50 protein-coding genes (1 of these 50 running past the window's edge) are annotated in these 57671 nt (G+C 53.1%); 21 read left to right on the top strand and 29 right to left on the bottom strand.

The genetic code is table 11. From position 1 onward, the window contains the following. A protein-coding gene (queF, locus tag L215_RS0105510; protein WP_025882628.1) for a preQ(1) synthase crosses the window boundary here: on the top strand, positions 1-7 show its end. The gene continues 485 nt to the left of window position 1, outside the view; the window shows 7 of its 492 coding nt (coding positions 486-492); its start codon lies beyond the left edge, outside the window; the stop codon is at positions 5-7. A gap of 12 nt (positions 8-19) precedes the next feature. Beyond that, a complete protein-coding gene (locus L215_RS0105505) occupies positions 20-916 on the top strand; it encodes a diacylglycerol/lipid kinase family protein (protein WP_027451467.1) in 897 nt (298 codons plus the stop codon). A gap of 306 nt (positions 917-1222) precedes the next feature. On the opposite strand, the gene L215_RS0105500 is transcribed toward L215_RS0105505, so the two are convergent. The 5 genes from L215_RS0105500 to L215_RS0105480 all read right to left on the bottom strand — a co-directional run bounded on the left by L215_RS0105500 (position 1223) and on the right by L215_RS0105480 (position 10668). Next, positions 1223-2866 carry a hypothetical protein gene (locus tag L215_RS0105500; RefSeq protein WP_025882629.1) on the bottom strand — a complete coding sequence of 548 codons (1644 nt, stop codon included), beginning with the start codon at positions 2864-2866 and terminating at the stop codon, positions 1223-1225. A gap of 416 nt (positions 2867-3282) precedes the next feature. Further along, the gene (gene pepT / locus L215_RS0105495; RefSeq protein ID WP_025882630.1) at positions 3283-4515 is read right to left on the bottom strand and encodes a peptidase T; all 1233 of its coding nucleotides are present in this window, start codon (positions 4513-4515) and stop codon (positions 3283-3285) included. 15 nt (positions 4516-4530) lie between these two features. Further along, the gene (locus L215_RS0105490) at positions 4531-5793 is read right to left on the bottom strand and encodes an HAD hydrolase family protein (RefSeq protein WP_025882631.1); all 1263 of its coding nucleotides are present in this window, start codon (positions 5791-5793) and stop codon (positions 4531-4533) included. Positions 5794-5804: 11 nt separating this feature from the next. Next, the gene (locus L215_RS0105485) at positions 5805-7613 is read right to left on the bottom strand and encodes a hypothetical protein (RefSeq protein WP_025882632.1); all 1809 of its coding nucleotides are present in this window, start codon (positions 7611-7613) and stop codon (positions 5805-5807) included. A 43-nt stretch (positions 7614-7656) separates the two neighbouring features. Continuing rightward, positions 7657-10668 (bottom strand): tetratricopeptide repeat protein, encoded by a 3012-nt coding sequence (locus L215_RS0105480; protein ID WP_025882633.1) that lies wholly within the window; start codon positions 10666-10668, stop codon positions 7657-7659. Between the two features lie 507 nt (positions 10669-11175). Between L215_RS0105480 and L215_RS09870 the strand changes: the two genes are divergently transcribed. The 6 genes from L215_RS09870 (at position 11176) to truA (ending at position 17536) form a co-directional block, all read left to right on the top strand. After that, positions 11176-11403: a 4Fe-4S binding protein gene (locus tag L215_RS09870; protein ID WP_004331567.1), complete on the top strand. Its 228-nt coding sequence runs from the start codon at positions 11176-11178 to the stop codon at positions 11401-11403. 14 nt (positions 11404-11417) lie between these two features. Then, positions 11418-12497 (top strand): 3-methyl-2-oxobutanoate dehydrogenase subunit VorB, encoded by a 1080-nt coding sequence (locus L215_RS0105475; protein WP_025882634.1) that lies wholly within the window; start codon positions 11418-11420, stop codon positions 12495-12497. A 41-nt stretch (positions 12498-12538) separates the two neighbouring features. After that, on the top strand, positions 12539-13342 hold the full coding sequence (locus L215_RS0105470) for a thiamine pyrophosphate-dependent enzyme (protein WP_027451466.1): 804 nt from the start codon (positions 12539-12541) through the stop codon (positions 13340-13342). A 19-nt stretch (positions 13343-13361) separates the two neighbouring features. After that, a complete protein-coding gene (locus L215_RS0105465; protein WP_025882635.1) occupies positions 13362-13907 on the top strand; it encodes a 2-oxoacid:acceptor oxidoreductase family protein in 546 nt (181 codons plus the stop codon). Between the two features lie 364 nt (positions 13908-14271). Next, the gene (topA, locus tag L215_RS0105460) at positions 14272-16725 is read left to right on the top strand and encodes a type I DNA topoisomerase (RefSeq protein WP_025882636.1); all 2454 of its coding nucleotides are present in this window, start codon (positions 14272-14274) and stop codon (positions 16723-16725) included. Between the two features lie 22 nt (positions 16726-16747). Then, entirely contained in the window at positions 16748-17536 is a 789-nt protein-coding gene (truA, locus tag L215_RS0105455; RefSeq protein WP_025882637.1) for a tRNA pseudouridine(38-40) synthase TruA, read from the top strand. A gap of 445 nt (positions 17537-17981) precedes the next feature. Here truA and L215_RS0105450 read toward each other — a convergent pair whose 3' ends face one another. The 11 genes from L215_RS0105450 to L215_RS09360 all read right to left on the bottom strand — a co-directional run bounded on the left by L215_RS0105450 (position 17982) and on the right by L215_RS09360 (position 27323). Further along, positions 17982-18449, bottom strand: coding sequence for a nucleoside deaminase (locus L215_RS0105450; protein WP_025882638.1), 468 nt, complete (start codon positions 18447-18449; stop codon positions 17982-17984). Between the two features lie 3 nt (positions 18450-18452). Beyond that, entirely contained in the window at positions 18453-19571 is a 1119-nt protein-coding gene (locus L215_RS0105445) for a TlpA family protein disulfide reductase (protein WP_027451465.1), read from the bottom strand. Between the two features lie 18 nt (positions 19572-19589). Continuing rightward, positions 19590-20309, bottom strand: coding sequence for an SIR2 family NAD-dependent protein deacylase (locus tag L215_RS0105440; RefSeq protein ID WP_025882639.1), 720 nt, complete (start codon positions 20307-20309; stop codon positions 19590-19592). A 41-nt stretch (positions 20310-20350) separates the two neighbouring features. Beyond that, positions 20351-20965, bottom strand: coding sequence for a ribonuclease HII (locus L215_RS0105435; protein WP_027451464.1), 615 nt, complete (start codon positions 20963-20965; stop codon positions 20351-20353). A gap of 7 nt (positions 20966-20972) precedes the next feature. After that, complete coding sequence (locus tag L215_RS0105430) at positions 20973-22199, bottom strand: aminotransferase class V-fold PLP-dependent enzyme (RefSeq protein ID WP_025882640.1); 1227 nt, start codon at positions 22197-22199, stop codon at positions 20973-20975. A 24-nt stretch (positions 22200-22223) separates the two neighbouring features. Continuing rightward, on the bottom strand, positions 22224-23105 hold the full coding sequence (menA, locus tag L215_RS0105425; RefSeq protein ID WP_025882641.1) for a 1,4-dihydroxy-2-naphthoate octaprenyltransferase: 882 nt from the start codon (positions 23103-23105) through the stop codon (positions 22224-22226). Between the two features lie 33 nt (positions 23106-23138). Then, on the bottom strand, positions 23139-24515 hold the full coding sequence (locus L215_RS0105420) for an aspartate kinase (RefSeq protein ID WP_025882642.1): 1377 nt from the start codon (positions 24513-24515) through the stop codon (positions 23139-23141). Next, the gene (locus L215_RS0105415) at positions 24512-25261 is read right to left on the bottom strand and encodes a cell division ATP-binding protein FtsE (protein ID WP_025882643.1); all 750 of its coding nucleotides are present in this window, start codon (positions 25259-25261) and stop codon (positions 24512-24514) included. The genes L215_RS0105420 and L215_RS0105415 overlap by 4 nt, the downstream gene beginning before the upstream one ends. 26 nt (positions 25262-25287) lie before the next feature. Next, a complete protein-coding gene (locus tag L215_RS0105410) occupies positions 25288-25815 on the bottom strand; it encodes an NAD(P)H-dependent oxidoreductase (RefSeq protein WP_025882644.1) in 528 nt (175 codons plus the stop codon). A gap of 6 nt (positions 25816-25821) precedes the next feature. Continuing rightward, positions 25822-26508 carry an outer membrane beta-barrel protein gene (locus L215_RS0105405; protein WP_025882645.1) on the bottom strand — a complete coding sequence of 229 codons (687 nt, stop codon included), beginning with the start codon at positions 26506-26508 and terminating at the stop codon, positions 25822-25824. Between the two features lie 170 nt (positions 26509-26678). Next, positions 26679-27323, bottom strand: a complete 645-nt coding sequence (locus L215_RS09360; RefSeq protein WP_025882646.1) for a nitroreductase family protein — start codon at positions 27321-27323, stop codon at positions 26679-26681. A 784-nt stretch (positions 27324-28107) separates the two neighbouring features. Between L215_RS09360 and L215_RS0105395 the strand changes: the two genes are divergently transcribed. The 12 genes from L215_RS0105395 (at position 28108) to L215_RS0105335 (ending at position 36680) form a co-directional block, all read left to right on the top strand. After that, on the top strand, positions 28108-28773 hold the full coding sequence (locus tag L215_RS0105395; protein ID WP_025882647.1) for a hypothetical protein: 666 nt from the start codon (positions 28108-28110) through the stop codon (positions 28771-28773). A gap of 208 nt (positions 28774-28981) precedes the next feature. Then, positions 28982-29872: an OmpA family protein gene (locus L215_RS0105390; RefSeq protein WP_025882648.1), complete on the top strand. Its 891-nt coding sequence runs from the start codon at positions 28982-28984 to the stop codon at positions 29870-29872. Between the two features lie 56 nt (positions 29873-29928). Continuing rightward, positions 29929-30087: a hypothetical protein gene (locus L215_RS10080; protein WP_154657854.1), complete on the top strand. Its 159-nt coding sequence runs from the start codon at positions 29929-29931 to the stop codon at positions 30085-30087. Between the two features lie 19 nt (positions 30088-30106). Beyond that, the gene (locus L215_RS0105380; protein ID WP_025882649.1) at positions 30107-30523 is read left to right on the top strand and encodes a tellurite resistance TerB family protein; all 417 of its coding nucleotides are present in this window, start codon (positions 30107-30109) and stop codon (positions 30521-30523) included. 29 nt (positions 30524-30552) lie between these two features. Next, a complete protein-coding gene (locus L215_RS0105375; RefSeq protein WP_025882650.1) occupies positions 30553-30867 on the top strand; it encodes a hypothetical protein in 315 nt (104 codons plus the stop codon). An 87-nt stretch (positions 30868-30954) separates the two neighbouring features. Beyond that, the gene (locus L215_RS0105370) at positions 30955-31398 is read left to right on the top strand and encodes an OmpA family protein (protein ID WP_025882651.1); all 444 of its coding nucleotides are present in this window, start codon (positions 30955-30957) and stop codon (positions 31396-31398) included. A 435-nt stretch (positions 31399-31833) separates the two neighbouring features. Continuing rightward, positions 31834-32472: a hypothetical protein gene (locus L215_RS0105360; protein WP_025882653.1), complete on the top strand. Its 639-nt coding sequence runs from the start codon at positions 31834-31836 to the stop codon at positions 32470-32472. A gap of 20 nt (positions 32473-32492) precedes the next feature. Continuing rightward, positions 32493-33833: a hypothetical protein gene (locus L215_RS0105355; protein ID WP_025882654.1), complete on the top strand. Its 1341-nt coding sequence runs from the start codon at positions 32493-32495 to the stop codon at positions 33831-33833. Between the two features lie 34 nt (positions 33834-33867). Then, positions 33868-34071, top strand: coding sequence for a hypothetical protein (locus L215_RS0105350; protein ID WP_007365899.1), 204 nt, complete (start codon positions 33868-33870; stop codon positions 34069-34071). 56 nt (positions 34072-34127) lie between these two features. Beyond that, positions 34128-34370, top strand: coding sequence for a hypothetical protein (locus L215_RS0105345; protein WP_025882655.1), 243 nt, complete (start codon positions 34128-34130; stop codon positions 34368-34370). A 35-nt stretch (positions 34371-34405) separates the two neighbouring features. After that, on the top strand, positions 34406-35011 hold the full coding sequence (locus tag L215_RS0105340) for a pyroglutamyl-peptidase I (RefSeq protein ID WP_027451462.1): 606 nt from the start codon (positions 34406-34408) through the stop codon (positions 35009-35011). Then, positions 34989-36680 (top strand): ion transporter, encoded by a 1692-nt coding sequence (locus tag L215_RS0105335; RefSeq protein WP_027451461.1) that lies wholly within the window; start codon positions 34989-34991, stop codon positions 36678-36680. The genes L215_RS0105340 and L215_RS0105335 overlap by 23 nt, the downstream gene beginning before the upstream one ends. 410 nt (positions 36681-37090) lie before the next feature. Here L215_RS0105335 and L215_RS0105330 read toward each other — a convergent pair whose 3' ends face one another. The 8 genes from L215_RS0105330 to murG all read right to left on the bottom strand — a co-directional run bounded on the left by L215_RS0105330 (position 37091) and on the right by murG (position 47503). Beyond that, the gene (locus tag L215_RS0105330) at positions 37091-39115 is read right to left on the bottom strand and encodes a TonB-dependent receptor (RefSeq protein ID WP_027451460.1); all 2025 of its coding nucleotides are present in this window, start codon (positions 39113-39115) and stop codon (positions 37091-37093) included. Positions 39116-39226: 111 nt separating this feature from the next. Continuing rightward, entirely contained in the window at positions 39227-40393 is a 1167-nt protein-coding gene (locus L215_RS0105325; RefSeq protein ID WP_025882657.1) for a DUF5074 domain-containing protein, read from the bottom strand. Positions 40394-40463: 70 nt separating this feature from the next. Continuing rightward, positions 40464-41216 (bottom strand): 5'-methylthioadenosine/S-adenosylhomocysteine nucleosidase, encoded by a 753-nt coding sequence (gene mtnN / locus L215_RS0105320; protein WP_025882658.1) that lies wholly within the window; start codon positions 41214-41216, stop codon positions 40464-40466. A 15-nt stretch (positions 41217-41231) separates the two neighbouring features. Continuing rightward, the gene (gene ftsZ, locus L215_RS0105315; protein WP_025882659.1) at positions 41232-42653 is read right to left on the bottom strand and encodes a cell division protein FtsZ; all 1422 of its coding nucleotides are present in this window, start codon (positions 42651-42653) and stop codon (positions 41232-41234) included. 51 nt (positions 42654-42704) lie between these two features. Further along, positions 42705-44159 (bottom strand): cell division FtsA domain-containing protein, encoded by a 1455-nt coding sequence (locus tag L215_RS0105310; RefSeq protein WP_025882660.1) that lies wholly within the window; start codon positions 44157-44159, stop codon positions 42705-42707. Positions 44160-44192: 33 nt separating this feature from the next. Next, positions 44193-44972 (bottom strand): cell division protein FtsQ/DivIB, encoded by a 780-nt coding sequence (locus L215_RS0105305; protein WP_025882661.1) that lies wholly within the window; start codon positions 44970-44972, stop codon positions 44193-44195. A gap of 9 nt (positions 44973-44981) precedes the next feature. Further along, positions 44982-46355, bottom strand: a complete 1374-nt coding sequence (gene murC, locus L215_RS0105300; protein WP_025882662.1) for a UDP-N-acetylmuramate--L-alanine ligase — start codon at positions 46353-46355, stop codon at positions 44982-44984. A 35-nt stretch (positions 46356-46390) separates the two neighbouring features. After that, positions 46391-47503 carry an undecaprenyldiphospho-muramoylpentapeptide beta-N-acetylglucosaminyltransferase gene (gene murG, locus L215_RS0105295; RefSeq protein ID WP_025882663.1) on the bottom strand — a complete coding sequence of 371 codons (1113 nt, stop codon included), beginning with the start codon at positions 47501-47503 and terminating at the stop codon, positions 46391-46393. Positions 47504-47895: 392 nt separating this feature from the next. Between murG and L215_RS0105290 the strand changes: the two genes are divergently transcribed. Then, a complete protein-coding gene (locus L215_RS0105290) occupies positions 47896-48795 on the top strand; it encodes an Ig-like domain-containing protein (protein ID WP_025882664.1) in 900 nt (299 codons plus the stop codon). Between the two features lie 153 nt (positions 48796-48948). On the opposite strand, the gene dnaB is transcribed toward L215_RS0105290, so the two are convergent. The 5 genes from dnaB to L215_RS0105265 all read right to left on the bottom strand — a co-directional run bounded on the left by dnaB (position 48949) and on the right by L215_RS0105265 (position 56802). Next, a complete protein-coding gene (gene dnaB / locus L215_RS0105285; RefSeq protein ID WP_027451459.1) occupies positions 48949-50541 on the bottom strand; it encodes a replicative DNA helicase in 1593 nt (530 codons plus the stop codon). A 102-nt stretch (positions 50542-50643) separates the two neighbouring features. Further along, a complete protein-coding gene (lepA, locus tag L215_RS0105280) occupies positions 50644-52431 on the bottom strand; it encodes a translation elongation factor 4 (RefSeq protein WP_025882666.1) in 1788 nt (595 codons plus the stop codon). Between the two features lie 100 nt (positions 52432-52531). Next, on the bottom strand, positions 52532-53257 hold the full coding sequence (locus L215_RS0105275; RefSeq protein ID WP_027451458.1) for a YebC/PmpR family DNA-binding transcriptional regulator: 726 nt from the start codon (positions 53255-53257) through the stop codon (positions 52532-52534). Positions 53258-53329: 72 nt separating this feature from the next. Beyond that, positions 53330-55819 carry a phenylalanine--tRNA ligase subunit beta gene (gene pheT, locus L215_RS0105270; RefSeq protein WP_027451457.1) on the bottom strand — a complete coding sequence of 830 codons (2490 nt, stop codon included), beginning with the start codon at positions 55817-55819 and terminating at the stop codon, positions 53330-53332. Positions 55820-55881: 62 nt separating this feature from the next. Further along, positions 55882-56802, bottom strand: a complete 921-nt coding sequence (locus L215_RS0105265) for a mechanosensitive ion channel family protein (protein WP_025882667.1) — start codon at positions 56800-56802, stop codon at positions 55882-55884. Positions 56803-57671: the final 869 nt, after the last annotated feature.

Here is a 57671-nt window from a genome sequence, read left to right as displayed (position 1 = left end):
CCACTAGCTCTACTGCGGTATGAAAGGGTCTAAGCGAAAGTACCTAACCATCATCAATCCTAACTCTGGCACAAGTCGCAAGACGAGTATCCCAGAGCTGGCTTACAACATCCTCTCTGAGAATGGCAGTGAGCTTTACTTCGTCTATACCAACGAGCAGGGTCACGTGGCGCAGATCATAGACGATGTGGCGGGCCAGGGCTTTGACGTGGTGATAGGCGTCGGTGGTGATGGTACAATCAACGAGGTAGCTGATGCGGTACGCCCTACGGATATGACGATGGGCATCATCCCGATGGGCTCGGGCAATGGACTGGCGCGCTCCCTTGACATACCGATGGACCCCGAGGCTGCTCTAGAGGTGATTCGCAAGGGGTATATTAAGCGAATCGACTGCTGCGAGGCCAATGGGGTCCCATTCTTCGTGACCTTTGGCGTAGGCTTTGATGCGCAGGTGACCGCTAGCTACGATCAGAAGAGCTTTCGAGGTCCGCTCTCTTACGTCCTCTCGACGGTCGATCAGTTTATCAAGCACAAGTCCTCGCTCTATCGCCTCCATCTCAATGGTGAGGTGATCGAGCAGAAAGCTTTTCTCGTGACCTGCGCTAATGCGGATCAGTATGGCAACAATGCCATCATAGCTCCCGAGGCGGAGCTAGACGACGGACTCTTTGACGTGGTGGTCATCCGCAATATGTCCTTATTGAAGGCTCCGCAGGTGGCGATCAACCTCTTTACCAAGAATATCAACGAGAGCGCCTCCATCGACATCTACCGCACCGACCATCTCATCATCGAGCGTGAGAATGCGGACTATGCGCAGGTGGACGGTGAACTCCTCGAGTTGGGTCGTCGCATCGAGATCACCATCCAGAAGCAACAACTCCCCATCCTAGTCCCGCTGCCCAAAAGCTAACTCCCCAAAGAGACTGTTGCAATAGTCAACAGACTCACAATCTTGCTTGCAAGATTGTCTTGACTTTGCAGAAAGGATGAAGCGCAAGGCGCTGAGGGTGAGGTCTGAAGGGAGCATACATCCGTATGTGACCGAAGCCGAATCCCGAAAGCAACGCAGCGATTCGCCTTTATGCAATAGTCTCCAAAACGGAGCTTTAGCACAAACCTAAATCTATAAAACAAGAGCCTGCCCGCTGGTTAGCGAGTAGGCTCTTGCTTTGCTTAGAGCACTGGGACTGTCGCACAGGGGCGACAGGCTCCTTGCTTAGCGGTGCATGTAGTGCGTGTTCAGGCGGATCTGCTTGCCCGCTTGAGGCTTGTAGTCATCGCCAGGCCAGAAGTCTGAGACAATTAGTTTGGAGCCTATTCCCGTTAGCTTTACTACATGGAGAGAGATGCCGTGCTCTGCATTGTAGTAGTACCAATACTCGTTGCCGAGCTGATCCTTGCCTAGACCAGTGTACTGGTAGCCAGCCTTCTCGAGGGCAGCTTTGAGCTCCTTGTCAATACCCGTCTTGAATTGCTTGGTAGAGTTGATCGTTAGAGCACCCTTATTATAGACATGCATATTGTCCTTGGTTGCATTCTCGGCGGCGCAGTAGTGATAGCCATTGATGGCAGCTGCTTTAAACTTAGAGAGGTCCTTAATAGAGACCTGCAGGCGGGTAGAGGCATAGTCTATCTTGCCATCATCGCCTTTTACAGGAGCATAGTAGGTGACATCCTCTCCCTTAGCCATCTCACTGGTGTAGATAGAGCCCGCGGGTGTCCCTGGGGTGGGCTCGTCGGCGGGGTTAAACTTCTCACCAAAGTTGTAGGAGGGGAAGATGCTGGTGTCCTCTGCGGGATCAGGTGTGGGAGCCTCCTTCTTGGCTGAGAAGCTAAAGGCGACGCCACCTTGAGCCTCCATGATGAGGAGTGTGTAGTATTCGTTTTCGCTGCTGTAGGCGTTGTTGCCGACAGCCGTCTTTTGGGGTTTGCTAAAGCCGTTGTTTACAAACCACTCGGCTACATCGGGATTGCTCTCGACCATCTTGATGGTGAGCGCATAGCTGAGTGCTAAGATACCAGGCTTGTAGGTTTCACCATTGGATGTGTAGCCCTTCGGGTAATAGCTGACTAGGTCGAAGTTGCCCTTGTTCTTGTCCTTAGCTACAAAGTTTGCACGCTTAGGATCATTCAGCGGCTTCTCCTGTCTCAGCCCTAGAGCCGTCTCATATTTGCGAATCTCATCTAGAGAGGTCTCCTCAGCCTTCTTGCTAGTGAAGGGGAAGTCCTTGAGTGTCTTGTCTAGGTCTACCTTGGCAACTGACCCTGGCAACGGGAGGAAGGAGAGCTGAGCATATCCAGCCTGATCTTTGCTCTGAGAGACCCCTACGACAAGGTTCCCCTTGCTGTACATAGGCGTTTTGCTGGAGATGTCGTCCATCGCTGTGAAGCCATCATTGATGGTCATCATGTCAAACTCTTTTCTGATTTCGCCCTGCTCATTGTAGACAAGCTTCTTATCGATGAGGAGGGTTGATATCTGTAGTTTACCCTGGCCTGCGTTGCCGACGAGGTAGATGCGTAGAGGCTGCTTGCCACTCTTGTCCTGCGTGTTGAAGACGTAGTTCTTGATCTTCTGACCCTTAAAGTCAGCGACCACCTCTTTCGCTAGCATGGCTCCGTGCGCTGCCTCCCACTTTTTGAGGGGTAGTTCACCCGCTGTAAAGTCTACAAAGGGTATCGGCAGGTGCTTCAAGTTGCCATCAGCATCTAGCTCATAGATGGGCGTGTACTTGCCCATCGGGATGGTGTCCTCCTTGTTGGGGTCGCCTCCATCATCAGGGCACTCTGGGTAACAGCCGACTAGCCCAAAGCATGTTGATAAGATCAATGCGAGGACCAGGTAAATTTGCTTATTCATAGTTTTCTAACCTTGTTAGTGTATATATCTGCGATGTCTTAGAAATTAAATAGCGAAGGGAGGCAACCACAGCAGATGATTGTCGTCATTCATCTGAAGAAATAGACCTCCCCTGCGGACAAAGATACGAAAACAAAGAGAACTACGCCTCTTCGCTAGACAGTTCCTCCGTTGGAACTGAAAAGTTCCTCCGTTGGAACTAAAAAGTTCCTCCGTTGGAACTAAAAAGTTCCTGCCTTGGAACTAAAAAGTTCCAAGAGGGGAACCGTTTTTGGAACTCGTAAGTATCACAAGGATAGTGCGATACGAAGGAGCTTTAGCAGCACCCTTTGTAGTAAGGGGACGATAAAAAGAGATGTAGCCCGCTGGTAGGAGAGATTTCCTACTAGCGGGCTACATATTTAATGTGTTGGCTTTTAGTCTAAAGCTCTTGATGTGGCATAGCGATGGACTAGCTGCGTTACGATGGCGAGGCAGCGCTCCATAGCATCGAGCGAGCAGTACTCGTGGATGGAGTGGAAGTTGCCCCCACTGGTGAAGATGTTGGGGCAGGGGATGCCTCGCTCCGAGAGGACCGCCCCGTCGGTACCGCCACGTATCGGCTGGATGATAGGCTTGACACCGACAGCCTCGTAGGCTGCCACCGCATGCTCGATGACCTCTGGGTGTGGAGCGATGTAGTCGTACATATTACGGTACTGGTAGGAGACTTCGACTGCCAGCTGAGCGGCGTGAGGCTCTTCGTTGATCTGCTGAGCCACCTCTCGGATGCGTTCTATGCGCTCCTCTAGGAGCTGACGGTCGTGGTCGCGTATGATGTACTTAGCGGTCGCAGACGAGACATCTCCCTCCATGTGGCATAGATGCAGGAAGCCTTCCCGCCCCTGGGTTACCTCGGGTCGCTCGTGCGTGTAACCTAGTCTGTAGTCGAGCTTGATGAGCGACTGGAGTGCGTGGCGCATCGTGTGGTAGGCACTGCCTGGGTGAACGTTGAGCCCCGTGGCTGTGATGCGTGCAGAGGCTGCGTGAAAGCACTCGTACTCAAACTCGCCTTCGAGTCCTCCGTCGATGGTGTAAGCGTAGGTCGCCTGAAGCTGGCTCTCGTCAAAGGACTCCAGACCTCGCCCCACCTCTTCGTCTGTAGTGAAGGCAAGTGCGATAGGTCCGTGCGCTAACTCGGGCTTGCTCTGTAGCTCCGCAGCAAGGGTCATCAAGATGGCGACACCCGCCTTGTCGTCAGCTCCGAGGAGTGTCGTCCCGTCGCTCGTGATGAGCGTATGCCCCACATAGCGTAGTAGATCGGGGTAGTCACTGGGACTGAGTATGCTCCCCTTTAGCTGGATCGGCTTGCCGTCGTAGTTAGGGTGGAGACAGGGAGAGACCTTTTCGCCAGGAGCTTCGGGAGAGGTGTCTACATGAGCGAGGAGCGCGATGCGGGGAACCTCTTCGTAACCGGCCGTGGCTGGGATTTGCGCTATCACATAGCCCGCATCATAGCAGGTGGCTGGTATCTGTAGCGCCTCTAGCTCCGAGTGAAGCAGACGGAGCAAGTCCCACTGACAGGAGGTCGAGGGCTTCGTCGGACTATTCGGATCGGAGGTGGTGTGCACCTTTACGTAGCGGAGGAATCGCTCTAGGAGTTGACTCATAGCGTGTGCAAAGGTTTAGCGCTGCTTGAGGATACTATTGATGACACGGCAGGTGGAGATGAGCTTACCGCTCTGTGTGGAGTAGATATCCACGTTCCAGACGTGGGTGCTGCGCCCCTTGTGAAGTATCGTGGCGACACCTCGCACAGTGTCTCCGACGACTGTCGAGGAGACGTGGTAGCCACTCACCTGCATGCCGACTTGTATCTCGCCTTCGTTGGCTATAGCTACTGAACCTAGCCCTGCGAGGGTCTCGGCAAAGGCTAGCGAGGCGCCTCCGTGCAGGATGCCCATCGGCTGTCTCGTGCGACTGTCCACGGGCATCGTGCCAGTGACATAGCCCTGCGCGATCTCTGTGCAACGTATGCCGAGCGCTCCCATGAGCGTGTTGGGCATGATAGCGTTGGCATCTTCTGGGTCAAAGGGAACTCCGTCGTAGCGTAGCTTGATTTGCTTAGTAATCATGTGGGCTAAGCCCGCTGCGTCGCAAGAGGTGGTGATGTAGTCGGCGCAGCTCTTGAGCGGCTCGGGAGCGTTTGCCATAGCTACGCCTAGTCCAGCGCGCTGCACCATGGTGACATCCTCTAGGGTGGTGCCGACGGCGATGATGTTTTGCTGATTAAGGTCTAGTCGGTCGAGAATAAAGTCGAGTGCTCCTCGCAGGCTGACGCCAGAAGCTACGATCGAGAGCTCATTCATCGGCTCATCGTAGAGGGTGGCGGTCAAGGCTTGCTCAGCTTTGAACCGTTCGCTCAGCTTCTCCAGTCGATCCTGTCGGGCTAAGATAAGCGCTCTAAAGATTGGCTCGGAGGGAGCCTGGAAGGGCTCATCTGCCTTGGTCAAGTCTAGGATTGGCATGCCCCAGAGCTTGGCGAGCTGTAGGACACGTGGCTGATGAGTCTTGGTGGCGTAGAGTGCTTTCTCTCCGATGAATACTAGCGTGTAGTCGCTATCCACCAGCTCGTAGAGATGGGAGAGCTCGGCGGGGCGGAGTGGGCGAGAAGCCAGCTCACGACCCGTGCGACAGTTGTGAACGCGTGCACCTAGGTGGGAGATGATGTAGCCACTATTGCGCGGTAGTTGTAGCTGCTCGGAGAGCTTCAGGAGACTAGTCATAGGCGCTTCGCTGGCGATCGCCACACGTAGAGCGTACTCCTCCTGTACCTCTAGGAGAGCTTCGCGATCCTCTAGCGCTATCTGCCCATTGCTCCCGAGCAGACAGTCACGGTCTTTGATGGCGAGGAACTTATAGCCACCACTCTTTGCTTGATCTGTCATAGGACTCCTTATTATAATGCGGACCAGTTAAACTGTACCCCGATGCGCCCGCTGTAGGGCTGCTTCATATTGTAAGCACCTAGTCCATAGTACTGACTGTCGAAAGTGGCAAAAAGCGTCCACATATCCGTCAAGCGATACTGTGCTGTCACCTCAGCGGTAAACCTTGTGAGCGAAGCCCACGCTGCGCCCACTAGAAGCCCAGTCTTGGGAGCCTGAGCGGGGTGAAGGATCTTGGGCGAAAGACAGGTGTCGTAGTAAACCACCCCACGAAGATCTAGGCGACGTGTAGGACGGACGGCCAACTTCGCATAGCTCTGGAAGTAAGGCTTGGGAACGCGGACGGTGAAGTTAGCCAGACGGTTGAACTGCGCTCCGAGGCTTAGCTCACAAACCTTTGCGATGACCGTAGAGAGGTCTGCGCCTGCGTAGAAGATGTCGAGCTTCGTGTAATCATTGCGCTGCGACTGTAGCCATGAGCACTGTAGCTCCTCGCCAGTGTAGTAGGGTAGGAGGTCGAAGCCGTAAGTGCGGCCGTAGTGATCGTACCCGCCGTACAGCTCGTAGGTACCAGAGCCGAGCTGGAGCTTGACGCCTGTGCGAGAGGCGAGCTGCTGACGCTCAGGTCTAGGCAGTGCGTCGAGCATGACACCTGGTAGGCGAGCTAGGTAGTCAAAGGGGTTGACATCTTGTATTCCGCCCGAAGCCCGCAGGTACCACTCCCAGCGTCTCTGGTCAGAGAGTGACAGCCGAACCTCTGGGTAGACCAGTACCTCTTGGTTGGCAAAGTCCACGCCGACACCGCCTGAGAAGTCTAGGTCGGCAAAGTTAACGAACCCACGATAGCGGAACTGCGGGTGTGCCCCTAGGAGGAAGAGCTGTGACGGCTGGCTCGTGCGGATACGCATATCGGCGCTCAGTCCTAGAGACCAGTCATCAGAGAGCTGCACGGCGGTAGCTCCATCAGCGTCAATCACATGTAGATGCTCGCTAGCCAGGATGTCGCCCTGAGTTGGGCTAGGTAGTGAATGGGATAGGAAGGCGTAGCGTGCGCCAAGGTCAAAGGACCAGTTCTGCGCCTGGAGGTTCTCTATGCGACCCGTCAGACTGTACTCGCGTAGCTTGTCTTGCCAGCGGGTGCGGTCCAATAGGGGAAGCGTACCCATCTGCATCCTCTGCTGCGTAGGTGTGTGCGCAAAGATGTGACTACGGATCCCTCCCTGTAGCTTGACGGTGCTCTCCTTCCAGTGATAGCTGTAGCCTAGGACTCCCTCGGTAGCGTGGCGGTACATCTCCGTCTGTCGGGGAACTTCCTCAAGGTAGTGATAGTCAGGATCGGTCTCCCGAGTAGGACCATGCACGGAGCGGTTGGGCCCGTTCTTGCTGAGCGTGAAAAGCTCCGAGCGGTGCGTCAGGTCGAGAGAAAGGACGTTATGCTTGCTCCCAAAGTGCCACTGCCCCGCCAGATCCCCACCGAAAGCCGGTGCAAAGCCTCCGAAGAGACGGGCCATGATCCCATTGTAAGGCTGAGGCACCTCACTGGCAAAGCTAGACAGCTGAGGCGTCGGCGCTGGTGAGAGGGTCGGCGTGAAGTCTCTCGTGGAGCGAGGCGTGGCTGGGTTGTAGCGCTCTATCTGAGGCTTAGTCAGAGGTATCAGCGTAAAGATAGGATTGGTGTCATCTATCTGTCTCACCTTTTCGCTCACCACGGTGACCTCACGGCTGATTGTGTCACGCTTGGCGGGAGGGGTGGGCTGTTGAGCTAAAGCTGGGAGCAGGCTGCTGAGCAGTACTGGGAGAAGTATGTATAGTCGTTTCATCGATGATAGGCTTAATCGTGAGAAATGGAAGGCGAGAGGCGCATTAGCGAGTCGTACTTTGGCGAAGCTGTGCGAGCTTCTCTGCGGCACGCTGACGTATCGGCGAAGTCTCGTCGGTGTAGTTCTTGAGCAAGCTCTCTAGATATAGTCTTGCCGTGTCGGGATCCCCCTTGGCGAGGTACCAGTCGGAGAGCGTTATGATCGTCTCGGCAGATAGATCGGGGTCTGGGTAAGCTTCGTTGACCAGCTTGTCCAGTAGCTGCTTCGAGTAGCTTTGCTGCACCTTGTTGGAGACGTAGTACTGAGCCAATAGGAGCGTCCCCTGACTGCCTGCGTAGGTTCCTATACGGGCTACAAGCGGCTTTAGCAGAGCCTCGATCTGGTTGCTCTGTCCTGTCTTCAAGTAGCTGGTAGCTAGGCGACAAGTCAAGAGGTCTAGTTGCTCTTGGCTCCATCCCTTAGCCTTGTCTAGCTGAGGGGTTACGACCTTGATGACCCACGCATATTGTCCCGCTTGGAGTGCGCTCTCGGTAGCTGAGAGCAGTGTCGTCTGATAGCTCGCGGGGGCTAGTGGTAGTGTGAGGAGCTCCTGTTGCAAGGGCAATGCCTGCGCATAAGCTCGCTGATGAAGGCGAATCGTAGACATCTTCTGGAGCAAACCAATGTGCAGCTCCTGCGACAGTTGCTTGCGACTGGGGTAGATGCGCTCATAGAGTGCTAGAGCGTCTGCCTCCTTGCCAGCACGTTCGTAGAGATCGCCCAAGTAGTAGTGCGCTAAGAGCGAAGAAGCACCTTGTGGCTTCAGAGCTAGGTACTCCTTGAGCAAGCGCTCTGCCTGTGGCTGTCGGGACTGGTAAGCACGCTCGGCCGTCTCGAAGGAGATGCTCATCGCCTCGCTCTCGTTGATGGCGTAGCTGCCGCCAATGCTGTTGGCGTACTGGACAAACTCAGTGGAGCGTCCCTCCTCGATGTAGATACTCTTCAGCGCTTCGTAAGCCTGCTTCGCCTCGCCACTCTGTGGCGCCTCGGCCAGGAGCGCTTTGTAAGTCTCGATGGCTCGGTTCGTCTCATTCCTATTATAATATAGTAGTGCCAACTGCAAGGCAGCCTTGCGCCCATACTCGCTCTGCGGGTACTCCTGCGTCAGACGTGTGAAAGCTCCGATAGCCTCCGCATGCTGTCCTGACAGCTCCATAGCTCGTCCCTGATCATACATAGCGCGAGGCTTGTAAAGGCTGTTCGGGTGGCGAGCGATCAACTTATCGAGTGCAGCTATCTGCGCCTTGTAGTCCTTCTTGAGACCCTCTATGTCGGACAGCATATAGAGCGCATAGACCTGATTGTCAGGAGCGATCCTGTAAGCCTCCTCGTAGTAGCGTACGGCAGGCGTGTAGTGCCCCTGCATATAGTGCGCATCGCCTAGGCGGGCGTGGACATCCGCCTGCAGTGTATTGTCGAGCGTGCCCTCTTGGAGTAAGATAGAGAGCGTCTGCGTGGCAGCTCCGTACTGCTTCTGCTTGATCTGGCTGTAGCCCAGTAGGTAGCGAGCTATCTGTAGCTGTTCGCTAGTGGCTGTGCGCTTATTGAGGATAGCAGTGAGAGCTTGTGATGCACGCTTGTAGGCTCCCTGCTGCGAGAGAAGTTGCGCTCCTAGGAGCTGCGCCTCAATGTGGTGTGTGGAGCGCGTGCCGAGCCCTTGTGCTTGCTGGTTGTAGCGCTGTGCTAGGGCTAGGTCGCCCGTCTGTTGTGCCTGCTGTGTGAGCTGATTGAGCAGATAGCACTGCGCCTCTACAATAACGGGCGAAGGACTCTTGATACGTCCTATGGAGGCTAGACTAGTCTGGTAGTCGGGGCTGCGGTAGTAGCTCTCGATGAGAAAGCGCTCCATCGCCTCACGGTGTGCCGACTGGGCGAATGTATTGAGAAACTCCTCGCAGAGCCTCACCTCCTGACCAAACGAACCGCCCGCCTTACTGCGCATCAGCAATACCTGCTCATAGATAGCTGCTTCACGGATCGTAGGAGCTACAGCTCTATCTGCTGCCACCTGATAGGATGCCAAAGCTTCGGAGTAAAGCCCCATATCTCTACGAGCACGGGCTAGGTAAAGGTTGGCCACCCCGCTCGTCTCCGCATCGCCACGGGTCGCTAGGAGTAGATGCGGGATCGCTTGCTCCGTGCGCTCCGTCTCCATGTAGGCGGCTGCGAGGATAAGTTGGTCTTCGGGTGTCAGGGCATTAGCCTTTTGCTCTGCTAGTGGAGCGAGGCGCTCGATAGCTTTGCTCGGCTCCTCAAGACGATACCAAGCGTTTGCCTCTAGTATCTGACTCTCCGTGCGCTGCTCCTCTGAGAGGCGTGCCGTAGCAAGTGCCTCGGTGTGCGTGAGCACCGACTGGTAGTTTTGTCGATAAAGGGCTATCCGCGCCAGTCCTAGACGAGCGTCATACTGCAGATCGCCCTGATCCTGTATCGGGAGGAGCGTGCGCTCAGCCTTGTCCAGATTGTTTTGCGCTATGTATAGCTGCGCCAGATAGAGCCTAGCCACATCGCCCCAGTAACCTCCATTGTCAGCGGTCAACTCAAAGAGTCGCTCGACCTGATCTACAGAGCGACCAGACAGTAGGAGCGCATAGACCATCTTGACCTGCCACTCGCTCTGCGCCTCACGTGTCAAGGTCTGCTCACGCACCTGCTCTAGCGTATGGCGAGCACGATTGTACTCCTTATTATATAGGTAGTGTGTGGCACGAGCTATGCGCGCTATCTGCGCCTCACGGGAGACGGGCTCTCTGGTAATATACTCCTCCAGCTCGGCAGCAGCACTCGGACGACCCAGTAGATGCGCCCCGTAAGTGGCAAACCACCCATCCGACTCGCTCAGACGTCGTGTAGAGGAGAGGAGCGTCGTGGTGCGTAGGGGCGAGCCAGCTGCGAGGGTCACCTCGATGGCATGCTGCTCGGTGGGTATGCTAAAGGTCTCCTGCGCCTGTAGTGGATAGGCTAGTGGCATGCTGCCACAGAGAAGTAGCGTATATAGGTATCCTTTGTAGTTCATCGGTAAAAGGTCTTACTTAGGGGGCTCAGTCCACAGGATGCGCCCGATCGATTCTCACGCAAATCTACTGAAATAACTGCTGAGAGCAAAATCTGGCAGGGCTGGCGCATGACACAAGGTGACTGATTATCCACGGAGGAACGGAAAAATTCTTCGGAACTTTGATTTGCTTCTTCCGAAGTTTCATTTCCTGGCTCCGTGGAGAACTTTTATCTTCTAGCGAGTTATTTGGAAATTCCTTCGAGGAGTTTCGACGACTTTCGCTCCTATCCCTCTAGAGACTGTCGCTAGCTAGCTGCAGTCTCTAGTCGTTTTTAGGATCGTATTCATCTTCAAAAGAGCCTCTTTACGGAGAACTTGTCAGGAAAACAATCTTTTTCACTACCTAATGGTAGGTATTTCGAATATTCTTCGTAACTTTGAGGTCGAAGAAAACTAATTGTATCACAGTACTCGACTTTTGTCTGCTGACGGGAGGAGGGTACAATTATCTATAACGTACTACACATGGCAAAATTTAGAGGAGCAATCGTAGTCAACGAGCAACGCTGCAAGGGGTGCAACCTCTGCGTTGTGGCGTGTCCTACTACGAGTATCTCGCTTCACCCAGACGAGGTGAACGACAAGGGGTATCACTACTGCTATATGAGCAGCCCCGAAACGTGCATTGGCTGCGCAAATTGTGGCGTAGTTTGTCCCGACGGCTGTATCAGCGTCTATAAAGTAACCCTTTAATCCTAATAGCTATCATGGCAGAAGTAAAACTGATGAAGGGCAACGAGGCCCTGGCACACTCGGCAATCCTCAACGGACTGGATGGCTATTTCGGATATCCTATCACACCTCAGTCTGAGGTTCTTGAGACACTTATGTCGCTACGCCCCTGGGAGAAGACCGGTATGGTCGTCCTACAGGCTGAGAGCGAGGTCTCTTCTATCAACATGGTATATGGAGGTGCTGGCGCTGGTAAGCGTGTCATGACCTCCTCCTCTAGCCCTGGTATCAGCCTTATGGCTGAGGGTATCAGCTACATCGCTGGTGCTGAGCTGCCTGCACTAATTGTTAACGTGATGCGTGGTGGCCCTGGTCTAGGTACGATCCAGCCAAGTCAGGCTGACTACTTCCAGACCACCAAGGGTGGTGGTCACGGTGACTACCGCCTCATCGTACTGGCTCCTTACTCTGTACAGGAGATGGTAGACTTCGTAGGTCTCGGTATGGACATGGCGTTTAAGTATCGTAACCCAGTTATGATCCTAAGCGATGGTATCATCGGACAGATGATGGAGAAGGTCGTACTACCTGAGCAGAAGCCTCGCCACACCGATGAGGAGATTGCTGCTAGTTGCCCCTGGGCTACTACAGGTCATACACCTGACAAGCGTGCTATCATCACATCTCTCGAGCTAGACTCAGCTGTGATGGAGCAAAACAACCTACGTTTCCAGGAGAAGTATCGCAAGATCGAGGAGAACGAGATCCGCTACGAGGAGACGATGACAGAGGATGCTGACTACGTACTAGTAGCTTTTGGCTCTTCTGCACGTATCTGCCAGAAGGTCGTTCAGGTGGCTCGTCAAGAGGGTCTCAAGGTAGGTCTTGTACGTCCTATCACGCTATGGCCTTATCCATACGAGGTGATCTCCAAGCTCGCTGAGCGTGGTGTCAAGGGCTTCCTCTCTGTCGAGCTCAACGCTGGTCAGATGGTCGAGGATGTCAGACTTGCCGTCAATGGTCGCTGCCCTGTAGAGCACTTCGGACGTATGGGTGGTATGCTATTCTCTCCAGACGAGGTCCTCAACGCTTTGCGTACGAAGCTCGTCAAGTAAGCTTACCCTTTATCAATAACCAGTAATAGACAACGAATATCATGGATATAAAGGATATAACCAAACCAGAGAACTTGGTCTATCAGAAGCCAAGTTTGCTCAACAATAACACGATGCACTACTGCCCAGGCTGTAGCCACGGTGTCGTGCACAAGCTGGTTGCAGAGGTCCTCGAGGAGATGGGCATGGGCGACCAGACTGTCGGTGTAGCTCCTGTGGGCTGCTCCGTCTTTGCATACAACTATATAGATATCGACTGGCAGGAGGCTGCTCACGGTCGTGCGCCTGCTGTAGCTACTGCTATCAAGCGTCTCTATCCAAATAAGCTCGTCTTCACCTATCAGGGTGATGGTGACCTAGCTGCTATCGGTACTGCTGAGACGATCCACGCTGCAAACCGTGGTGAGAACATCGTCATCATCTTCATCAACAACGGTATCTACGGTATGACCGGTGGTCAGATGGCTCCTACCACACTACTCGGTATGAAGACTGTCACCTGCCCTGATGGTCGTACACCAGAGCTTAACGGTTATCCTCTCGTTATCTCCAAGATCCTCTCTGAGCTAGACGGTACTTGCTACGTCACACGTCAGAGTGTACACACGGCTGGTGCTGTTCGCAAGGCTAAGAAGGCTCTACGCAAGGCTTTTGAGAACTCACTCGCAGGCAAGGGTACCAGCGTCGTTGAGTTTGTATCAACCTGCAATACAGGCTGGAAGATGAGCCCTGCTAAGGCTAACGAGTGGATGTCGAAGTTTATGGTCGACAAGTACGCTCTAGGTGACATCAAGGATGTCGAGTCTAAGGGTAGCAACGACGAGGTGGTTACAATGAAAATCTAATCAGACGAAAGGAACAACTATGAATTACGAAATAGTCATATCTGGCTTCGGAGGTCAGGGCGTACTCTCTATGGGTAAGATCATCGCTTACTCTGGTATCATGGAGAACAAGGAGGTATCCTGGATGCCTTCTTACGGACCTGAGCAGCGTGGTGGTACGAGTAACGTTACGGTCATCGTCAGCGATGAGCCTGTAAGCTCACCCGTTGTCAACGAGTATGATGTTGTCATCGTGCTCAACCAACCATCACTCGACAAGTTCGCTCCTCGTGTCAAGAAGGGCGGTATCCTGATCTACGACCCAGCTCTGATCCAGCACAAGTCTGACCGCAAGGACATCAACATCTACGAGGTTCCCGCTACGGAGCAGAGTATGGAGATGGGCAATGACAAGATCTTCAACATGATCATACTTGGTGGTATGCTCCAGGCGGCTCCTATGCTCAAGCTCGAGAGCATCATCGCAGGACTCAAGAAGTCTTTGCCTGAGCGTCACCACAAGCTGATCCCCCTCAACGAGGAGGCTATCAAGCGCGGTATGAATAGTTTGAGCAAGGTCAACTAATCTAGGGAGACCCGCACACACTATATAATATAATGTCAAGGCGTCCGCCGATCTACTCGTTAGATTGACGGACGCCTTCTCTTGCAGTGCTGACGAGTAACGATATGTAGGGACGCACGGTCGTGCGTCCGTTGTATCAAATGTTACAGCATCGTGGTTGTGACGAGGACAGACGCACGAGCCGTGCGTCCCCACATGTCGCTACACGCCAAGATCCTAATGACTACACAGCGGATTACGTATCTCATTGAGCTAATTGATTTGCGGAGTTGAGCGCTTTTTCGGCTAAAGCGTTCGTTTCCTTATAAAAGAGTACCTTTGCACCGATTGAGACTGAGGCAACGGTCTCAGATAGCGTGAGAATATGGCAAAGCAGAAGAACTTAGTAATAGTAGAGTCCCCCGCAAAGGCGAAGACGATTGGCAAATTCCTCGGAGCTGACTACAAAGTGCTCTCGAGCTATGGACACATACGAGACCTCAAGCCGAGTAGCTTTAGTGTAGACGTGGAGCACCACTTCGCACCCATCTATGAGATCCCCGCAGACAAGCAGCGTCTCGTATCGGAGCTTCGCAAAGCGGCTAAGGCGAGTGACATCGTCTGGCTCGCATCCGATGAAGACCGCGAGGGAGAGGCGATCGCTTGGCACCTCTATCATGTGCTAGATCTACAGAACAAGGAGACACACCGTATCGCATTCCACGAGATTACCAAGAGCGCCATACAGCACGCCATACAGAACCCACGCTCGATCAACGAAAACCTCGTAGATGCCCAGCAGGCACGTCGTGTCTTGGATCGTATCGTAGGCTTTGAACTCTCGCCAGTCCTCTGGCGACGTGTCGGCCCCTCGCTCTCGGCTGGACGTGTGCAGAGCGTCGCTGTGCGTCTCATCGTAGAGCGGGAGCGCGAGATACTAGCCTTCCAGCCAGAGATCTCTTTTGCCATCTCATCTCGCCTAGAGACCAAGGGTGGAGAAACCTTTACTGCGACACTCCCTGACAACCTCCCCTCCGAGGAAGCCGCTCGCCAACTCATGCAGCGAGCTATCGATAGTCAGTCAACCTTTGCCGTGCAGCAGGTTGAGCAGAAGCCTGGGCGTCGCTCTCCGTCGGCACCATTCACCACGAGTACGCTCCAGCAGGAGGCTTCTCGCAAGCTCGGTATGAGCGTCTCCAACACGATGCGTGTGGCGCAAGCTCTTTACGAGCGAGGTCTCATCACTTACATGCGTACCGACTCGGTCAATCTCTCCAGCCTCGCACTCCATGATGCCGAGACAGTGATCCTAGAGCAGTGGGGCGCCGACTACTATCAGCGCCGACGTTACCACGTGAAGAGCAAAGGGGCACAGGAGGCGCACGAAGCTATTCGCCCGACCTATCTGCGCAATGCCACGATACAAGGAACTAAGCAGGAGCAAGCCCTCTACGATCTCATCCGCAAGCGCACGCTCGCTAGTCAGATGGCCGATGCCCGCATCGAGCGGACGATCGCACAGATCGCTTCGCAGGGTGCAGAGCCCGTACGTCTAGAGGCTCGTGGCGAGGTCATCGTCTTTGACGGCTTCATCAGCGCTTACACAGAGAGCCGTGATGACGAGGAGGATACGAGTGGCAATGAGCTTCCCAAGCTGAAGGAGGGCGATGCGCTACAGCTGCGAGAGATAGAGGGACGCCAATCCTTTACCAAGCCCAAGCCCCGCTACACCGAAGCATCCCTCGTTCGCAAGATGGAGGAGCTAGGCATCGGCAGACCGTCTACTTACGCTCCGACGATTCAGACCATCCAAAATAGAGATTACGTTCGTCGTGGCGAGAGCCAAGGCGAGAGTCGCGATGTGCTATACCTCAGCTGGCAGCATAGCGCAGGAAATACAACTATCAAGTCGCACAAGCAGAAGGAGCGCTACGGTGGAGACCGTGGACGACTCGTTCCCACTGATATGGGAATCGTGGTGACCGACTTCCTAACGGAAAACTTCTCCCGTGTCGTGGACTACAACTTCACGGCCGATGTCGAGGAGCGCTTTGACAAAGTTGCCGAGGGTGAGGCTCAGTGGCAGGATCTGATTGGGACGTTTTACGATAAGTTCCACCCGATGATTGAGGAGCAGAGCCAGTCAGGTGCCAAGCGCTATACAGGCGAGCGTCTGCTCGGTACCGATCCCGTCAGTGGCAAGCCAGTCATCGCGCGCATCGGTCGCTACGGTCCGATGGTACAGATCGGAGAGGCGCCCGACAATGATCTGCCCGAGGCGGAGCGCGAGCGCCTGAAGCCACGCTTCGCCAGTATCCCCAGCAATCTGCTTATAGAGACTATCACGCTAGAGGAGGCGCTGAAGCTCTTTGACCTGCCCCGCACGGTCGGTGAGTTTGAGGGTGGTGACGTGGTCGCTGCCGTTGGTCGCTTCGGTCCTTATCTACGGCACAAAGGCGCCTTCACCTCAATCCCCAAGAGCAGTGGCCTGACGCCCGAGGAGATAACGCTCCAGGAGGCGATCGAGCTGATCGAGGAGAAGCGTCGCAAGGATGCTGCCAGTCTGCTCAAGAGCTTCCCCGAGGATCCCGACATTGCGATTCGTGACGGACGGTGGGGCGCTTACATCAAGGCGGGCAAGAAGAACTATAAGCTCACCAAGGAGCAGAAAGCTGACCCCACGAAGCTGACATACGCCGAGGTCGTCGCCATCATCGCTGAGCAAGACAAAGAGACCCCGAAGAAGGGACGTACCACGACGAAGAAGACTACGACGAAGAAGGCGACTACCACTGCCAAGAAGGCTGCGCCTAAGCGTAGTGCAGCCTCTAAGTCTTGATAGCTCCTCACCCTTAAAAGCCATGGAGGCTCCCGTACAGCGTGTATTCCTCGAGGTAGCTTACGACGGCACCAACTACTGTGGCTGGCAGGTACAGCCCCGTGGTGTCTCGGTGCAGTCTGAGCTAGAGCGCGCCCTGTCCATACTCTTTCGCCAGCCGATCTCGGTCACGGGAGCTGGTCGCACAGACGCTGGGGTACACGCCTACAGTATGATGGCGCATGCCGACCTTCCGATCCCGCACCCACCGCTAGCACAGATACAGAGAGGTTTGTGTGGCATACTGCGTGGTGGCATATCCGTTCGCTCTGTCACGCCCGTCATCCCGACGGCTCACGCCCGCTTTGACGCTACCTCGCGAAGGTATCACTACTACATCTCGGCTTGTAGCAACCCCTTCTGGGGTGACTACTGCTGGGAGCGACGCACGCTCCCTGATATGGCGCTGATGAACGAAGCTTGTCGCCACTTCATCGGTGAGCACGACTTCACCTCCTTTAGCAAGCTACACACGCAGACGAAGCACAATCGCTGTACCGTCTACACAGCGCATTGGGAGCAGGTTGAGATGCCTGGTCTCTGGGATGCGATGCGCTACGAGGTGTGTGCCAATCGCTTCCTCCACGGCATGGTGCGTACGATGGTCGGGACGCTCCTCGAGGTGGGCTACGGACAGCGCACGCCAGACTCGATCGCAGAACTGATCCAGAGCGAAGACCGCACGCTAGCCGGCTCGGCCGCTCCAGCCCGTGCGCTCTTCTTCGTCGAGGCCACCTATCCCGACTCGATCTATAGCCTAGATCCTCAGTAAGAGCCTCATCGGCTACTCACGCTCCCGTTACATTGATTCCCCAAAAACAGCTCCTCAAGGGTTGGCGTATCTACGGCAACTCCCATGTTGTTTGGGCAAACTTCAGTTTCTCCTGCATGAAACTCCAGTTTCTTCCGTATGAAACTTTAGTTTCTTCCGTATGAAACTCTAGTTTCTTCCGTATGAAACTCCAGTGCCAAATGGGGGTGAAACTCTAGTTTCACTAGGTGAAACCAAGGTTTGGCGGGGTTTTGCTTCGAAGGCTCAGAGGCATTTGTTGCATACCGCTCCAACCAAAGGTGTAAAGGTTAAAACAAAGGACGGCCACAATAGTGACCGTTCTCCGTTTAATAACTATTTAATTGATACCTCCTACACGTTACCTCCTGGTCCAGTACACTTATCGGAGCAAGAATTTCAAGTGCACTTGGAAATCCTGGGGCGGTTAGCGAGAGCGCCGCTTGCGTCGGAAGTAGGAGACCATCAGTTCACGGCACTCCTCCTCGCAGACGCCTCCCACGACGACACTCTTGGGGTGGGGGAGCGCATTGCTGTAGTGCATATAGCCGCCCTTGGGGTCGGCTGTGCCATAGACGATACGTCCTATCTGTGTCCAGCGCAAGGCGCCCATACACATGGGGCATGGCTCGACGGTCACGTAAAGTGTGCACTGCGGGAGGTACTTGCCACCGATGGCTGCGGTGGCCTGCGTGATGGCTAGCATCTCGGCGTGGGCCGTGGGGTCGTTGAGTAGCTCGACTTGATTATGACTCTTTGCTAAGATGCGTGTGCCGACCGCTATGACAGCTCCGATGGGCACTTCGTCAGCTTCGTCAGCTACGAGAGCCTGCTGGAGGGCTAGCTGCATCATGCGCTCGTCTAGGAGCGGATCTATGGGAGGGAGCCCGGTCATACCTTAGCGATAGATTGACTCGAGCGTGTCGAAGAGCTCGGCACCACGTAGGGAGCGTGCGGCGATTGTCCCGTCGGGCGCTATCAGCATAATCTCGGGGATGCTATAGATGCCGTAAGTGATGGATGTACGGGCGGTGGGCTCGTAGAGTTGTGGCCACTGGAGCTGGTACTCGGCTTGTAGCATCTTTAGATTGTACGGCTCGTCCCAGAGGAAGATACCGACCATGTTTAGTCCGCGCTCATGGTAGATTTTGTAAGCTTTGATCAGGTTGGGCATCTCGTCTAGGCAAGGCTTGCACCAGCCAGCCCAGCAGTGCAGGAGGGTGTAGCAGCCTGGGAGCAACTGCTTGGATAGATAGGTCGTATCGCCCTCTAGTGTCTCTAGTGGAAGGTCTATGATGGGGGTGCCAGGAGCGGTACGGTAGAAGTTGTCTACGGTGCTTAGGTAGAGATCTATTTCTTTATTCTTCAAGACGAGGGGTCCCATATGGCTTCGCACGAAAGGCGCCGTCTCGAGGAGGCTCTCATAGTTGATCGTCAGGAGCATTACCGAGGCGATGATTCCGACGGGGTCGTTGGGGTGGCGCAAGCAATAGTCTTTAGCCAGTGCGGTGTAGTTGTCGATGGCGGACTTAAAGCCCTGATCGAAGGCGTCATAGAGCGCACTGTCGGGTGGTATCGCCGCAAGATTTTGCTTGAAGTCACCTCCCAAGCTGTCGAGGGAGACGTAGAGGCGGTCGAGCTCTTGATTGAGATAGTCACCCTCGATTAGTCTACGCTTGATGAAGTCAATAGCGAGTGGCTGTGTCGAGAGGACGATTGGGATAGGCGGCTCTCCGGTTATCTCTAGGTAAGCGATGTCTTGGCTCATACTGTCCACATAGTTGCCCTTGAGGTGGAACTCCCCTTCGTACACAAAGCAGCTGTCGATGGTTTTACCGTCTAGAGTCAACTTAAGCAAAGGTGGGTCGGCACCTTCCTGCGCATCGGTGTATCCTGATATGTGGTATCTCTGTTGCTTGTGGCAACTGCAGAGGAGGCTCAGCACAAGGATGGGGAGCAGGAGGAGTGTCCTAGAGAGACGCTGCTGACAGAGCTGTCGTGTGGTGTGAGTAGACATGAGCAGAGGAAAAGACTATTACGACTGAGGCATCAGGATGTCTAGCAACTCTTTGACCCCTTGCGTGGCAACCTTCTGAATGTGTGTGACATGAGCGATGCCGTGCGTATTGACCTCTTTGGGATCAATGAGGTAGATGGGGGTGCCGTTGGGAACGTAGGCGAGGAGACTCGCGGCGGGGTAGACATTGAGCGAAGTCCCGACGACCACCATAATGTCTGCCTGGCTTGCCTCACGAATGGCTGGCTCGATCATGGGGACAGCCTCGCCAAACCATACGATAAAGGGCCTCAGCTGCGATCCGTCGGGAGCTAGGTCGCCCACATGCAGGTCGGGGTGCTTGGGGTCTACGGGATAAGTCTTCTGGGTATTGCGCACGGAGCAGTTTTTCATCAGTTCGCCATGGAGGTGTATCACCTTGCTACTGCCTGCACGCTCGTGGAGGTTGTCCACATTTTGCGTCACGACGGTCACATCGTACTGACGCTCTAGCTCAGCTAGCCCGTAGTGTGCCGCATTGGGCTCGCAGCCTACATAGTCGCGACGACGATCATTGTAAAAATCTAGCACCAGCTTGGGATTGCGCATGAAGCCTTCGATAGAGGCTACGTCCTGGACGGGATAGTTTTCCCACAGTCCGTCACTATCTCTAAAGGTCGATATGCCACTCTCGGCACTGACGCCAGCACCAGTGAGGATGACCAGCTTGCGCTTCGCTTGATTGCTTGGATTAGTCATAATGTCTGTCTTCTTTATAGTGTGCATCTAAGGTACGAAACTTATCTCTCAAGGTCAAATAAGAGCTCGGGCTGCAAGAGCTGGAAGCCCTGTCGGTGCAATGGGCAGGAGCCGTGCTGGCGGATCCCCTCACGGTGCTGCGCTGTCGGGTAACCTTTGTTTTGCTCCCAGCCGTAGTGCGGGTAGTGCTGTGCCTGCTGGGTCATATACTCGTCTCGGTGCGTCTTGGCTAGGATAGAGGCGGCGGCGATGGCGAGGTAGCGGTCGTCGCCCTTGACGATGGTGTGGTACTCGACCTCGTCGGGGCGTGGGTCGTAGTAGTTGCCGTCGATGAGCAGACGCTCGGGTGTGCAAGGCAAAGCCTCAATGGCGCGCTGCATGGCGCGCATAGAGGCGTGGAGGATGTTGATCTGCTGGATCTCCTGAACGGTTGCCACGCCCACGGCCCACGCTGTGGCATGCTCCTCGATGAAGTGGCGTAGCTCCTCGCGCTGTCTTGCCGTAAGCTTCTTACTATCTCGCAGGTGCGGGTGGTCTAGCGTCTCGGGCCAGACGACTGCTGCAGCGTAAAGGTCCCCAGCAAGGGCTCCTCGTCCAGCCTCATCACAGCCGCACTCGATGAGTCCGTCCGATGCGTAGCGATGTAGTAATGGCATGGCTTCTTTAGCCTAGCATAGTGAGCGCACGGTGTAGCGCTTTCGCAAAGATCTCTAGATCCTCGTGTGTATTGTACAGTCCGAGGGAAGCTCTGATTGTGGCGTGGTGTCCCATACCCTCGATGAGCGGGATAGCGCAGTGATGACCCGTGCGGAGTGCTACGCCCTGCTGGTCTAGGAGCAGACCGAGATCGTAAGCGTGTGCCTGATGGCTGATGAAGGTAACGACGGCTCCCTTGCCAGGGGCGGTACCGAGGATCTCGAGCGAAGGCTCCTGACTGATGATCTGCGTGAGATGCTCTAGGAGCTCGGTCTCGTAAGCGTGGATGCGGTCGAGACCGATAGCGGAGATGTACTCAACGGCTGTGGCAAAAGCGTGCGAACCGATGAAGTCGGGCGTGCCTGCCTCAAACTTGTACGGCAGTTCGTTGAAGGTGGTCTCCTCAAAGGATACATGCTCGATCATTTCGCCACCATACTGGTAGGGCGGTATCTGCTCGAGGAGCTTGCGCCGTCCCCATACGATGCCGATGCCTGTGGGGCCGTACACTTTGTGAGATGAGCAGACGTAAGCGTCGATGCCTAGCTCCTGCACATTGACTGACATGTGGGGCGCTGACTGCGCTCCATCAACGATGATGATGGCGCCCTTGTCGTGAGCCAGACGGGCTAGCTGTGCGACGGGATTGACCGTGCCGAGGACGTTGCTGACATGCGCCACAGAGACGATCTTGGTGCGGTCGGAGAGTAGAGCCTCAAAGGCGGGGAGGTCCAGCGAACCGTCCGCTAGAAGCGGAGCAACACGCAGATGCGCTCCTTTACGTAGGCAGAGCTGTTGCCACGGCACGAGGTTAGCGTGGTGCTCCATGGCGGTGATGAGCACTTCGTCATCGGGGCCGACGAGTGTTTCGCCAGCCGTAGAGGCTAGCAGATTGAGCCCCTCGGTGGTACCACGTGTGAAGATTACTTCGTTGGGGTCGGACGCCCCGATGAAGTGTGCCAGCGTGGCGCGCGCAGCTTCGTGGCGATCGGTCGCCTCACGGCTGAGCTGGTAGACGCCTCGGTGGACGTTGGCGTTGTATCGTGTGTAGCCCTCGGTGATAGCATCGATGACCACTTGGGGCTTTTGCGTAGTGGCACCGCTGTCTAGGTAGACCCAGCCAGGCTGCACTGAGGTGTAGTGCTGTATGAGCGGGAAGTCTAGACGATATGAGGAGAGGTCTGTGGAAGACATAAGGATAAGGGAGAAATGTTTTGACTAAAGCAACAGCCCGTCAATCAGATAGGCTGCTATATGTACGACGGCTAGCAAGACGACACCTAGGGAGGTGCGCCTGAGCACAGCGTTGAGCTGGCTGCCAGTCACATGGATCATCTGACGGTATACGGATAGCGCATAGAGGAGATAGGGGAGGAGTAGGACGATGCCCCAGATGTTTCCCTTGAAGGCGACGATGGAGAGCAACCATGCGAGGAGTATGTTGGCCAAGTAAAACTTAGGGGCAAACTCTTGGCCGAGACGTACGATGCTCGTCCGCTTATTGTTCTTGCGATCCTCCTCGTAGTCTCGGTAATTATTGACCACTAGGATATTGACGGCCACCGCTCCCATGGCAGTCGCCACGAGAAAGCTCTGTATCGTGACCGCTCCCGTCAGCAGGTAGTAAGTGGTCATGACAGCGACCCAGCCGTAGAAGGTCATCACCGCCACATCGCCTAGACCGAGGTAAGCGAGCGGGAATGGACCGCCTGTGTACATCCAGGCGAAGAGTATGATGAGTGCCCCGAGGAGGAGTAGCCATGGGTTGGTCAGCAGGCATAGGGTCACGCCTGCCACGGCTGCGATAAGCCCCCAAAAGAGAGCCACCCCGATGATGTCACGCTCTCGCAACTGACCCGAAGCAAGTGGACGGCTAAAGCCTACACGCTCCTGGCTGTCAGCGCCACGCTTGAAGTCGTAGTAGTCGTTGCAACAGTTAGAAAAAGATTGCGCCGACAGCCCCACGACAAGACAGAGCATCGCTATGAGCCAGTTAAAGCCACCTTGTAGCCCAGCCAAAGCGATGGCAACGGCTATCGGTGCTAGCGAAGCTGGCCAACTGTACGGTCGTGAGACCGAGATGAATTGCTTGAGGGTCATAACGTAGAGCGCGTGTCTAGCCTACACCTTTTATTATAGTACTTCAGGGCCTGGGGTACGTAGATGAGCGAAGAGGTGGTCCGAGAGATAGATCATCGCACGCTTCTTCTCCTCCGTTGCGATGACTAGGTCGATGCTGTTACTGCTAGTTCCGTAGCAGATGAGCCGTACAGCGACATCGTCCACCGCCTCAAGGATGCGTGCCTCAAAGCCTATGCGATGCCACCCCATATCTCCGACGATTGCTAGGATCGACAGGTCGCTCTGCACGGAGCCCTCCGCCCAAGGCGTCATCTCCTCGATCAACGTAGCTATAGCCTCCGGGTCTTCCTCTGCAACGATGACGTAGCCATCGCCCGAAGCCATTAAGATGTCTGGCTCTATGTGCAGACGGTGCATAGCCTCCGTCAGCGTAATGAGGAATTGCCCCGTAGAGACGTCACTATTGCTCAGATGTTTCAGCAGGAGCGTCACGACACACATTCCGTCCTTTGCCGAGATCGCCTTGATCATATCTCTGTTTGTCACATGAGATATGAGCGTGCCAGGAGCCGAGGGGTCGAGCGTGTTGAGCAGTCGCACTGGGATACCCGCACGTCGTGCCGGCTCGATGCAAGCAGGGTGCAATATCTTAGCACCGCAACGCGCTAGCTCGGCAGCCTCGCCAAAGCTCAGACGACGCACTGGCGACGTCATATTGACCACCCGCGGATCGTTGTTGTGTAGCCCATCAATGTCGGTCCAGATCTGTATCTCCTCAGCTTGGACCGCCTCGCCAATGAGCGTGGCGCTGTAGTCGCTCCCGCCACGACGTAGGTTGTCCACCTCGCCGAAAGCATTACGACAGATGTACCCCTCTGTGAGAAAGAGCGCCTCGGCATCGCGCACCTCCTCAACCATCGGGCGCAACCGGTGAGCAATGTACTCGATGTCCGGTCGCCCCTCGTGGGTAATGCGCATGAAGTCTAGCGCCAGAAGCTTGTGCGGTGTGATCCCCTCGTAGAGCTGTAGTGTGAGCGCCATCAGGGCAGTACACATCATCTCTCCGCAGGCAAGGATCTGCTTCTCGTCGTTGTGGGTAAAAGCCTCGTTGAGCGTCTGTAGTAGGAGGCTGTCCAAGATTGGGGTCAAAGCCTCCTCCGCCAACTGCTGATGTAGCTCATGCCCTGCGAAGAGCTCTGGCACCACATTGTCTATGTAGCGACTGCGGAGCATCTCCACATGGCGGGTCGCACGGTCACGCTCGCCAGAGGTGATCAGCTGCGTCAGCGTCACGAGGTCGTTCGTCGTGCCTGCCATAGCCGAGAGTACCAGCGTCTTGCGACCTGGCATACACGCCACCAGATGCGCTACCGAGCGTATGCGATCCGGTGAACCGACAGAGGTGCCGCCAAACTTCAGTACGATCATAGTGCTACTTCAATAGGATCTGTAGAAGGTTCTGAACTAGTTTCCTCGACCTCCTCTAGGGTGGGGGACAAGTCGATGCGCTTCAGCGTACGACTCTCCAGATCGATATGGTATCTCGTAGCGGGTAGCTCCTGTATGAGCGTCTCATTGTGCGTACTCATCAGCACTGCTACACCCTCCTTAGCTAAGGACTGGATCAGCTGACCGATTAGTAGCGACGTCTCACTATCTAGTCCCGTCGTAGGCTCATCAAGCAGGATCAGTCGTGGACGTACGACTAGGGCACGCGCTATGCAGATGCGCTCAGCCTCGCCACCGCTCAGCTCGTGCGGGTACTTGTAGTGCTTGCCCTCCATGCCGACCTGCTTCAGCGCCTCCTCGATACGCATAGCACGTTGCTCTCGCTTTTTTACCCCCACAGCACGCAAGACGAAGTCTAGGTTGCCCTGCACCGTGTAGTTATATAGGAGCTGCGCCTGTGACTGGAAGACGATCCCCAGCGAGCGCCTCAGAGCTTGTCGCTGACGTACTGACATGCGGTGCAGGTTGTAGTCCAGCACCTTAGCGACGCCTCCCTTAGGCGCCAGCTCTCCATAGAGTAGCTCTAGGAGTGAACTCTTGCCACTCCCCACGGGTCCCGTAAGGTAGGCAAAGTCTCCCGCTTCGAGCGATAGTGTGACGTCTCGTAGTAGTTCATGCTCCTGGCGTGATACCGTAACGCCCTGTAGGTCAATGATCGTACTCATAAGTGGCTAACGTCTAGATTAAGTGTTTACTGTAGCGCAAAGCGCAGATACGCCTCGCAATTTGCCGGCAACCTCTCGGCGACCGTATCGCTATAAGTATCGTAAAAGGCGTGATGCCCTATATAGTCAGCTCGTGCGAAAGCTGCTAGCCCCTCATAAGGCGTGAGGAAAGTCGCTAGCGTATGCTTTTGAGATCCGCCCTCGCAGAAGTTTGCCTCAGCGCTACCGCATGAGACAGCGACACCGAGCTGACGACCAACCCATGCGTCGCCCCCCTCACCGAAGGCCCAGCCCTCGCCAAAGACCTCGTCAGTCCACTGCTTCAGGATCGCCGGAGCGGAGTACCAGTAGAGGGGGAACTGTAGTATCACACGATCGTGACACTCCACGAGCGCACGCTCATGCGCCACATCTATAGGCGTCCCCGTGGGGTAAGCGTCACAGAGGCTATGTATCGTAGCGTGCCCCGTGAGCGCCTCCATCCAAGCTTTGTTGATGACAGAGTGCTCCAGGTCGGGGTGCGCTACAATAATCAGCGTGTTATGATTCTTCATAAGGACTTAGAATGTAAAGCCAGCACCGAGATAGAAGGAGGTATTGCGCATAGCCTTCTGACCAAGCTTCTCTAGCTTGGGATCATTCTTCTCTAGTTTCAGCTCATCGACGAAGCCCAAGTCAGCACCTAGCATACCGTACCACGATCCGAAGGTTACCTTAGCCTTAGCACCCAGACCGATGTCGTAGCGCTTGAGCTTGGCACCATCCATCCCGAGGATACCATCCTTGTAGACGTTGTAAGTCTTCTGGATATCGTCTAGAATCTTGCCCTGGCTAACGGTAGCTCCCAGAGCGTAAGCAAAGTAAGGACCAGCCTCTATGGAGCAACCGATGCGAGGAGTCACGTTCAGGCGCACACCCACGTTGACGGGGATCTGCATATAGTGGCTGTAAACCTTGATGTCGCCCTTACCCTTTTCGGAAAGGAAGCTGTATTGATTTCCCTTCATAGCAAAGGTCAATCCCGTGCCGACGTACATCATCTTGCCCACGTTGACATCCAGTCCAGCACCTAGGCGGTAGCCCACGAAAACCTTGTTTTCAGAGGCATCTTGGAGTGTCTTGGCTTGTGAAAGGTTAAAGAGCGGAGCTGCGTCAACGTAGATACGCAGAGGCATCTGAGCCTGCGCCGTGCCACCGAGCGCGCAGAGCGCCACGAGTGAAAGTAGTAGTGTACGTAGTCTTGTCATAGTAGTATATGTATAAGCTAAAGTTGCAATTACTCCTCAAAAGTACAACAATCTTGCGAGATGAGCCTTCGTAGGCTCCGCAAGTCTTACGGGTAACGATATGTAGGGACGCTCGGTCGAGCGTCCGTTGTGTCAAAGCGAGACGTGCATCCCTACACCTGCGGGCTCTTCTAGTCCACGTGTATCACATAGTGCTCCTTGCGCGGTGCAGACTCGGGCGACTCATCGGGATAACCTATGATACAGCAGGCGACACCCACGAGGTCTCCCTCCAGTCCCCACTTCTTGAGAAGTGCTTGACCCTCCTCCAGTTCGAAGATGCCCTTAGCCGCATTGACCCAGCAAGTGCCAAGACCGAGTGCGTGAGCAGCATTCTGCATATTGCCTACCACCAGAGCTCCATCTTGTAGGTAATTGCTCGACAGCGACTTGTCAGCCAGCACGACGAAGACCGCTGGAGCACCGTAAAACTGATCCTTGTCTCCACCGCGAGCTTTGTTAGCCAGCTGCGAGAGCTGGTCACGCACTGCGCGATTGGTTACAGCCACGATTGTGACGGACTGCTTGCCCATCGCCGAGGGCGCGTAGGTCCCCGCCTCGAGCACTTTGTCTAGTAGCTCCTGTGGCGGTAGTTCAGGCTTATACTTACGTATACTCCTGCGTGTTAGGAAGATGTCCATTTTTTCTTGTGTTGTCATACGCATAGTTTCTTCTGTTGTGTCTGATTGTTCTGTTGTTGTAGCCTTCTGACAGGCGACAGCTCCCACGAGGAGCAGTATCATCGCCATCGTCAGCGGCATCCATCTACGTAGCATAGTCGTTAGTATCTGTTGTTTGGATTACTATATAGGCTCTTGTTACTTACGGCAAAAAGCTCTCTATCCACAAATATACGAAAAGCTCATCAGAGCTAACCGGACTGATGCAGTATAAAAATGAACTTGTTTCAATTCCTACCTAGGAAATGGCCAAATTCCTCCGTAGATATTTCTGATTTGCTACCTAGGAAATAGAAAATTCTTCGGACTTATTTTTTGATTCTTCCGAAGTTTCATTTGATTCCTCCGAAGTATTTTTTATTTCCTAGGTAGGAATTGGGGGAATTCCTAGGTACTTATTTGGCAAATTCCTAGGTAGGAAATCGGAATCGTCGAAGATGTGAGTAATCAGAGCGAATCTGTAGCGCTGTATAGCGACGCTGGAGCTGACATACTATCAGTAGGTTCGTCTCAATATGGAGGGAATACAGAACTTCTCCATGGATCTATCTCATCTCCCAGTGAGGAACGGAAAAGCATTTCGGACTTGTGATTTCATTTTTTCGAAGTTTCACCTCTCTCTTCGGCTTAAATGGATGATGACACCGTACATATTTATAAAATTCCTCCGATGAAAGCTTCTCCAGACTCTTATTTTCGGCCGATTGCTGGGTTTTGTAAGATGATTACCCCATTTGTTTTACTATTTTGATGACTTTATCTTATTTGTAGTCAGTATGTTTTGACGGTTTAGACCGCAAGTTTTTGTTTTTTGTTAAACATTCCGTACCTTTGCCAGTGAAGTTCCTATGGAGCCCCCATTTCGAAACAATCAAAGATAATGGACTTAAATACAGCCGTACGGGAGGATATTGTTGCATACTTTGCAGATACCCAGGAGTTGTGCTTTAACGAGCGCGACCTCCAGATGCATCTGGCTCTATGGCTGCGTGGCTCTACTCATAACTATGACGATGTAGATGTAGAGTACTATGTGCCATATCAGCTCCTCGGACAGGACTACATCTGGCGAAACGAGCTACGTCTAGACCTTATGGTGAGAAAAGCAGACGCTTATCTACCCATAGAGTTGAAGTATAAGACAAAGCGTATCCGTAAGCGTATCATTCGCTTTGGTGAAGTAATCCCCGAGTCTATTGACGTGATGAAAAGCCAGGGAGCTCAGGATATAGGTATGTATAGCTTTTGGAAAGATGTGCGACGCCTCGAGCTACTACATCGACACTTCGAGCGAGTGGTAGGAGGGGTGGCCCTTTTTGTCACCAATGATCGCTCTTATCTCAATCAAACTAGAGAGTCCTCCAACAATTGCAAGCTCAGTATGGCTCAAGGCATCCGCTCGAGGGAAAAGTCTTGGCGAAACTCAGAGAGCTCCTGTGCTAAGAACTATCCAGCCTTTTCGGTTGATAGGGATTATGATCTGCAGTGGCATAGCTTCAATGTAGAGGATGTGGAGCTCTACTACAACATAACAACAATCAGATGATGTAAAGACACTTATGGGACGCAAACGATCAACACCAATACCAGGTCTCTCCTTCTCATGGCAAAGAGCCGTAGGCGTAACAAAGCTCAGACAGCGAGTATCTCGTCGGACAGGTATCCCAACGAGCAAGAGTGGTCTGAACCAAAAGGTAGGTCGTGGCATCCTGAAGAAACTGTTTGGACGGTAACACTATAACACTATAAACCTCATGGACAAAATCAAAGTATTTGGCAAAGCCCAAAACCGTACAGCGCTAGGTATCGTACATGCCTACATGATTATGTATCCGCATGCAACCCTCGCAGACTTGCGCAAAGCATTTCCCAACGAGCTGAACCCAGACAAGGGTGTCCCAGAGACCTTTATCTATGCAGAGGAGGAAGGAACTACAGCCAATTGGAACGGCTACTTCAAAGCTCCCGACGAGCTACTCACTATGGGTGACGGCAAGAAAGTTGCTGTCGTCAGTATGTGGACCAAACCGAGCTTCGAGAGGATCGTACAGCATGCTACGCAGTATGATATTGTGGTGGCAGAGTTTGAGAAGGCTGGACGAGTAGGCGAGAAGGGTGGCTTCCGTCTAGAGTATCTCAACGGCTACATTCCCCCAGTGGCTAAGAAGAAAGGACTCCCCTGGTGGCTCTGGCTCATCATCGCACTACTCCTCATCGGAGGCATCATAGCATTCTTCCTACTTCGTAAGCCCAAGGTAGTCGAGGTCGAGAAGGTCGTTACGGTCGAGAAGGTCGTCTATAAAGACCGTGTTAAGGAGATCGAGAAAAACTTCAATGCAGCTAAGTTTGTCCAGGGCAAAGCAGACCTAACAGACGAGACTAAGTTTGTCCTCCATGATCTAGCCAAACTGATGGAGGAAAATCCTGAGCTAAAGCTCAAGATCGAAGGCCACACCTCAGAGGAGGGCGATGATGCCTTCAATCAGCGCCTCTCAGAGGAGCGAGCTCAAGTCGCTGTAGACTTCCTCATCAGCCAAGGCATCTCGGCAGACCGCCTGCAAGCTGAGGGCAAGGGTTCCAGTGAACCGATTGATCCAAACAACCCAGAGGTCAATAGACGCACTGAGTTCATCGTCATAGAGTGAGCAAGCAGAGGCTCACCATCACAACGCAACTAATAACCAACTAAGTAATACTACAAATGGCAGTAAAACGAACTAAATCAGGTAAGATCGACAAGCGTACCAAGGAAGGTAAGGCTATGCTCGATAATCTTGCAAAGGCTCGCGCAGCAGCGGCAAAAAAACGTCGTCAAGAAGACGCTAGTATACTCAGACGTATCAAACGAATGCTCAAATAAAAAAGACAACGACAGAACTATGAAATCAGACATAAAGAATGTAGCAGCTTTTCTGGCTGTAGCCATCTGGGCAGACGGTGTATACTCTGAGGAGGAAAACGAAATGCTTACTGACATCGCTGAGGCGCTCGACGTAAACTCCGCAACACTCATCCAGCAGGTGCAGGAGGCGGTCAACACCCTAGAGGGTAAGGATGACGACGCTATCCAAGAGTACCTCATCAACAACGCTTCGGCTATCGAAGATGATGAGACCAAGAAACTCTTGCAGTGCGCTATCGAGATTGTGATGGCAGACAATGTTATCACAGTGGATGAAGTACAGGTACTCTTTGACCTAGCCGACGCTATGGGTGGAGAGATCGAGCATGCTGACGTGACGCTCATGCTGCTAGACCTCGTTAAGTACAGCCCTGAGATTGAAGTCGAGTTCTAATAATACTAATAACCAATAACTATAACAATATGGCAGACTTTCGCATTGACAGCCGCATGAAGGTTAAGACCCTCAAGGCAAACTTTAAGAAAGAGTTTGGAGCTACGCTCCGCGTCTACACGACGGAAAACTGTAAGGCAATGGCCGACGACGAGGCTACAATCGGATCTCTCATGACCTCCTCTGCAAAGGGTGGTGTGCTGACCGTAGGTGGCAACCTAAGAGTCGGTAACTTCGAGAAGAAGATCGTCGAGCTATACGGCATTGGCGTGCAAGTGGCAAATGCCAAGAACACCGAGCTCAGTAGCGACAACATCACACTAGTCGCTGCAGGCAAGAAGTAATCTACGTAAATGTCAATGGAGCACTACCCCTCAGTAGTGTCTCCATTGACTATCGTCTCACCCACACGTGGCTAAGCCATATCCCCTATGAGCAAGAAGAAGATTATAACTTACATTGTCCTGGTCCTCATCGGCATCGGATTCATTGGTGATTGTGTTAATAGGAGACAAAGGAATAAACTCTATCGTGAGCGGGTAGAGGAGCTGGAGCAGAACTTCAACGATGTCAAGTTCGCCAAGGGCAAAGCTGATCTAACCAGAGAGGCGCAGCTCGTCCTATGCGACCTTGCTGAGTTTATGAAGAGTCATTCAGGCCTAAAGCTCAAGCTAGAGGGACACACTTCAGAGGAAGGCGATCAGACCTTTAACCAACGGCTCTCAGAGGCTAGAGCTCAGGCAGCTGTGGACTTTCTCATCAGTCAAGGGGTCTCTGCAGAGCGTCTGGAAGCAGAGGGCAAGGGATCCACAGATCCTATAAACCCAGACAGTCTAGAGGTCAACCGTCGCACAGAGTTTGTCGTGATAGAGTAAGTCTCACAGGCTAACAACTAAAAACCTAACGAAACTATGGCGCAGCGGACGAAGCTCGGAGATCTAGATATGCGCTTCAAGTCAAGCCACAGGATCGTAGCTCGGAGGAACTTCTTCGGATGTCTAGGTTCAGTCCTGTCAGTTCCATTTATATTGATTTGGAAACTGATTATATTGATTTGGATCCTGATACGAACTGCGGCTGTGATGGCTTACACGAAGATCTACAATTCTGTGACATGGTACTCTAGCAGTATCAAGTTACTCCGCCGTGAACTTGGGCCGAAGAATTTCCGTCTCTGTCTCAAAGTCATTCTTGTCTCATCTTTCATCCTAAGTCTTGTTCTCATCACTATTCTTGCGCTGATATCATTGGTGGTTTATTCTCCTTAGGCATTTGCTCTATCCATCTAGAGAGTTATTAGACCCATTCTTATGAGTACGAAGAAGATTATCATTTATGCTGTTCTAGTCCTTCTAGGGATCGCATTCATCGTCAACATAATCAGCACGGCTTGTAGTAGTAGTGCTGTCAAGCAGTTTAAGAAAGCCCTCGAAGATGGCAATCTCACCGAAGCCTCCAAGTATATCGAGCAGATTGACGACAGCTCCGACAAGAAGCGCTGTGCGCTACGTCTGATACGCGTCTACCTAGAGCTAGATAACCCCAAGCAGGCAATCTACGTATACGAGGTGCTCACGCCATACCACGAAGGTCGAGATAATATTTCGTACTCCTTTAACACCTACGAGCGGGATGCCTGTAAGCTCCTCAGAGACTACTTAGTCAAGCATGGAGACTACGAGACCGCTTGGAACTACTATCCCCTAAAGGCTCTTGATGAAAACTATATAGGTAATGCCCCCTGTCTCTACGACTACATGAATGATGTCGTAGTGGCTATGTGTGCTGCTGGACGACAAGATGAGGCTAGTCAGTTTGTACGGAGCAAGCTATCGTGGTTCGCCACCTATGTAGATGCAAGCAGTAGTCAGTACGCTAGTGAGTATGCAGCTTTCCAAAGTAATCAAGTGAGAGAGCGGTTAGAGCAACTCATCGATGAGTCTTATTAATTACTAGACAGAGAGAAGGTATGAAAGGGCTGTTACAGCTACTCTATGGAGGTTTGCTTCTCTGCACACTCCTGACTTGTGCTGGGTGTGGGCAAGGCAATAAAAAGGATGCAGAGCTTGACAAGATCTCTGAACTAGAGCAGATGAAGTATGACAACATATCGCAAAAGCTAGACCTCCTCTGCTCAAAAGCTCAAAGTGCTCACACCGATTTAGACTTACGGACGATCTATACTGAGTTAAGTCAGATTGAGTACGACTACAATCCTGACGGTATGGGCGAGCGTGCGCAGCAAAAGTGCCAGGAGCTCAAGGAGAGACTCGCTGTGCTGCAAGCAGATCCGAGTAGTATACTACAGTCATCACCCTCTGATGGGTCTAGCGCATCAGAGTCAACTTCTTCTTCTTCTTCTTCTGGCAAGGGACTTATATCTAGGAGACACATGAAGGTAGACGCTGTCAAGCGTTATCCTTATTATCTCAAGGCTCAGGACCAGCTCCGCATCTCTTTGACTCCTCACGGCTCAGCGCTTGTCTCCCTCTTTGACGTCAATCACCAGAAGCGTCTCAAGCAGTGGCACGTCCAGGGTACTCTAGAGGAGCAGGTGACTATACCATCGGACGGCATCTATATGATAGAGTTGCGACCCAATGGTGGGGAGCTCATCGTCGATCTATCGCTCTCATATGATGGCATAGATGACGACAAGCGACCACGCGTCTCGGAGCGAACGGTAAGCTGTAAGCAGGGAGACTTCCTGGCAGAAGCCACTGAGAGTGTTCGAGTATCAACAGTGTTTAAAGAGCCTAAGAAAGTCGGACTACGAGGCAATCTCAAGTCTTTCTTCTCTGGTAAGTCTCGAGCTTTGATATCCGTACCTGTGCCTGCTGGTAGTGATGCCATACTATACTCTCTCCGTATATCTACCAATGAGAAGACAGCTCCCAGCGATGGCAAGTTTGCCGACAACTTATCCCTCGCCTCTAAGCAGATCAAGCTTTTAGGCATCAAGGTATACGAAAAGCGCACCCTCAGTAGTAGTGTCATCGACCGACTGCTCTTTAATACGCGTCCAGCTCGTGAGGAGGATGCCTTTTGCAATATGTATGTCTTGACCGATGCTACGCAAGCTAAGAAGTTTCAAGACGAGACAGCTTCCTCTGGACACTATAAGTATGATGTAGAGCAGTCTCAGATGGGAACCCAATCTTGTAATGGTGAACTCAAGCCCAAAGGGCGTAAGACCATCTACCTCGGCTTCGAAAACGAGCGCATGCGTTACGACAACTACATCTGGCTAGAAGTAGCCTCCTTGACACATACCAAGGAGTACACACGACCAGTATATTTCACTAGATAATTCTTAAAACCAAACTAAATCCAACTAAAAAACTATGGCAAAGAAAACAGTAACCACAGGAGAGTACATCCTCAACAAACTAGACAACGGTAGTATCACCGTGTACCGTGTATACGACAACGTAAAGGGAGCCCTACGTGAGATAGCAGAGCAGGAGGGCTTTGAGTACGACAACGACTGGACGACACGCCAGTTCGGCTCTAAGCTGATGTCCTTCCTAGAGGATAGAGAGGGCTAGCACGGCGCCTCTGTAGTCATTCTTCATAAATACGACAGAAGAAGCAAACTTATATCATGAGCAAAGAACACTATAAGAAAAAAATCATAGATCTACGTGCCTCTATAGCAAGAGAGCGAGAGAAGAAGAAGCGAGACAATGAGTACTACGCAAGTAGGATCAGAAGTGCCTCGTCTCCCTCGTCAAAAGCATCCTATCGCAAGAGCAAGATAGATAAGTCAGCCTATCACGATCGCCAGATCGAGAACTATAAGAGACAGATCGAGAGTGCTAAGGCTAGCCTCAAGAGGTGTAAGTAAGGACAACAAAGACACGCAACGTGTATACCGTACTAGTGACAGGGTTTGAACCGTACTGGAACTACCCTGAGAATTCGTCGTGGGTGGTGGCTCAAGAAGTTGCCACCCACGATCTAGCTGGGGTTCGTATCTGTACGGAGTTGATGCCTGTCAGCTTTCATCGAGTGGCGACGGCTTTCCGTAGGGCTATCGACCAGCACACTCCAGACCTAATCATCATGTTAGGACAGTCTGGAGGTAGCGATCGTGTCAAGCTAGAGCGTATCGCTATCAATATGATGGACTCTAAGCTCCCCGACAACGATGGCTATCTCCCCGATGAGGAGATCATCTATGCCGATGGTAGTTCGGCTCTATTCACCAATACAGCAATCAAGGAGCTACGCACCACCATCGAGCAACTCGGTATAAAAGTCAAGATCTCCAACTCCTGTGGGCTCTACGTCTGCAACCGCCTCTACTACGAGGCACTCTCGATCATTCAGAGCAGACCGTCCACGCAAGCTCTATTTGTACATCTTCCATACTATGAGGGTCAGCCCTCAGCAAAGCCTGCCAAGCCCACCATGCCTCTAACCGATATGGTGCAGGCTATTATAGCTATAATCAGACAAACCAGTGGGACGCATCAAGCAGTTTAAGCATAAGCTCGGGCAGGTCTTTGACGCCAACCTCAAGACTAAGCAGTGGGGTAATTATGTCGACTATACCATCGTCGGACTGATTCTCCTGAGTACGCTCTCGGTCTTTATCTCCACCTTTGACATATCCGAGAGCTGTGAGCAGGTACTCCATGTGATAGACATCGTTACGGTCATCATCTTTACGATAGAGGTGTCGCTACGTATTTGGACTGCTGATGAGCTTAGTCCCAAGTACAAAGGCTTCTGGGGCAGGGTGCGCTACTGTCTCACCTTCTACGGTATGATAGATATACTCTCTACCTATACCTTCTATCTAGCATTCATCTTCCCGTTGCCCTATCAGGTGCTCAAGTCCCTACGTGTCGTGCGTGTCTTGAGGATCTTCCGCTACATGCGCTCATTCCGACTGCTACAGCAGGCTATCGCCTCAAAGTCCAAGGAGATACTCATCTCTCTACAGGTTCTCATAGTCGTGACCTTGATGCTGTCGTTCGTACTCTTCTTCTATGAGCATGAAGCACAGCCCGACATCTTTAATAATGGTATGACTTCCGTCTTGTGGGCTTTTGCACAGTACATAGGTGATCCAGGTCAGTTTGCTGAAACACCGCCAGTTACTCCCGTGGGGCAAGCAGTCGCCTTTGCCGTAGGGATCCTCGGCATCGCACTCTTTGCCATACCTGCAGGTTTGGTCGGAGCGGGCTTCTCGGAGGCGCTGGAGGATGAGGTGCACAAAGAGACTATTAAGAGAAATAAGGAGAAGATGCTCGGAGCCTTCGAGCGAAAGCTAGACCGCCCGACAGGCTTCCAGATTGTGCCTCAGCACCTCTCTATATGTGATCTACAAGCTCGCATAGGACTCAAGGTGGGAGATATACTAGATGTCGTGGACGAGGCGGACAACTTTCGCCTGATCAACCTAGCCACCACTCAGACCATCGACGAGCGACCACAGGACAAGCTTGCTGTAGAGCATTTTATAGTCAATAAGCCTTACGGCTACTATATAGACAGAGGATCTAAGGTGACGATCATATCACCCTCCAGTCTGGCTGACGCAGCCATCGGCAATTTTTCCTACTACCTGGCTCTGATCGGTGGATTTAACTATATCAGTCGCGAGGTCGGAGAGATGAGACCCTATAAGTCTTACTACTCTTTTGACAATCGTCAAGTCGAGCCCAATCTAGCTCAATACATGGAGGATCTGGAGGAGCTCACCTCACGTCCTGGTAGCTGGACTTTGACCCCGCTCGTAGCTAGCGGGGCCAACGAGCCGAGCTATCCGACCATCTTCCACTTCTCTGCAGGAGGCGCTAAGGGCGACGAGAGCTTTACGGGAGACAATCTATTCGTGCAGGATATGGAGGGGTATCAAGCCTTTTATCAAGACTTGACCGCTGAGCTAGAGCAACGATTTGCTATGACTTCAGATCATCAAAGGTATCACAACTTGAGCTCGCCACGGCTCTTCGCTCGCCACTTTAGTGAGGGGCGAGGTTCTCGTAACAACATAGTCTTACGTATCGCTTGGAGCGCCTGCCTCTGGGACTCAAGGCGTATTGCTATCGCGAAGACTATAGCGGATGCTCTCAATCGCCACTTCGAGAGCGACACGGATAAAGAGTATTCACCTGAGCTAAAGGTCAAGCGAAGCGGGTATTAAAATACGCTGCCTGTATGAAACTCTAGTTTCTACCCGATGAAAATCCATTTTCCTCGGGTAGGAACTCTACTTTCCTCTCAGGACTGATGCAGTATAAAAATGAACTTGTTTCAATTCCTACCTAGGAAATGGCAAAATTCCTCCGTAGATATTTCTGATTTGCTACCTAGGAAATAGAAAATTCTTCGGACTTATTGTTTGATTCCTCCGAAGTTTCATTTGATTCCTCCGAAGAATTTTTTATTTCCTAGGTAGGAATTGGGGGAATTCCTAGGTAGCTATTTGGCAAATTCCTAGGTAGGAAATCGGAATCGTCGAAAATGTCTGACGACAAAAAGAGAGGAGATGCCGATGACGACATCTCCTCTTATCAAGTGTTGGGGCGAAGTTTACCGCTGCGTCTAGCTGGGCTAGTGGCTCACGATGAGCGTGAGGCGATAGTTGCGCAGGGGCATGGGGTAGTTGGCGACTACATCGTAGGCTTGACTTAGGAGGTTGTTGCACTCGAGCTGCAGACGCAGGCCGTACCCTCGGACGGTGCGCTTGTAGGCGAGGGCTAGGTCGTTGGTGTACCACGGCTGGAGATGGTTCTCGGGGAAGTTTTCCAGCTGACTGTACCGCTCGCCGGCGTAGATGAAGTTGTAGTTGAGCTGCCACCCCTTGTACTGCAGGATTGCCGTAGCGGAGCCGCTATGCCAGGGGATGTAGGGGATCTGGTGGCGGTAGTAGCTCTCCTTAGGATCGGTGACCTCGATGGCTCGCTGATAAGTGTACTGAGCCCGCAGAGATAGCTGCAGGTCACGGATCGGGACGAGGCTCCAGGTGCACTGAGCGTCGATGCCTCGTATGTCGACCTTGCCAAGGTTGATCATGGTCCAGCGAAATTGCTGTCCCTTGGGGTAGGCTATGATTTTGTTGGTCACGAGATTGTAGTAAGCGTCTACCTTGAAGTCCAGGGTGTGGAGCCAGGGCTTTTGCGGTGCGAGCTGGTACTGCAGACCTACGTTGTACTGGGTGGTGTGCTCAGGGTCGAGCTTGACATTGCCTATCTCGGTGTAGTATAGATCGTTGAAGGTGGGTAGGCGAAAGCTTTGCTTATAAAAGGCGTTGAATCGTAGATCAATCGCTTCCCACGGCTTGACCGACAGGATGGCTGCGGGGGTGAGCTTGCGAAAGAGGGGAGCCCGTGTGAGTAGCTTCGCTTTGTCCTGAGCTAGCGTGCCGAGGAGGCTGACCTGCGCATTGATCCACTCATTGGTATAGGTCGAGGCGAGGGCTAGCAGGTGGGTGAAGCGGTGCGGGTAGACGAAGTCGTAGAGATTGGCGTCGAGCTTGTTCCACTGCAGATCATAGGCGGCGGAGAGGTACCAGTGGTCGATCAACTGAAAGGCTGAGGCGACTGAACCGTATAGCTCTTGCTGCTGGTAGAGGTTGTCCACCTTGAAGGCGGCTGTCGGCTCGTTGCGCACGAAGTGGGTCTGGTAGTAGGCATACTTGGCGATGGCGTGTAGACGTATGCGGTCACTGAGCTGCTGCTCGTAGGTGGTCTGGACGAAGCTGTTGTTGTCCCAGAGGCGCTCACCACGACGCCACACATTATTGACGATAGCGCCGGGTATGCCTCGCTCGCTGTTGTAGTTGTACACCTTGACGAGCATCTGCCCGTCGGGGAGACCGATGTGGAGATTGCCCTCAAGTCGTGTGGCGTTGATGTCTCCGTTGTGTCGGACGGCTGTGGTGTCGTAGGCTATCTCGTGGGTGAGGGGAAGGACCTTCTTGTATCTAAACTTGTACTTGCCACTGCTCTTGATCCACTCCGCATTGAAGGACATAGTGACCCTGGGCTCTAGGCGGTGCTCGATCAGTATGGCGGGGTTGAAGAGGTCGAAGGAGCCAGTCCGTAGAGTTGCTCTCAGATTGGTCTGCGCCCCATCGGTAAAGGTTGGCTTGCGTGTCTGCAGGTAGACGGTACCACTAGAGCCAAAGTCTTTAGCAGGCTGGAGGTAGCTACCCTTTTGTCCATTGAAGACCTGTATCGCCTCCATATTGTCGAGGGAGTACTGGCCGAGGTCTATCTGCCCGTTTTGCGCATTGCTCAGCTCGACCCCATCGTAGAAGATCCCGACGTGGTGGGTGCCCATGCTGCGGATGTTGACCGTCTTGAGTCCGCCGACTCCGCCGAAGTCCTTGACCTGAACGCCCGAGAAGGAGCGGAGCGCATCGGCTATGGAGAAGGCACTGAGCGCCTTGAGCTCTTGTCCTGAGAGCTGCTGTGCGGGTATGACGCCGCGCTTGTAGTCTGGTTCACGGGGAGCTCGTACCACGACGGTCTCTAATAGATGCGTCTGTACGGTGTCGTGTGGGGAGGGTTGCTGCGCACATAGCTGAGGTGTGGTGGCGCAGAGGAGGAGTAGAGAGAGGATGAGAGTAGCCATCGGGATAGAAGTCCTAGATGTGAAAATAGTAGGGGCGAACTCCCTAAGAGTCCGCCCCTACGTAGCTGTCTAACGGACTTGGATTAAGTTGTAGACCAGCCCTATAATAGCTTACTGATTTACGAAAGCAATGTGAGCGGGAAGCATCCCCGTGCGTCTGGTCTGCCACTTGAGCTTACCATCAGGTGTGTAGCAGTATAGCGTACCGCTAGAGACAAAGTCCTTGGCATCCGTAATGTAGATGTCGCCCGAGGCGGGATGGATAGCAAGACCATAGGCGGTCTGAATGTTTGCATCCGTACCATCGGTGATAAAGCTCTCGGCGAGAGGCTTAGCAGCATTGATGTCAACGAGTCCGAAGCCTGTCTTCATCTTCTTAGCTGCACTATCCCAGACGCTGCTGTAGTAGTAGAGCTTGTCGCCATAGAAGGCCATCTCAGCACAAGGTATATTGAGCGAGTCAAGCTTTGATACCTTTTGCGTAGCTGGATCGATGTCTATGTAGTAGAGGTTCGAGGGTACGTTGCCGTAGTTACCACGAGAGGTGACCCATAGTCTACCGTTGTGGTCCATTCTGAGGCGGTGGAGGTTCATACCAACTTCGATCTTGTCTACCTCGGTGAAGCTCTTAAGGTCGATGACTGATACGGTGCGCTCATAGTTTGGCTTCATGTAGCCACCAGAGTTAGCGACGTATAGTCTTTCGCCCTTGATAACCATCTCCTCAGGCTGGTAGCCTACGACGACCTGTCCTGTGATAGCGAGCGTGTTGAGGTTGACACGGTAGACGGCTCCTGGTACCTGACCCTTAGCATCTCGTGTGCTCGTGCTGACGTAGCTAGAGACGTAAGCGTTGTCACCCTTGAAGCAGATGTAGCGACAGTTGGGGATGTTTACCTGACCTATGCGCTTACCGCTCTGAGCGTTGAGCACCTCTACCTTGTTGGAGCTGTTGATGACTGCGTATAGTCTAGAGCCGTATGCCTGTAGGTCATTGCCCGTATCGCCAAGCTCCTTGACGACATTGGGATTGACCGTAGCATAAATGTTGCGTGTGTAGGTACCACTGACGAGGTTCATGTAGTCCAGCGAACTGTTGTTTGCCTGGAAGTTACCTTCGTTGAGTAGGTAGAAGCCGACTATGCCCCCACTAACTTGAGAACTATTTGCTATCTCCTCCGATTCGGCAGGTACGACGGGTGCGTCCTCGCGACAAGAGTTGAGGAGTCCTAGACTGAGGATACAGAGTAGGAGTAGATTGCGATACAAGTGATTCATAATATGATTGATTTGATTGACTTTGTTGCAAAGGTAGTGAAAGGAATTGGTATAGGCCCCTTGGGGTATACTAAAGGCTTCCTGCGAGTGTGCAGATAAGTCGCATAGCATCTGCAAAGGGGGCTAGGAAAAGGTCGCTCTGCTGCCAGAAGTTTGCGTACTGCTTGCCATGATCCTGCTCCGTGAGCGGGGTGTCGCTGACGATGCGTAGGCTGACGAGTGGCGTATGATATAGGTAAGCTGTCTGAGCGATGGCGGCGCTCTCCATATCAACTGCGATGAGGTCGGGGTGTTGCTGTGCGAAGGCCCTTAGGTGATCAGCATCGGGGATGAAGGTGTCGCCACAGAGGAGCAACCCTTCGTGAAGTGGTATGCGTAGTTGCTTAGCCACAGTCGCCATGGCTACCGCATCTGCTGAATACTGTGCGGGCATGCCCTGTACCTGTCCACGCTCGTTGCCCTCGCCACACCATACGTCGTGATAGCGGTAAGCTGTCGAGAGGCAGAGGTCGCCGACCTGCGCTCCTGCGTAAAGTCCTCCCGACACACCGACATTGACTAAGAGCTGAGGCTGGTAGCGCACTATCGCTAGTTGAGTGGCAAGCGCTGCGTGGACCTTGCCGATGCCTGTCTCAATGAGGTGAAAGATCCACTCCGTCTGGTGCTCCTCTATTCGTAAAGTGTAGCGATAACTGGCAAAAGGCTCCTCCTCAACCAAAGTACGCTCCACTAGCTCCACGGCGGGAGCTAGAGTCTCTATTGCGGAGTGTATCGCCATGCGCTCTTTGCTCATAGCGCATAGCAGGACAATGGAGGGGAACATGCGACTAGCTCTTGCTCAGAACTTGATGATCTTGGGCTGATTGACTGATTGGGTGGTGGGCTCGCTGCCTTCCTGTGTCGGATCTACGCTGGGGAGCTCCTCTACGTCTGCGCTAGGCGTCCTAGTAGGCGTGGAGCGCTGGGCAACCTTTGAGGTGTCCAACGTTTGCGACATAGCAGGTGTCTGGTTGCCGTACTTATACTTAGCACGTCGTTCCTCCACCTCTGAGTAGCTGTGGTTCTTAGCGGGCTCCTCGTCGAGGTAGTCGATCAGGTCGTCACGATCTAGCTCGTCGTCGGTCAGCACGATAGGCACGAAGGTGGGCAGAGAGCTACGTGGCTCCAGGTCAAACTCGGAGTAATACTGGTTGAGCAGCTTGTTTTGCTCCTTCTCGATCTCCGTCTGACGCACATAGTCCTCTACATCCATAGCGGTCATGGGCATGTGCGCCTCCTTTTGGAAGCCTGATGCGATGATGACGACCATCACTTTGTTGCCCAGTTCCTCGTTGAAGGCGTGACCCGACTTGTTGTTCTGCAGATTGCGGATGGAGGAGGTGAGCTTCTTGATCTCGTCCATCTCGTCTGTCGTCAGCGCGTCGGACGGGTCGTAGAAGATAGCGAGCTGTAGCCTCGTCGCTGTCGTGATATCGTCGTTGTTGAGTAGGGGAGAGCGCAGTGCCGAGTCGATAGCCTTGCTCACACGATCGGAGCCCTCGCCGTAGCCGATGCTGATGTGTGCGATGCCTCCGTCCTTGAGTGTGGTGCGTACGTCGGCGAAGTCTTGGTTCATCTCCATCTCGTTGGTGATGACCATGGTGATGGCGCGAACGGCATTGGCTAAGATCTCGTTGGCTTTGTTGAGAGACTCGTCCCAGGGAAGCTCTCCGTAGACTTGGTTGATGTTTTCGTTGGCAATGATAACCAGTGAGTCCACCTCTTGGCGCATGCGCTCGGCACCTTGCGCAGCTTTGATCATACGCTGTCTCTCCTCACGGACGAAAGGCATGAAGATAAAGCCGACCGTGAGCAGTCCCATGTCGCGAGCTATCTTTGCAATGACAGGCGCAGCGCCAGTCCCTGTGCCACCTCCCATACCAGCACAGATGAAGACCATCTGTGTCTCGTTGTCATCGAGGAGGGCGTGGATGAGCTCTCGATCTTCTAGTGCGGCCTCTTCGCCGACCTCAATCTTACTTCCCGCGCCTAGTCCTTGGGTTAGCTTCTGTCCGATGACGGCTACATCTTTTAGCCCACTCTTGGCGAGGTCTTGCTCATCTGTGTTGAGGAGCAGATAGGATACCCCTTGGAGTCCAGAAGCGTGAATGTGCTTGACGGCGTTGCCTCCAGCACCACCTACGCCGATCACCTTGATTAGCTTTTTCTGAGCAACCGCTTTGTTATATTTGAAGTTGACGAGCTTGTCTGCGTTATCCATTTGTCGAAAGAGGTAAGAGGTTAGATAAAATGGGAGAGTGGGTGTGACTGACTAGTCAACATCATCGTTGGTCAGAACATCCTTAATCTTGGAGAACCAATTGAAGGACTTCTTCCGCTTGGCACTCTTAGGCTCCCGCTTTGTAGCTTTGCGAGGCTGATCAATATCGGGCAGGTCAAAGAGCGACGTTTGAGGCTGTTGCTGGGAGTGCTCCTCTGTAGTTTCAGTGCTATGATCCTCTTCGGGAGTTTCCTCTGGCTGGCTAGCTTGCACCGTGGCTTGAGGTACTGGTGTGGCGACCTTGCTTGATGGAGCGGTGGTACTCTGAGGCGCATCGATGGAGCCGATGCAGTTGACCTCCGCACGATAGATGAGTCCTGCGCAGCCAGCGTAGTCTACATCTCCAGAGAGAGGCGTATCGCCCTTGTAAACCTTATCGTTGAACTCACGAGCTAGCGAAACAAACTTGCTCTCGCCCTGTAGGTAGTTCACGAAGCCAGTCATCAGAGCGCCTTGTCCCGCTAAGACAATGCCAGACCCCAGCCGAGCACCAGCCTCGAAGTCGTGGATGACACGGAGTACGTTTGCTGTGATCTCCTTCATGCGGGCTGTCACGAGGCTGTTGACATCACGCATCTTAAGCTCACGGTCACGGGTACCATCGGGAGAGCTGAGCGTGAGCGTCTCATCATCGTAGGCATCGGTAAAGGGGGTCGCATTCTCCAGCTTGATCTTCTCTGCCTCGGGGTAGGTGATGTGGAGGGACATCAGGTCGTTGGTGATGTTTTTCGAACCAAAGGGGATGATCCGTAGGCACTTCAGCGTGTCGTTTTTGTAGATAGCGACAGAGGAAGTACCCGCACCAATGTTGACTAGCGCTACGCCGAGCGTCTTAGCATCAGGGTAGAGGAGCACGTCCGCCTCGCAGCATGGTGAGGGAAGGATGGCCTCTAGCTCAAGTCCTAGACGGTCCTCGATAGCCATACGGATGAAGTTGACATTGCTAGAGCGGGTCGTGATGAGGTTAAAGTGGATCGAAAACTCCGTGCAGAGCAACCCCTTGATATTCCGCTCCACGCGTCCGTCTACGAGACAGTAAGGGTCAGATACGTCTAGCACCTCGTGAGCGTTGAGTCGGTAGTTCTTGACGCGCTCATTGATCAGGTTGATATGGTAGTCGCTGATCTCCTCTCCGTCAGGATTGTCCATCTTATGATTGATCTTGTAGGATCGAGACATAAGGGACTTACCACCGAAGCCTACGTAGACCTTTTTGATCTCAGTGTGCTTGTCGGGGAGCTGCTCGTTGAGTCGATCTATAAGTACCTTGAGCTTGTTGTGTAGCTCCTCCATATTGTTGACGACCCCCTTGCGGATTGCGTTGCTTGTGGGCACCTCGGCTATTGCGATAGGGAGGACTTTGCCATCCTTCTTAGTACCTACCATACCCCGTATGGTAGCACTACCTAAGTCTATGGCGGTGTAGAGATCTTCGTTGTATGACATTCGAGTGCTTGCGATTAAGTCGTGAGAGTGGTATTATAAAGTCTGTGCCGGGAGGCTTGGTTGGGAGTGTTGTAGCGCTCCCTCCTCTGACGGGACAGTTACTATCTGGTCTTTGTACTCCAAATTTACTGAAATAAAGCTATTCCAGCCAAATATGGGGATCACCTGCTCTACGAAGAGCTTGAGCTTGTCCAGCTTCTCCTTCCAGTTGGAGCTAGAGCCGAGGATAATCTCCGTATTACTAGCTCGTGGCGTGGCTATGACCCCTCGGTATGGGTCTACATAGATGTGTATGAATAGATCTCGCCAGAGAGGGTCAGAGAGGATTAGCTGCATCAGTGGGTAGAGCTGATGAGAGGCTTGCTTTACAGATACGCTCCCGCTGACTGGCAGGAAGGTCGTATAGTAGTCCTCACTACGCTCTATCGGGACCACCGTCTGATCCTTGCAGACGAAGTAGTTACCCTGTGGTGTGAGGAGCGTAAAGAGCGGTTCGCGCTGTAGCATGGATACGTGCAGCACACCACCCGGAGTGGTGTAGAGGTCTATATGGCTAAAGAGTCCGTTGCGTATCAGCTGTGACTCGATAGCCATCGTGGAGAGTGAGTCTACCGACTGACCTATGGGACGAAAGCCTAGCGCCTTCAGTTCGCTCACGAGATCTCGCTCCGGCATCAAGGGGTGCTCCCCCTCATACCTAATATCCGCCTTCACGTCGACGATACGTGCTGGCGCTATCTGAGGAGGCACGAGTGCCATGTAGCAGAGTAGTCCTACGAGGAGCAGAGCGAGAGAGAGATATAGGTAGCGCATACCTTATTGTTATAGTGTAGCTAGATAATCTCTGATCGGGAGGACCAGCTTGTCAATGTCTCCTGCACCGACCGTGACCACCACTCGTGGTAGTTCTATCTGTCGAAGCAGAGGGAGCAGCTCCTCCTTGGTACATAGCCAGCGATGTGGCGCTGTCAGCTCCTTGTATATAAGCTCCGATGTGACGCCAGGCATAGGCTCCTCACGGGCTGGGTAAATGTCTAGCACGATCACCTGATCTACATGTGAGAGGCTCTTGGCAAAGTCCTGATAAAAGTCTGCCGTGCGCGAGTAGAGATGTGGCTGAAAGATAGCCAGCACATCCTCCGAGCCGTAGATCTCCTTGATCGAGCGAATGGAACTGTCTAGCTCCACTGGGTGATGCGCATAGTCATCGATGAGTAGGTGACGATCCGTCTGCAGTACCAGCTCGAAGCGTCGCTTGGTACCTCGAAAGCTCTCCACGCCTCGTACGATGTCAGCAGGAGCGACCCCGTTGAGATAAGCGATGGTCATAGCTGCCGTAGCATTCTCTAGGTTAGTACGTACAGGCACCCCGAGAGCGACCTGCTCCAGATGAAGCCCCGCCTCTGGGTAGTGCCAGTCGAAGCGGATCGTCCCATCTCCGACGGTCACATGGTCGTAGTAAACGTCCGCCGTAGAGGCACTGCCATAGGTCAATGTGCGTACGCCCTCAGCTAGGTGTGGCTTGATCGGTAGCCCTTCCTTCATCAGTAGCGTGCCACCAGGCTGTATTTGGCTACAAAACTCTTCAAAGCCTGCTAGGTACCCCGCATAGTCTCCGTAGATGTCTAGGTGATCCGCATCGGTCGAGGTCACTACAGCCATATAGGGGTTGAGGTGTAGGAACGAGCGGTCATACTCGTCCGCCTCTACCACCAGCAGATCGGAGTGGTCGGAGTAGATAAAGTTAGATCCCGTATCCACAGCCAGCCCGCCGATGAATGCGGTACAGCCCACCTCCTTGGCACCATCTAGGATATGCGCTAGCATGTTGGTCGTCGTGGTCTTGCCATGCGAACCAGCAACAGCCAGTGTGCGGTAGCTCTCGGCTATGACGCCAAGCGCCTCAGCGCGCTTTAGCACACGGAAGTGATGACTACGCAGATAGCATAGCTCAGGGTGGTCGTGCGGTATAGCAGGCGTGTAGATGACTAGCGTATTATCAGGAGTCATCGGAGCGCTCTCCAGCCACGAGGCATCGCTGTCGTAGTGTATAGCGATGCCTAGCTGCTCTAGCTCGTCGGTGTACATGTTGTGTGAGCGGTCGTAGCCCGACACGTTGTATCCCTTGAGGTGATAGTAACGTGCTAGAGCACTCATGCCAGCACCTCCGATACCGATAAAATAAACGTAACTCATGCGTTAGCGAATGGTCTTTGCAAAGTAAAAAGAGACTACCACAGTAGCTCCATCTGATCCACGATGCGCTCTACAGCTTGCGGTGTAGCAAGGTCACGGAGCGCCGCCTTCATCTCCTCTCTCCGCGTCTCATCTTTGAGTAGCTCAGTGATGGTTAGCCCCATCTGACCTACCGCTTCGCTGTCGGGAAGGAGTATTGCAGCGCCACGAGTAGAGAGTGCACGCGCATTTTTCGTCTGATGATCCTCAGCCACATTGGGCGAAGGAATTAGGATGGCTGGTAGCTCCGAGAGACAAAGCTCCGAGACGCTCAGGGCACCCGCACGAGACACCGCTACATCGGCCAGACGGTAAGCTAGATCCATGCGCTCTACGTATGCCGAGACGTAAGCTCGCTTGCTAATATCATACTCCTTGATCAGCTCCTGTGCTTCATGCTCGTAGCTACGTCCCGTCTGCCAGATCAATTGATAGCCTAGCTTGCTCCACTCAGGTAGCGCAGCCACGACCGACTCATTGATCGTCCTAGCCCCTAGACTACCGCCCATGACCAAGATAGTACGTGACAGTGAAGAGGGGAGCGCAAAGTAAGCGCACGCCTCCTCACGAGTCGTATGGTTGTACTCGATAGCGTGGCGTACAGGATTGCCCGTTAGGATGATCCGATCACTCGGGAAGAAGCGCTCCATACCTGGGTAAGCGACGCAGATACACTTCGCCTCACGAGCCAGGAACTTATTGGTCACGCCGGCATAGCTATTTTGCTCCTGTAGGAGCGTTGGGATACCGCTACGCTGAGCCTCCTTGAGCGTAGGGGCGCTCGCATAGCCACCCACACCGACGGCTAGATCGGGGTGAAAGTCTGCCAAAGTCTTGCGAACCATCAGGCGGCTCTTGATCAGAGAGTGCAGCACCTTAAAGTTGCGCCAGAGACGCTTGCGATCCATCCCCATGACAGGCAGGCCTACGATCTCATAGCCTGCAGCGGGGACACGCTCCATCTCCATACGTCCCAGAGCTCCGACGAAAAGTATCTGACTCTCGGGATAGCGTCGACGCACCTCGTCGGCAATAGCTAGGGCGGGGTTGATATGTCCACCAGTACCGCCTCCGCTGATGATCACTCTAGGTTTGTTTGGCTCTTGCATAGCACGATGAGATCGATAAAGTCTACTGAGATAAAAAAGGTCTGTCGCAGTCAGCGCTAGCTAGCCCGACTGCTATCGCTTACAAATGTACGAAAAAGCACTCAACCGCCTGCCTCTCCTCCGTTTCATGCGGACGAAACTTTATTTTCATACGGAGGAAAATCGATTTTCATACGGGAGAAAATCCATTTTCATAAGGAGGAAACAAGCAAAGGTACGGCTAGGGGGGCGAATCCGCCTGGACAGGCTCGGGAACTTCCAACGACAATACCTCAGGAGAAAACATGATTCGTCGGCGTATTTTCCGCGCAATCGTAGACCGTATCTAATGTAAAAACGGTACCTTTGCACCACTACTTAATCACATAACGCTAAGCAATACAAACTATCTTATGAAACAAAAGATCTGTCTGCTCCTAGTAGCTTTAGCTACGCTAACGCTTTTCGGAGCTTGCAACAAGAACGCAGAACCAACTAACGGTAATGTTCGACTCAGTGTGAAGCCTGACCATGTACTGCTACAAGTCGGTGGTAAGAAGCAGCTGACTATCTTGACCAAGCCTAGTGGTGTCGCTTACAGCTGCACTTCCTCTGATAAGTCAGTAGCTACGGTGGACAATCAGGGTCTAGTAACTGGAGTCAAGGGCGGCGAGGCTGTCATCACGGTAGTGGCTAAGGATCAAACCAAGACTGTCAATGTGACCGTTGTCGACCCAAATGCCGCTTCAGAGAAGCGCTACATCGGCTTAAATAGTCCAAACAAAACTATCTATCCGATATATATCCCCGTCTTATCTTCTGATCTAGCTGACAGTAAGGAGGCTCAGAATCAGCTCATTGCTGCCAACTTAAAGTATGGCTGGACGCTTCATACCAATGAGGGTGGCGACGAAGATGATCATAAGATAATTCGCATGCAGGCTCCTAAAGATGAGAAGGGCAAATATACAGACGATCGCTACATCATAGAACTCTTTTACCACTTTAGGAAGAAGGATGATGTGTACTTCGACTGCTGGACGAAACCTATCTTTAAGAAAGATGTCGTCAAGGCTGCTCACGAGGGATCTGAGGAGGATATCAAGGTGCTCCGAGATCTCCTGACCCTCTACGGCTTTACAGAAAATCTGCAACCATCAAAGTATAGCAAAGGAACGCTAAACTATGAGGGGTACAATATGAAGCAGTTCCCCGAGGGGCCAATGTGGGGCTCTATCTACTGTACGAAAGTAGATGGCGAAGATGCGTATTATCTAGAGTTCCAGGTAGTCCAAAAAGCTCCGAAGAAATAATACTCTCTAGAAGAGCTACTCATACAAACGAAGAGAATACTCAACCGCATCAAGCAGTTGAGTATTCTCTTCGTTTTAAGCTGTCGCAAAGGCGCGACAGTGGCAGGTATCGTAGGGTATGCTCTGCGCTAGTAGGAGACTTTTGCAACAGTCTCAGTAGGGGAAGTCGCTCTCCTCGTCGTCAGAGGCCATCGGGTTGAAGTCAGAGGCTCCGACGTTAAAGGTTTGCCCGAAGGGACTGCCAGCTTCTGCGCCTGGCGTGACTCCTGGCGTGGCAGAGGATGTCTGTCTAGCTTTGACACCATTGATCTGGGAGGTGTAGTGCATGTTTGCCTCTTCGAGTGGGTAGAACTTGGCAAACTCGCCTCGGAAGCCGATACGCACATCGCCGATAGGACCGTTACGGTGCTTGGCAATGATGAAGTAGCCGATGCCCTTGGTGTCTCCGTTGTCATCCTGCATGATACCATAGACCTCGGGTCTGTGCAGGAAGCAGACCATATCGGCATCCTGCTCGATAGCGCCTGACTCACGCAGGTCGGAGAGCTGAGGCACCTTGCTATTGGTCCCGCTATCGTTCTTGCGGAGCTCGACAGCACGGTTGAGCTGTGAGAGAGCGATGATGGGGATGTCAAGCTCCTTGGCAAGCATCTTGAGCGAGCGGGAGATGGTACTCACCTCTTGCTCACGGTTGCCAAAGTTCATCCCGCTGGCATTCATGAGCTGGAGGTAGTCGATGATGATGATCTTGATGTCGTGTTCCCGTACGAGACGGCGTACCTTGGTACGTAGCTCGAAGACGGAGAGGCTAGGGGTGTCGTCGATGTAGAGGGGGGTATTCTCCAAGACGCTGATGCGCTCATCAAGCTGGGTCCACTCAAACTGCTCGAGCTGACCGCTCTTGAGCTTTTCGCCAGGGAGCTCACAGACGTTACTGATGAGACGCTTGACTAGCTGTACGCTGCTCATCTCTAGGTTGAAGAGGGCTACGGGGATCTTATTGTCCACAGCAATGTACTTGGCCATGGAGAGGACGAAGGCTGTCTTACCGATAGCGGGGCGCGCAGCGATGATGATGAGGTCTGACTTCTGCCACCCAGCTGTCATCGCATCGATGCCGTCAAAGCCGGAGGAGATACCGCTGATACCCTCGGCACTATTGGCGGCAGCCTTGATATCATCGATGGCAACTTTGAGGACTGTATTGATCGGCTGTACGTCTTTGCGTAGATGCTTCTGCGAGAGGGCAAAGAGTGCACCCTCAGCAGTCTCCATCTGATCCTCTATGTCGATGGTATCTTCGTAGGCAGATGTGAGCACCTCGGTAGAGAACTTGATCAGGTTGCGACTGAGGGCTTTTTGCGCCACAATCATGGCGTGGTACTCGAGGTTGGCCGCACTGATGACACGGTTGGAGAGGTCGACGAGGAAGGGCATCCCCCCGACCTGATCCAGCTTGCCATCACGCTGTAGTCGCTGGCTGACGGTATGTAGGTCTATCGGCTGCTCCTCCAGACTGAGGTCACGCATGACCTCAAAGATGATCTGGTGCGCATTGATATAGAAGCTCTCGGGCTCTAGGATGGTGCTGATCTCAGAGAAGGCCTCCTTCTCTAGTAATATGGCGCCCAGCACAGCCTCCTCAATGTCTGTGGCTTGAGGTGGTACGCGTCCCTCGGTCGTGCGGTCGAGAGAGGCTTGCGGCTTGCGGAGCTGCTTCTGCTGTGTAGGCTTTAGGGATGGCATGATCTAGATGGTTTGGCTAGGTAAGTGTTGCGTGCGGGGGCAAGTGGGTAGCCTAGACGTTGGAGCCTAGGCTGAGGAGATGAAATGAGTTGTGGAGGGGCTTTAGTCGAGCTTGAGGACAGCGAGGAAGGCTTTCTGCGGTATCTCCACGTTGCCGATCTGCTTCATACGCTTTTTACCCTCTTTCTGCTTCTCTAGTAGCTTACGCTTACGGCTGATATCACCACCGTAGCACTTGGCTGTCACATCTTTGCGAACCGCCTTGACGGTCTCACGGGCGATGATCTTAGCACCGATGGCGGCTTGGATGGCTATGTCAAACTGCTGGCGCGGGATGAGCTCCTTGAGCTTCTCGCACATACGGCGACCGAAGGGGACGCTATTGTCAAAGTGCGTCAGCGTCGAGAGCGCATCGACGGGCTCGCCATTGAGGAGGATGTCTAGCTTGACCAACTTGGAGGGACGGAAGTCGCTCAGATGATAGTCAAAGGAAGCGTAACCTCGTGAGATACTCTTGAGCTTGTCATAGAAGTCGATGACGATCTCCCCAAGCGGCAGATCGAAGTAGATCTCGACACGATTGCCACTGATGTACTCCTGCTTGATGAGGATGCCACGCTTGTCGAGGCAGAGCGTCATGATAGGTCCGATGTAAGTGGTATCTGTGATGATCGTGGCTCGTATGTACGGCTCATCGATGTGATCGATCTGCATCGGATCGGGCAGACCAGACGGGTTGTGCACCTCGGTCACGCCACCCTTCTTGTCGTAAACCATGTAGGAGACGTTGGGGACGGTCGTGATGACGTTCATATTGAACTCACGGTCGAGACGCTCCTGAATGATCTCCATATGGAGCAACCCGAGGAACCCGCAGCGGAAGCCGAAGCCTAGTGCTGCGGAGCTTTCGGGCGTAAAGGTGAGCGAAGCATCGTTGAGCTGTAGCTTCTCGAGCGAAGCGCGCAGGTCCTCAAAGTCTTCCGTGTCGATGGGGTAGACACCAGCGAAGACCATCGGCTTGACCTCCTCAAAGCCTGCGATAGCCTCTGAGGCGGGTCGCTGTATGTGTGTGATCGTATCACCCACCTTGACTTCTTTGCTGGTCTTGATGCCAGAGATGATGTAGCCCACGTCGCCTGTGTTGACCCGATCTCTCGGCATCATGTCAAGTTTGAGCACGCCCACCTCATCAGCGTCGTACTCCATGCCTGTATTGATGAACTTGACTTTGTCGCCCTTAGCAATAGAGCCGTTGACAATCTTATAGTAAGCGATGATGCCACGGAAGGGGTTGAAGACGGAGTCGAAGATAAGCGCCTGCAAGGGAGCTTCGGGGTCACCCACAGGTGCTGGCACACGCTCTACGATGGCGTCGAGGATTTCGTTGACACCCTGTCCCGTCTTACCACTCGCAAAGAGTACTTCGTCTGGATCTACTCCCAGCAGACTGACGATCTGGTCCTGCACCTCTTCGGGAGAAGCGCCTGGCAGGTCGATCTTGTTGACCACAGGTATGATGGTCAGGTCATGATCGATCGCCATGTAGAGGTTGCTGATGGTCTGCGCTTGTATTCCTTGCGAAGCGTCCACAATGAGTAGCGCCCCCTCACATGCAGCTATGGAGCGAGACACCTCGTAGCTGAAGTCCACGTGTCCTGGCGTGTCAATCAGATTGAGCGTGTACTCCACATCATCCTTAGTATAGGACATCTGTATGGCGTGGCTCTTGATGGTGATGCCACGCTCACGCTCTAGATCCATATTGTCCAGGACTTGGTCCTGCAGATCCTTCTTTTGGACAGTACCTGTGTACTCCAGAAGACGATCGGCGAGGGTACTCTTGCCGTGATCAATGTGAGCTATGATACAAAAGTTACGTATGTGCTGCATGTGCTAAAGGGGTTCGTGCGCTAAACAAAGAGCAACAGTGCTACAGCTTATCTGCTGTAAGAAAGGAAATAAAGGACGGAACCGAGAGGGGAGGTGAAGATTACTCCTCTTCGTCCTCCATATTGGTGAAGACGTTCTGCACATCTTCATCCTCTTCGAGTCGCTCGATGAGCTTGTTGAGCTCTTCGCGCTCCTCAGCGCTGACCGAGCGGGTATCGTTGGGGACACGGATGAACTCGACCGAGCTAATCTCAAATCCTAGCTCCTCGAGCTTGGCCTGGAGAGCACCGTTCTGAGAGAAGTCGCCCTCGATGACCCACTCCTCCTCGTCTTGCTCTATATCCTCCACACCATAGTCGATCAAGTCTAGGATCAGCTCCTCCTGGTCTATCTCTGCTTTGGGCTGAACGTGGAAGACGCAGCGGTGGTCAAAGAGAAACTCCAAGCTACCCGTCGTACCGAGGTTGCCGCCAAACTTATTAAAGTAGCTACGCACGTTGGCGACCGTGCGAGTCGTATTGTCTGTTGCCGTCTCTACAAAGATGGCGATGCCATGCGGACCGTAGCCCTCATAGTTCATCTCCTTATAGTCGGTGTTGCTGTCCTTGTCGGTAGCCTTTTTGATAGCACGCTCCACGTTCTCCTTAGGCATGTTCTCCTTCTTTGCCGTCTGGACGAGGACACGTAGTCGTGGGTTGGTGTCAGGATCAGGTCCGCCAGCCTTAACGGCAATGGTGATCTCCTTACCTAGCTTCGTGAAGACACGAGCCATGTTGCCCCAACGCTTTAGTTTGCGTGCTTTACGATATTCAAATGCTCTTCCCATGATTGGATTGGATACTTAACTATGTTAGTTGATTTATATGTCAGATGATTGGATAAGCTAGTCTAGTCTAGCCTAGCGAAGCGTGGCGTGGTACTCCTGCTCGATGGCTTGCCAGATGCGCTTCATAGCGGCATCGATCTGGGCATCTCGTAGGGTGCCCTTGTCGTCACGTAGGTAGAAGCTCAAGGCGTAGCTCTTCTTGCCTGAGGGTAGCTCCTTGCCCGTGTAGACATCAAAGAGTTCAACCCGCTGAAGCAGCTTACGCTCAGCCTTGCGAGCGGTGCTAGCCAATGCTTCGTAGGTAATGTTGTTGTCGATGAGCAGCGCTAAGTCACGCTTCACCGTTGGGAACTTGCTGAGCTCCGTGCTGACCACCTTGTGCTGTAGCAGATGAGCCATCAAGGTGTCGCTGTATAACTCGGCGTAGTAGACAGGCTGCTTGATGTCGCACTTGGTAAGCCAGTAGTTACTAATGACTCCTACGTAGGCGAGGTTCTTGCCCTCTCTATCGGTGTAGCAGACTACGTCGCTCCATAGATCGTGGCATTCGGCTGGTGTAGTCACCGAGTAGTCTTCTGTCGTAAAGCCCATATGCGCTAGGAGCTTCTCGACGACCCCTCGCAGCATATAGGGAGAAGTCTCTTCGCCAGCGGTCGTCCAGCTGTTTGGCATGAGCGTCCCCGAGAGCCACAGCCCTAGTCTGTGCGCCTGGGTATACTGGTCTAGGGGTGTAGTTGCCTGGTCGTTCTGCTTATAGCGGTAGACGTTACCCCACTCATAGAGTGCGCAGTAAGGTTGCTTGCGGTGTACATTGTCAGAGATCGTCTCTAGGCCACCCACGAGGAGGGTGGGGCGTAGCACGTTGAGCTCTTGGCTCAGCGGATTCTCTATCGGCACGAGTTGGTTAGGGTCAAAAGCCTTTTGCCCCTCAAAGTATTGCCGGGAGGTGAGCGAATTGTTCAATATCTCCCGATAGCCAAAGCCTGTGAGTAGCTCCGAGAGCTTGAGCTGAGCGTGATAGATATGGTCTTGGTCGCTCTGCTTAGAGAGACTCGCATGCACATAACCCGATAGCGGGACGGCATTGTAACCGTAGATGCGTAGCACCTCCTCGACGACATCCACTGGGCGTGTCACATCGTAGCGATAGCGAGGTACAGAGATGGCAAAAGCTCCACCCTCCACAGCCTTAGGCGACATCTCTAGAGCGTCTAAGATGAGCTGTAGTTGCTCTGCCGTCAGGTCACGACCGATGGTCCGAGAGACATAGTCCGTAGAGATTGTCAACTCTACTGGATCTAGGTGCATACGATAGTGATCCACCGTCTCACCTGCTAGCGTACCTCCGCAGATCTCCTGAATAAGAGATACAGCGCGCTGGAGCGCCCAGTCAGTCGCCTCGGGATCTAGTCCACGCTCGAAGCGGAAGGAGGAGTCGGTGCTCAGCCCGTGACTTCGAGCAGCGCGACGTGTGATCGTCGGATTGAAGTTGGCCGCCTCTATAAATATGTCTGTCGTCTCCATCGTCACGCCCGAGTCCAGTCCGCCCATCACGCCTCCGATGCAAAGCGGTGTGAGCTGGCTGTCGCAGATCATATTCTCCATGCCTGTGAGCTTATGCTCTACACCATCCAAGGTGGTAAAAGGCGTGCCAGCAGGGAGATGAGCTATGCGCAGCTTCCCGCCAGCAATCTTCTGAGCGTCAAAGGCGTGTAGCGGTTGTCCGATCTCATGTAAGACGAAGTTAGTCACATCAACCACCGCATTGATAGGACGCTGGCCGATACTTTGGAGTCGTTCCTTGAGCCAGTCTGGGCTCTCGACACACTTCAGACCACGTATCGTCACCCCCTGGTAGCGAGGGCAATCTTCAGCGGAGACCTCCATCTCAACCTGTATGGCAGAAGCCTTCGCATCAACCGACTGAGGCTTCGTCAGGGTAGGACGCTCCGCACGGATTACCTGACCCTCACGATAGGAGTAGTAAGCCGCAAGGTCGCGCGCCACGCCATAGTGCGAGGTCGCGTCGACACGGTTAGGCGTTATGTCTATCTCTATGACGGTGTCACTGGCTAGGTCAAAGTAGTCAGCCGCCGGTGTCCCAGGCCGCACCGTCTCATCCTCTAGCACCCAGATGCCAGAGCTGTCAGTCCCCATACCTATCTCCACTTGCGAGCAAATCATACCCATGCTAGGCTCGCCACGTAGCTTAGACTTTTTGATCTTAAAAGGCTCGCCATCGGGTCCGTATAGGGTGGTGCCGACAGTAGCGACGACGACCGTCTGACCGGCAGCCACATTGGGCGCTCCACAGACGATCTGCACAGGCTCCTCCTCGCCGAGATCGACCGTGCAGACATGCAGGTGGTCGGAGTTAGGGTGGGGGATGCACGTGAGCGTGCGTCCTATGACGATACCACGCAGACCGCCTCGTACAGACTCCGTCTGCTCGACGCCAGCCACCTCAAGACCGATGGCCGTGAGCGTCTCCGCCACTTCATTTGGATTAGAACCCTCTAGACGAGGTAGGTATTGCTGTAACCAGTTGAAAGATATATTCATACGAATCAGACATGGGCTCTCTAGGAGCCGATGAATAGAGTTAGAAAGCGAGACACAAGAGACTAGTCGTCAGACTTGGTCTCCTTATTATATGGAGTGCTATTACGTAGCTCAACCTTAGAGTATGGACGTGGGAAGCCTTCGCCCGTAAAGAGCTCGGTAGCTCTACCATTGAAATCCCAGAAGAGATCCCACATATTGTCATTGGTACACCACACGCGGATCATGATCGTATAGTTGCTCTCCGTCATATCCGAGATGACGGCTAGCACCCCTTGATCTGTTAGCACGCGCGGATCCTTGAGAAGCTCCGTGAGGAGGATCCCCTTGGCCCGCTCGAAAGGCACGTCGTAGTCCACGAGAAACTTCCACTGACACCGTCTATTAGGCATCTCGGAGGTGTTCTTGATGATGTTGGTGCTCAGATTACCATTAGGCAAGTAGATCTTTGTATTGTCCGTAGTGGTGATAGAGGTGTGGAAGATACCGATATCATATACCGTACCCTCGACATCTTGGTAAACAATGTAGTCGCCAATGCGGAAGGGGTGTGTGATCAAGATGATAGCTCCACCAGCGAAGTTTTGCAACTGACCAGAGAGAGCCATACCGATAGCCACACCGAGAGAGGCGAGCAAGGCAGCGAAGGATACAGCTGCAAAGCCAAGGATATTGATCACCACAATGATCAGTACAATCCAGAGCCCCGCACGCGCTATCGATCGGACGAAGTGCCGCAAGCCAAGCGCCTGGACACGCCTGTCAAGGAGTCGGGTGATGCCCTTCATGATAAGACCTATCAGCCAGCGACCGATATAGAATATGACGAGTGCTAGCAGTACGCGGATACCTATATCAAGAGCTTTATCAACCCAAGAGCCGAGCGTGTCAGCTAGGTTGAAGTTGACGATACTATCTACGATCTCATCCTTCGTGAGAGCCGAGTCGGGGATGATAATGTTTTCGGGGTTTATCTCAGGCATACGTTTCTATTTCGTTGTGGCTATCGCTCGTGCGACAGCATTCAGTTAGCAGTGCCAAAGGTACAAAAAAGCGACAACCTAACCTCACAGCAAAGGTTAGCGTAGATTCAACTATCAAATGCAACTGAATTGGTTTCGTCTAGTTTTTGACAAAAAAGGTTCATCCGAGATTCTGTGTGATGACTTAACTGTGGGCTAAGAAAGAAGCTGGCTCTATCTTTAGAACCTTTGAAAAAGTGGCGTAAAGGTCAAATTTTACTGCTCCCATACGACAACGCAATTGTATCCCTCCAACTCCTCAAACCTTACGAGTCACGATTGATAGGGAATCCCACCCGCTAATTCCTAATCTGTGGGGTGTCATCGAGCGGGGACGTTGTCTGTGTCGTCTGTATCGTGCTGACTCTGTTATACATACGAGTTCCAAAAACAGTTCCCCTCTTGGAACTTTTTAGTTCCAAGGGAGGAACTTTTTAGTTCCAGCGGAGGAACTTTTCAGTTCCAAGGGAGGAACTTGACGAGTGATACGACTAACCTGTCCTCTTCCTGAAAAAAGTACACAGTTGGGGAGGTGTTACTGAGATGGTACTCGGGTTATTTTTGTTAGTCCTGGGAGTGTACTCATCTGTTAGTTTTGCTCCTGCTGGGGTACATGACTTGTGGTCGTCTTTACTGCGGAGGTACACAAAGATAGCTCTTTGTTGGGAGTTGGGCGGCATGGGCTCGGAGTTTTGAGGCTCGGAGCTTTTGGTGAATTGTTCTTAGATGTCTGTTTCTTAGATGGTTGTGTTGTTAGAGGGTTGGGGTAATCCGGTATGAGCATCTGCATCGGAGTCTTCTTGTTGAGGGCTCGATGAGGACGCGCTGTG

The sequence above is a fragment of the Porphyromonas uenonis DSM 23387 = JCM 13868 genome (assembly GCF_000482365.1).
Classification (GTDB): domain Bacteria; phylum Bacteroidota; class Bacteroidia; order Bacteroidales; family Porphyromonadaceae; genus Porphyromonas; species Porphyromonas uenonis.
Note: the sequence above shows the minus strand (reverse complement) of the source record. Positions and strands in the feature narration are given on the sequence as shown.

Bases quoted from the DNA above. Each gene is read 5' to 3' on its own strand.
- pheT (WP_027451457.1), bottom strand. From the start codon at position 55,819: ATGAATATATCTTTCAACTGGTTACAGCAATACCTACCTCGTCTAGAG.
- L215_RS10080 (WP_154657854.1), top strand. From the start codon at position 29,929: ATGGCAGTAAAACGAACTAAATCAGGTAAGATCGACAAGCGTACCAAG.
- L215_RS0105395 (WP_025882647.1), top strand. From the start codon at position 28,108: ATGGACTTAAATACAGCCGTACGGGAGGATATTGTTGCATACTTTGCA.
- L215_RS0105375 (WP_025882650.1), top strand. From the start codon at position 30,553: ATGGCAGACTTTCGCATTGACAGCCGCATGAAGGTTAAGACCCTCAAG.
- L215_RS0105390 (WP_025882648.1), top strand. From the start codon at position 28,982: ATGGACAAAATCAAAGTATTTGGCAAAGCCCAAAACCGTACAGCGCTA.
- L215_RS0105265 (WP_025882667.1), bottom strand. From the start codon at position 56,802: ATGCCTGAGATAAACCCCGAAAACATTATCATCCCCGACTCGGCTCTC.
- L215_RS0105350 (WP_007365899.1), top strand. From the start codon at position 33,868: ATGGCAAAGAAAACAGTAACCACAGGAGAGTACATCCTCAACAAACTA.
- lepA (WP_025882666.1), bottom strand. From the start codon at position 52,431: ATGCAGCACATACGTAACTTTTGTATCATAGCTCACATTGATCACGGC.
- L215_RS0105290 (WP_025882664.1), top strand. From the start codon at position 47,896: ATGAAACAAAAGATCTGTCTGCTCCTAGTAGCTTTAGCTACGCTAACG.
- topA (WP_025882636.1), top strand. From the start codon at position 14,272: ATGGCAAAGCAGAAGAACTTAGTAATAGTAGAGTCCCCCGCAAAGGCG.
- dnaB (WP_027451459.1), bottom strand. From the start codon at position 50,541: ATGCCATCCCTAAAGCCTACACAGCAGAAGCAGCTCCGCAAGCCGCAA.
- menA (WP_025882641.1), bottom strand. From the start codon at position 23,105: ATGACCCTCAAGCAATTCATCTCGGTCTCACGACCGTACAGTTGGCCA.
- L215_RS0105470 (WP_027451466.1), top strand. From the start codon at position 12,539: ATGGATATAAAGGATATAACCAAACCAGAGAACTTGGTCTATCAGAAG.
- murC (WP_025882662.1), bottom strand. From the start codon at position 46,355: ATGAGTTACGTTTATTTTATCGGTATCGGAGGTGCTGGCATGAGTGCT.
- L215_RS0105420 (WP_025882642.1), bottom strand. From the start codon at position 24,515: ATGATCGTACTGAAGTTTGGCGGCACCTCTGTCGGTTCACCGGATCGC.
- L215_RS0105405 (WP_025882645.1), bottom strand. From the start codon at position 26,508: ATGACAAGACTACGTACACTACTACTTTCACTCGTGGCGCTCTGCGCG.
- L215_RS09870 (WP_004331567.1), top strand. From the start codon at position 11,176: ATGGCAAAATTTAGAGGAGCAATCGTAGTCAACGAGCAACGCTGCAAG.
- L215_RS0105430 (WP_025882640.1), bottom strand. From the start codon at position 22,199: ATGTCTTCCACAGACCTCTCCTCATATCGTCTAGACTTCCCGCTCATA.
- pepT (WP_025882630.1), bottom strand. From the start codon at position 4,515: ATGAGTCAACTCCTAGAGCGATTCCTCCGCTACGTAAAGGTGCACACC.
- L215_RS09360 (WP_025882646.1), bottom strand. From the start codon at position 27,323: ATGCTACGTAGATGGATGCCGCTGACGATGGCGATGATACTGCTCCTC.
- L215_RS0105445 (WP_027451465.1), bottom strand. From the start codon at position 19,571: ATGTCTACTCACACCACACGACAGCTCTGTCAGCAGCGTCTCTCTAGG.
- L215_RS0105275 (WP_027451458.1), bottom strand. From the start codon at position 53,257: ATGGGAAGAGCATTTGAATATCGTAAAGCACGCAAACTAAAGCGTTGG.
- L215_RS0105490 (WP_025882631.1), bottom strand. From the start codon at position 5,793: ATGACAGATCAAGCAAAGAGTGGTGGCTATAAGTTCCTCGCCATCAAA.
- L215_RS0105310 (WP_025882660.1), bottom strand. From the start codon at position 44,159: ATGTCATACAACGAAGATCTCTACACCGCCATAGACTTAGGTAGTGCT.
- L215_RS0105475 (WP_025882634.1), top strand. From the start codon at position 11,418: ATGGCAGAAGTAAAACTGATGAAGGGCAACGAGGCCCTGGCACACTCG.
- mtnN (WP_025882658.1), bottom strand. From the start codon at position 41,216: ATGTTCCCCTCCATTGTCCTGCTATGCGCTATGAGCAAAGAGCGCATG.
- L215_RS0105380 (WP_025882649.1), top strand. From the start codon at position 30,107: ATGAAATCAGACATAAAGAATGTAGCAGCTTTTCTGGCTGTAGCCATC.
- L215_RS0105410 (WP_025882644.1), bottom strand. From the start codon at position 25,815: ATGAAGAATCATAACACGCTGATTATTGTAGCGCACCCCGACCTGGAG.
- ftsZ (WP_025882659.1), bottom strand. From the start codon at position 42,653: ATGGATAACGCAGACAAGCTCGTCAACTTCAAATATAACAAAGCGGTT.
- L215_RS0105330 (WP_027451460.1), bottom strand. From the start codon at position 39,115: ATGGCTACTCTCATCCTCTCTCTACTCCTCCTCTGCGCCACCACACCT.
- truA (WP_025882637.1), top strand. From the start codon at position 16,748: ATGGAGGCTCCCGTACAGCGTGTATTCCTCGAGGTAGCTTACGACGGC.
- L215_RS0105440 (WP_025882639.1), bottom strand. From the start codon at position 20,309: ATGACTAATCCAAGCAATCAAGCGAAGCGCAAGCTGGTCATCCTCACT.
- murG (WP_025882663.1), bottom strand. From the start codon at position 47,503: ATGCAAGAGCCAAACAAACCTAGAGTGATCATCAGCGGAGGCGGTACT.
- L215_RS0105345 (WP_025882655.1), top strand. From the start codon at position 34,128: ATGAGCAAAGAACACTATAAGAAAAAAATCATAGATCTACGTGCCTCT.
- L215_RS0105305 (WP_025882661.1), bottom strand. From the start codon at position 44,972: ATGCGCTACCTATATCTCTCTCTCGCTCTGCTCCTCGTAGGACTACTC.
- L215_RS0105370 (WP_025882651.1), top strand. From the start codon at position 30,955: ATGAGCAAGAAGAAGATTATAACTTACATTGTCCTGGTCCTCATCGGC.
- L215_RS0105435 (WP_027451464.1), bottom strand. From the start codon at position 20,965: ATGCCATTACTACATCGCTACGCATCGGACGGACTCATCGAGTGCGGC.
- L215_RS0105355 (WP_025882654.1), top strand. From the start codon at position 32,493: ATGAAAGGGCTGTTACAGCTACTCTATGGAGGTTTGCTTCTCTGCACA.
- L215_RS0105360 (WP_025882653.1), top strand. From the start codon at position 31,834: ATGAGTACGAAGAAGATTATCATTTATGCTGTTCTAGTCCTTCTAGGG.
- L215_RS0105465 (WP_025882635.1), top strand. From the start codon at position 13,362: ATGAATTACGAAATAGTCATATCTGGCTTCGGAGGTCAGGGCGTACTC.
- L215_RS0105505 (WP_027451467.1), top strand. From the start codon at position 20: ATGAAAGGGTCTAAGCGAAAGTACCTAACCATCATCAATCCTAACTCT.
- L215_RS0105485 (WP_025882632.1), bottom strand. From the start codon at position 7,613: ATGAAACGACTATACATACTTCTCCCAGTACTGCTCAGCAGCCTGCTC.
- L215_RS0105450 (WP_025882638.1), bottom strand. From the start codon at position 18,449: ATGACCGGGCTCCCTCCCATAGATCCGCTCCTAGACGAGCGCATGATG.
- L215_RS0105325 (WP_025882657.1), bottom strand. From the start codon at position 40,393: ATGAATCACTTGTATCGCAATCTACTCCTACTCTGTATCCTCAGTCTA.
- L215_RS0105500 (WP_025882629.1), bottom strand. From the start codon at position 2,866: ATGAATAAGCAAATTTACCTGGTCCTCGCATTGATCTTATCAACATGC.
- L215_RS0105415 (WP_025882643.1), bottom strand. From the start codon at position 25,261: ATGAGTACGATCATTGACCTACAGGGCGTTACGGTATCACGCCAGGAG.
- L215_RS0105480 (WP_025882633.1), bottom strand. From the start codon at position 10,668: ATGAACTACAAAGGATACCTATATACGCTACTTCTCTGTGGCAGCATG.